The organism is Rhodococcus sp. (in: high G+C Gram-positive bacteria), from assembly GCF_049591685.1.
In the GTDB taxonomy this organism is placed as follows: Bacteria; Actinomycetota; Actinomycetes; order Mycobacteriales; family Mycobacteriaceae; genus Rhodococcoides.
Map to the genome: position 1 here is coordinate 1 of NZ_JBAWFH010000173.1, position 55,322 is coordinate 55,322.

Consider the following 55,322-nt stretch of genomic DNA (forward strand, 5'->3'; position numbering starts at 1 on the left):
CGACGCCCCATCTCCTACCGCAGCCGACTACCGTGCCGCGGCGACCGACGCCGCCCGTACCCGAGTCCGCCTGCTGCGGCGACGGTTTCGCGAACACAAGTCGATCCGCCGCCTACGTGAGAGGAACGCACCACCACCGTTCTAACAACCCCGGCATTTCGAGTGCGGCAGGTTTGAAGAAGATGGGGTTCAGCGAGGCACGCGATACCTACCGCCTCGCACGGCATACACCGCGTAGCCGAGCAGGGCGGCGATATATGCGACGGTAGGCACCGCGAGTGCCCAGACGCTGACCGCAACCTCGGCCGTACCTGACACCAGGGTGAACCATGTCAACAGCAGCAAGGTGGCTGCGCCGATCCACTCGAGGTCCTCGCTCATCCTGCGGTCGAACTCGGCGCGGTTTTCTGGCGCAGTCCAATAGGCGTGCGCGTCACGGCTCGGCAGATTGACGGCACCTCCGGGAAGCCGCGGAAGCAACACCCTTGCCCCGGCGAACAGTGCCGTCAACGCCAGCGCTGTCAGTCCCATTGACAGCAGAAACGACGAGGTCGAATCCGTTCTCGTCACCGATCCGGACCCGTCGAAATGCGCCGGCACGGTGTCTCCGGCTGTCGTGGCCAACCAGACCAACGACGCAGCAAACAGAGAGCACGCCACCCATATCGCGAGTTGCGACCCTGAGCGACGTGCCTTCTTCATGTGGTCCTGTCTACCTCACTTCATCTCGACCGTCTCGTCGGTGCGCTCACCGCGCCGGAATTGCTGGTAGCTGATGATTTCTCGCTTGACCACGGGGAGCAGTAAATACAAGCCGGTGATGTTGACCAGAGCCAGCAAGAACAGGGTGGCGTCGGCGAAATCGAGGACCGAACCCAGCGACAGCACAGTTCCGATGACGGTGAAGATGCAGAACATGGTGTTGAAGAACGTGCGGGAGAAACGGCTGCGTCCGAACAGCGACGTCCACGCCTGGAGTCCGTAGTACGCCCAGGTGATGGCCGTCGACAGTGCGAACAGCGCGACGGCGACGGTCAGCACGTACGGGAACCACGGCAGCACCGTCTCGAAGGCGTCGGAGGTGAGGGTGACGCCGCCAGCAGGGATTTCACCGGTCTCGGCAACGATCTGCCGTTGGTCCTGCCATGTCTGCGTGTTGGCGATGACGATGGTCAGCGCGGTTGCGGTGCAGATGACGACGGTGTCGATGAACGGTTCGAGCATTGCTACGAAACCCTCGGTGACCGGATGCCGGGTTTTGACTGCGGAGTGGGCGATGGCTGCAGAACCGAGGCCCGCTTCGTTGGAGAACGCTGCGCGTTGGAAGCCGATGATCATCACGCCCAGAATTCCGCCGGCCACACCCTCGGGCGAGAACGCGCCCTCGAAGATGGCTACGAAGGCCGAAGGAACGGAGGCGTAGTTGACGGCGATCACGATGCCACAGGCCGCAACGTAGACGATCGCCATCGCCGGAACGAGTTTCGCCGTCACTGCCGAGATCGACTTCATTCCGCCGATGATGACGACACCGATGATCATCGCAACGACGATGCCGAAGATCGTCTTGGCGCCGTCCGACCCCAGGAACCCGTCATCTCCGCCGGTGACGGCTCGGACCTGCGCGTAGGTTTGATTGGCCTGGAACATGTTTCCGCCGCTGATCGCAAAGAACGTGATGACGATCGCGTAGAAGACCGCCATTACCTTGCCGACCTTCGCGAGGCCCCGTTCCGCCAGCCCCTTGGTCAGGTACTTCATCGGGCCACCCGAGACGGTGCCGTCTTCGTTGATGTCTCGGTATTTCACGCCCAAGGTGCATTCGGTGAACTTGGACGCCATGCCGAGGAGACCGGCCAAGATCATCCACAGTGTGGCTCCGGGGCCACCGAGCGTGACGGCGACCGCGACGCCCGCGATGTTGCCGAGGCCGACGGTGCCCGATACGGCCGCGGTGAGGGCGCGGAAGTGACTGACTTCGCCGGGCGCGTCCGGTTCGTCCTCCTTACCGCTGACAAGAATCAAAGCGCGCTTGATTCCGCGGACCTGGATGAACTTGAAGGTGATGGTGAAGACGATGGCGCCGAGAATCAGCCACAGGACGATCAACGGAACGGCGGCGCCGCCGATGTCGACGGTGAAGAAGACGAAGTTGGTGACCGCGGCGGAGATCGGATCGAACGCGTCGTTGATCGCTGTCTCGATCGTGCTGATCGTCCCTCCGTCCGCGGCTATCAGGTCAAGTGCCAGGGGGTTCGAACTCATACTTCGCATACAACCGCACGCGGCATCGGGATGACCCCCTTTTGGGCGGACCATCGAACTTTTTTTACCTGATGTCGATCAGTGTCTGGACACCAACGACCGGAGGAAGAACATCAGGTTCGCGGGGCGTTCGGCGAGGCGACGCATGAAGTAGCGGTACCACTGGTCGCCGTACGGAACGTAGACGCGCACGGTGTTTCCTGCGCCGACGAGCCGGCGTTGTTCGGCGTCGCGAATGCCGTACAGCATTTGGAATTCGTACGAATCGGGTGTGCGCCCGGTTGTCTTCGCCAATCCCCCTGCAGCGTCGATCATCTGGGGATCGTGCGTCGCCACCATCGGATAACCCTGGCCCTCCATGAGCACTGCGAGACACCGGACGTAGGAGTCCGACACGTCCGCGGGTTTCTGGAACGCCACGGATTCGGGTTCGTTGTAGGCGCCCTTGCACAAGCGGATTCTCGACCGGTGACCCGACAGTGAGCGGCAATCCTCTTCGGTGCGTTTCAGATACGCCTGTAGCACCGTGCCGAGGTCGGGAAACTCTCGACGAAGTTCACGCACGATCGACAGCGTCGAATCCGTCGTCGTGTGATCCTCGGCGTCGACGGTGACCCACACGCCCGCCCCGTCGGCGGCCGCGCAGATCGTTCGGGCGTTCTCGATGGCAAGCGACCGGTCGATGCCCTGCCCCAGTGCCGACAGTTTCACCGACACTTCGAGTGAGCGATGTGCACCGTCGAGCGCCGAATACGCCCGCAGCAGCGACAAATACGCATCGACTGTGGCGGTGGCCTGCGCTGCGTCGGTGGTGTCCTCGCCCAGATAGTCGACGGAAACGAAGCGTCCGCTTCCGAGTAGGTCGGCAACCGCGGACACGACCTCCGGTTCGGTTTCACCGGCGACGAAACGCTCCACCAGTTGACGGGTGATGGGCAACTTGCTCATCGTGGCTTCGATCCTCGGCGATCGAGCCGCCGCCAACAGTGCCGGGCGTAGCGGGTTGCTGCGTACGGTCGTCATGTCGTGCCCTCGCCGTCCTGGTGTGGGTAGCGGTGCGTTGTCGGAGGGACGAACGTTTCCTTGACGGTGCGTGCGGACGCCCAGCGCAAGAGGTTCTGCGGCGAGCCGGCTTTGTCGTTGGTGCCGGAGGCGCGGGCCCCACCGAAAGGCTGTTGTCCCACAACCGCTCCCGTCGGCTTGTCGTTGATGTAGAAGTTTCCGGCCGCGAAGCGCAACGCCCGGTGGGCCTCGTCGACGGCGGTGCGATCGTTCGCGATGACGGCGCCCGTGAGCGCATACTTCGACCCTGAGTCGACGAGCTTCAGAATGTCGGGATACTGCGCGTCTTCGTAGACGTGCACGGCGAGGATCGGTCCGAAATATTCGGTCGAGAACGCGTCGTCGGTCGGGTCGTCACCCACCAGGACTGTCGGGTCGACGAAGTAGCCTTCGGAGTCGTCGCACGTTCCGCCCGCGGCGATGGTGAGGCTGGGCGTCGACTTCGCCCGTTCGAGGGCGGCGGCGTTGCGGTCGAACGCGCGCCTGTCGATGACGGCGCCGCCGTAGTTCGACAGGTCCGTCACGTCGCCGTATTTCAGCTGCGAGACCTGCTCCACGAACGAGTCACCCATCTCGGCCCAGACGGATTTGGGGACGAATGCCCGAGATGCTGCCGAGCACTTCTGGCCCTGGTAGTCGAAGGCGCCACGGATGAGGGCGGTGGTCAGCACCTCGGGGTCGGCGGAGGAGTGCGCGAGGACGAAGTCCTTGCCTCCGGTCTCGCCGACGAGGCGGGGGTAGGCGTTGTAATTCGAGATGTTGTTGCCCACCTCGCGCCACAGATGCTGGAACGTCGCGGTCGAGCCGGTGAAATGGATGCCGGCCAGGCGTGGATCGTTCAGTGCGACTTCGGAGACGAGCGGGCCGTCACCGAGGACGAGGTTGATGACACCCGGGGGCAATCCGGCGGCTTCGAGTAGTTGCAGTGTCAGGTACGCGGCAACGGACTGGGTGGGCGACGGCTTCCACAGCACGGTGTTGCCCATCAGTGCGGGCGCGGTCGGCAGGTTGCCGGCAATCGCGGTGAAGTTGAAGGGTGTGATGGCGTAGACGAAACCCTCGAGGGGGCGGTACTCCACCCGATTCCAGACGCCGGGCGACGAGACGGGCTGGTCCGCGAGGATCTGTCGGGCGAACGCGACGTTGAACCGCCAGAAGTCGATCAGCTCGCAGGGGGAGTCGATTTCGGCCTGATAGGCGGACTTCGACTGGCCGAGCATCGTGGCAGCGGCGATCTTTTCGCGCCACGGGCCCGCCAACAGGTCGGCTGCGCGAAGAAAGACCGCGGCGCGATCGTCGAACGGCAAGTCTCGCCAGCCCGGGGCTGCCGCGGTGGCCGCGTCGATGGCGTCACGGACGTCCTCGTGGGTGGCACCGGAGAAGCTACCGATGACCGACGAGTGCCGATGGGGTTGCACCACGTCCACGCGCGCGCCCCCGGCGACGCGGTGAACGCCGCCGATGACCTGGCGGATGTCCGTCGGTGTAGCCTGTAGCGCGTCGAGCTGCACGCGAAGGCGGGCTCGCTCGGGGGTGCCGGGTGCGTACGAACCGACGGGCTCGTTGGTCGGCGTTGGAACCGAAGTGACGGCGTCCACTGTGATCCTCCTGCTGTGCTCGGGTGATGCCCATTGAAGTCGCGGAGGAGCCGCAAGTATTCTGCCGTTCGGCCAAAGATCGTGTGGTTGACTTGTTCAGGTGAACGAACGCCTACCGCTGGGCTCGCTGCTTCGCGCGCTCCACGGCGCGTTCGTCGAGCTGGTGTACGCGCCCGTCGGGCCGGACGCGACCATCGGATCGGTGGCGCTGCTCGACGCCGACGAACTCTCCGGCGTGAGCGCCGGTGCCGACCTGTGTCTGATCGTCGGCGCTCCCGATGCGCTGGTGGTCGCATGGCTCGACGAGTTGGCGCTACGCGGCGTCGACGAGCGGCCGCGCGCGGTGATGGCCAAGGGGACGTCGGCGGCTACGCATCACGCGGCCAAGGCGTCGGGCATCGCTCTGGTGTCGGTGCACGCGCAGACGCGGTGGGAACGGCTGCTGTCGATGATCAGGGGTGTGCTCGATCATTCGGTGCAGCGCGCCCCGCTCCTTCCTGGAGGCCCTCTCGGTGCGGAATCCCAGGACACCGACCTGTACGGGTTGGCACGCACCGTCGCATCGCTGACGAAGGGGATGGTCAGCATCGAGGACGAGCGTTCGCACGTGCTGGCGTACTCGGCCGCGGACGACGCAGCGGACGAACTCCGCACCCTGTCGATCCTCGGCCGTGAGGGACCTGCCGATTACCTTCGACGGCTGCGTGAGTGGGGCGTTTTCGACAAGATCCGGCGAAGTGACGACGTGGTCGAGGTTCCGGCCGACGACGATCTCGGGATCAGGCGTCGACTCGTCGTGGGCATCCGGTCGATTCCCGACGCCTCGGGCGCAGTCGCCACCCTCGGCGCCATCTGGGTGCAGGAAGGCGGCGTGCCGATAGCGCCGGACGCCGACGGTGTTCTGCAGGGTGCCGCTGCCGTCGCAGCGAGATTGATCAAACGGATACTCGACGCGCCGACCAACGAGGCACTTCAAATCCAGCGACTTTTGGGTGCGCGCGGAGGCGGCGTCGACATTCCGTCGCTCGCTGCGGCACTGTCTATTTCGTCCACGGGGCCCGCCGCGGTGGTCGGGTTCGCGGGCATGACCGACTTCTCGGTCGGTCATCTTTCGAGCGCACTACGGTTGCACGCCAGCGCTTTTCACCGTTCCTCACTCGCCACTGCGATGGGTGACCGCATCTACGTGTTGTTCCCTGGCGAGATCGTCGCGCGTTCGCTCGAGTCCTGGGCCCGCGACGTGATTGCCAGGATCGATCAACGCACGGGCATCGGCCTGCGGGCTGCTCTCGTCGTGCCGGTCGCGACTCTCGCAGACGTCGCCGCGGCGCGCTTCGAGGTGGACCGAGTGCTCGATCGCACGACCGGTGACAACAGGGTCACGACGCTCGCCGAATCCCGAACGTCGGTGTTGCTGAGCGAAATAATCGAACTCGTCGGCAATCACGAGCACCTACTCGATCCGAGAATCGAGCGCTTGCGGGCATACGACGCCAAGACCGGATCGCCGATGACCGAAAGCCTCGCGGCGTACCTGGCTCACTTCGGGGACGTTCGAGGTGCCGCAGGCGAATTGCAGGTTCATCCGAACACGTTGCGTTACCGCATCAAACGGGTCGAAGAGATATTGGGCGCAGACCTTTCGAACGCGGACGAGCGACTGCTCGTCGAGCTGCAACTGCGCATCGAACAGCAACTCCGCATCAGATCGCGCTCCGGATTCCCGCGGTGAGAAGCGCCGCCAGCTCCGTGTATGCCTGCGAGTCGTCGAGACCGGTGCGTTCGGCGACCTCTCTGGACTGAATGCGCGCCATCGTCGACGCGGCGACGTCCGCGACGAATGCCGCATGGACAGTCCGCACTTCGCCCGAGGCCGTGCCGGCGTCGACGAGCTCCTGCACGCGCTTCGCTGCGAAAGCGGTGTTTTGCTCGTACACCTCCCGCGCCGGTACGAATGCGGCGAGGTCCTCCATGAACCGGCGCGACGCCGGTTGCAGCGCGACGCCGACGGCGGACAGATATGCGGTCAGGCGCTCGGTGGTGCCCCGTACGTCGGCGATCGCAGCTTCGACACGCTCGGTGGCCCCGCGGAAGAAGTGAACGGTTGCCGCACGCACGAGCTGCTCTTTGCTTCCGGCAAGGGTATAGAGCGTCGATTTGCTGCAGCGCAGCCGCGACGCGATCTCGTCGAGGGTCAGGTGGGCGAAACCCTCGGCAAGGAGCAACTCGACCAGCTGATCGAAAAGTTCGGCTCGTCGAGCCGTTGCGTGCGCTGCCGTCATAGGTGGATAGTACTGTAGAGAAACCCTCAGTACTGTCAGGAGTCCAGGTGCCCGTCGAACGTCTATTGCCCACCGCTGAATCCCGCGATCTGATTGAGCTCACCCGCGCTGTCGCGGACAAGGTCCTCGACCCCATCGTCGACGAGCACGAGAAGAACGAGACGTACCCCGACGGTGTCTTCGCCACCCTCGGCGAGGCGGGCTTGCTCTCTCTACCGTTTCCCGAGGAGTGGGGCGGCGGCGGTCAGCCCTACGAGGTCTACCTGCAGGTGCTCGAGGAGCTCGCCGCGCGCTGGGCAGCCGTCGCGGTGGCCGTCAGCGTTCACTCGTTGGCATGCTCGCCCCTGCTCGTGTTCGGCACCGAAGAGCAGAAGCAGCGCTGGCTGCCGGACATGTTGGCCGGACACCTGATCGGCGCGTACAGCCTGTCCGAGCCCCAGGCTGGATCCGATGCCGCGGCCCTGACCTGCAAGGCCATCCCGAAGGGGGACGGATACGTCGTCAGCGGTGCCAAAGCCTGGATCACGCACGGAGGCATCGCCGACTTCTACAACCTTTTCGCCCGCACCGGCGAGGGCTCGAAGGGTGTGTCCTGCTTCCTGATTCCGAAGGATCAGGAAGGCCTGTCGTTCGGCAAGCCGGAAGAGAAGATGGGTCTACATTCCGTTCCCACCACCGCGGCCAACTACGACAACGCGTTCGTCTCGGCCGAACGGCGCCTCGGGACAGAGGGGCAAGGGCTGCAGATCGCATTCAGCGCGCTCGACTCCGGCCGCCTCGGCATCGCGGCGGTGGCCGTCGGTATCGCGCAGGCAGCTCTGGACGACGCCGTCGCCTACGCCAACGAGCGCACTGCGTTCGGGAAGAAGATCGTCGACCATCAGGGACTCGGATTTCTGTTGGCAGACATGGCCGCAGCGGTCGACTCGGCTCGCGCGACCTACCTCGACGCCGCACGCAGACGCGACGCCGGACTCGACTATTCGCGGGCCGCGTCAGTCGCCAAGCTCATCGCCACCGATGCCGCGATGAAGGTGACCACCGACGCCGTGCAGGTGTTCGGTGGCTACGGCTACACGAGGGACTTCCGGGTCGAGCGGTACATGCGCGACGCCAAGATCACGCAGATCTTCGAGGGCACCAACCAGATTCAACGCCTCGTCATCGCGCGGAGCTTGAAGCGGGTGGGCTAGCCTCGCCGTATGGCTGACATCCAGGTCGACACACCGAACGGATCCATCGATGCATTGTTCGAGAGGCCGTCTGGAGATGGACAGTGGCCCGGAGTCGTCATCGTTCACGATGCCTTCGGGCTGACCGACGACACGAGAAGCATCACGCGACGGTTCGCCGAGCACGGATACGTTGCGCTGGCTCCGGACCTGTACAGCCGCGGTGGCGCTCGCAAATGCGTCATCGGTGTCTTTCGCGCGTTGCTGGGGCAGAGCGGGGTGGCCGTCGACGATCTACTCGCAGCACGTGAGTTCTTGGCCGGTCATGCCGATGTCGCGGGGAAGGTCGGCATCGTCGGATTCTGCATGGGCGGCGGGTTCGCTCTGCTGCTCTCGCCCAGCGGTTTCGATGCCAGCGCACCGTTCTACGGCATTACTCCCCGGCGCGTGGACGAGGTGCTGAGCGGTGCGTGCCCAATTGTCGCGTCCTACGGCAAAAACGACCCGACGCTGATCGGCGCCGGCAGGAAGATCGAGAAGGTGCTGACGGAGAAGGGAATACCGCACGACGTCAAGACCTACCCCGGTGCGAGTCACAGTTTCGCCAACGCCCTGCCGTCAGGACCTGCAGGTGCACTCGCCCGGGTCGCCGGAGTGGGATGGCGGGGCGAGCAGGCCGAAGACGCATTCGGGCGCGTGTTTCGGTTCTTCGAAACTCACCTTCACTGAAGTTCGGGCATCGACTGCTTGCCCTTGAGCCAGCGGTTGGGGAGCCGGCCGACCAACTCGCCCAGCGGATTGACGGCCTGGGAAAGGATCTCGACGGAGTCCTGCAGGATGTCGATGCTGATGCCCATGCGTTCGAGGTTGGGCGCCAGCTGCGCGAGCGTCTCGGACAACGTCACCAGCTGATCGAGTGGGCCGCCCTCTGCGGTCAGCCGCTCCACGGCGCCGCCCTCGGCAAGCAGTTGCTCGAGCAGGCCACCCTCCTGAATCATCCGCTCGATGATGCCTCCGTCGCGGGTCAGGAGTTCGAGTGGGCCGTCCGACGCGGTGAGGCGTTCGAGCGGACCGTCGACCGCGGTCATGCGGTCCAGCAGGCCGCCCTCGGCCAGTAGTCGTTCGAGTGGACCGTCCTCGGCGAGCAAACGGTCGAGGGGTCCGCCCTTGGCGGTGATCCTGTCGACCGGTCCGCCCGGCGCCAGCAACCGTTCGAGGGTGCCCTCTTCCGAAGTAAGGCGGTCGACGACGCCACCGTTGGACAGCAGTCGGTCCACCGGCCCGCCTTCGCGCAGTGCGTTTCCGAGCGCGCGATCATCCGAGGTCAGTTGCCCCAGCTGAGTGAGCAGTTGCATCGTGCCGCCCTTGGGATTGGTGACCGACGCGATGTTGGCGGGGGACGCCATGCCCGATTCGAGCGCGAACCGGGTGGTGCTGAGGATTGTTCCGGTCACTTGAAGGGCCGTCTCGGCAATGGCGATCCCTGCACGTGCTGGCAATGTGATCGCGGACACCCAGTTCATGGTTTTACTGTAACCGCTGGAGACATCAGTGCAGCAGCTTCAGGCCGACGACGCAGCCGACGATGCCCACGAGCAGAGCGATCTTGATCCAGGACGCAGGCTCGTCGCCCGTCGCCATCGCATAGGCAACGGTCAGAGCTGCACCGATGCCCACCCAGACGGCATACGCGGTGCCGATGGGCAGCGTCCGCATCGAATAGGCCAAACCGGCCATGCTGATCAACAATCCGACTCCGAACACCACCGAAGGTGCCAGCCGAGTGAATCCCTCCGATTTGCCGAGGGCTGTCGCCCACACAGCTTCGAAGACACCGGAAATCACGAGAACTATCCACGCCACGAGGAAACACTCCCATGCACCGTCTTGTCGTAGGCCGGGTACGGTGCGCTCGTCCGTCAGTCCTTTCAGACTAGTACGATTGTACCACTTTGATGCCGGTGCCCGTCAGTAGGCATATGTGTTGTCCGGCGCCGGAATCTGCTCGACGCCGGTGACGGTCATTGTCGGGACGTTCCCAGTTGCGGGCGACGACTTCCCGACGGTCCCGCGAACGCGCAACCATTCGCCCTGCTGCCACTCGCTGGTCGGGGGCTTGTCCAGATGAATGCGGATGGACCGCGCGTCGGCCGCGCAGCAGATGATGAGGATCCGAGCGAGGTCGACGCCGCCGTCGGGGTTGTCGACGGGCATTCCCGTCACTGTGATCTCCCGTCCGTCGAGGCTGCCGGTGGTGTCGCGAGCAGCACGCTGGACCACGTCGAGCATCGGTACCTCAGGGGCTTCGCCGTCGGGCAGCGGCGCGAATGCGGTTCGTTCGAGCGGACCAGACTCGGCCACCCGATCCGACACCGAAGACACACTCAGAGCGGGCGGCGCCACGAACAGAATCAGCGCGGCAGGTATCATCAGCAGCGAGTACGGTCGGCTGCTGTGCGTATGGCCCTCCTCGTCGGAACCTTCGTGCGGCGGTCCGCCCCGGGAGACGTCGCGCACGATCGCGGCGAGGGCCAGCACCACGATCAACGCCCCGCTCGCCAACAGATAGGGGTGCAGGCTCGGTTTGACGTACCGCACGAAGCTGCCGTCGAGCGCAATCTTGACCATCGCGCCGCCGACGAGCACCAGCAGTACGTTCTGCGTTTCTCGCGTCATCGTGCACCCCCGAGCACGACGAATCCCGCGACGGTGGCGCAGACGATGGCAACGACGAACGTGACAGGCGCGAACCTGACGACGAATCCGCGCCCGAAGCTACCGGCCTGCATTGCGATGAGCTTGACGTCGACGGCGGGCCCGACAACGAGGAAGACCAGGCGCGGCAGCAGCGGCAACATCGACATACTGGCCGCGACGAACGCGTCGGCCTCCGAGCACAACGCGAGGACGACGGCCAGCACGGCCATCACCAGGATCGCGAGGAGCATCTGACCTGCCAGATGCTCGAGGATCGAGTCGGGCACGATGATGTGCAGCACCGCCGCGGCGCCTGCACCGAAGACGAGGAACGCTCCCGCCTGCAGCAGATCGTGACGCGCGGCCTCGGAGAACACCTCCCACTTGGATCGGCCGCTGCTCTCGTGGCGGTCGGCCAACTTCGCGGTGATCCACTCGGTCTTGCCCAGCCGCGCCCACAACCACCCCATCGTGAGAGCGGTAGCCAATGATCCGACGAACCGTGCGAGCACCATGCGCGGCTCCCCGGGAAAGGCGACAGCCGTCGAGACCAGCACCACCGGGTTGATCGCCGGAGCGGACAGGAGGAAAGCAAGTGCCGCCGATGCCGGCGCGCCCTGATCCATGAGTCGCCGGGACACGGGCACGGCGCCGCACTCGCAACCGGGGAGTGCCATGCCCGCGAGGCCGGACACCCCGACGGCCGCTGTCTCGCCCTTCGGTAGCAGCCGCCGGATGACGCGAGGGGATACGTATGCCGCGATGACACCGCTGACCAACACCCCGAGTACCAGGAAGGGCGTCGCCTGGACGAAGACGCCCAGGAAGATCGTTGCGCCCGTCTGTAGCTGCGGAATGGAGTTGACCGCGCCGACCAGCTCTTCTCGGAACACGATGGCCGATACGAGCAACAGTGCGAATACGTGCATGGAGTTGACGGAGACGCGGCGTCGCGGCGGCTGCTCGGTCCTGACCATCGCCGTCCATCATGCCTCACAGAAAACTCACAGCGAGAGGGCAGCAAGCGCGAAGGTGGCCGGTCCATGATGTAGCTGTGAGCAATACAGCAGAAGCCCGCGTACTGGTGGTGGACGACGAGCCGACGATTCTGGAACTGTTGTCGGTGAGCCTGAAATTCCAGGGCTTCGAGGTGCAGACGGCTTCGTCCGGGCCCGAAGGCCTCGACAAAGCACGCACCTTCCGGCCCGACGCGGTCATCCTCGACGTGATGATGCCCGGGATGGACGGCTTCGGACTTCTCCGACGCCTGCGCGCGGACGGCGTCGACGCCCCGGCGCTCTTCCTGACGGCACGCGACTCCGTCGAGGACAAGGTCTCCGGACTCACCCTCGGCGCCGACGACTACGTCACCAAGCCCTTCAGCCTCGAAGAGGTCGTTGCCCGGTTGCGTGTCATTCTGCGCCGGTCGGGACAGAAGGAGGAGGCGGCGCCGTCGCGAATCACGTTCGCGGACATCGAACTCGACGACGACACGCACGAAGTGTGGAAAGCCGGTGAGCCGGTGTCGTTGTCGCCGACGGAGTTCACGCTACTGCGGTACTTCATGATCAACGCGGGGACGGTACTGAGCAAGCCGCGCATCCTCGATCACGTCTGGCACTACGACTTCGGTGGTGAGGTCGGCGTCGTCGAGTCGTACGTGTCCTATCTGCGTCGCAAGGTCGATACCGGTGACACACGCCTGATTCACACTCTCCGCGGCGTCGGCTACGTCATGCGGCAACCGCGGTGAAGGCCCGGCTACGAGACGTGCCCCTGCGGTGGACGCTGGTGGCTGCACTGCTGTTCCTCGTCGCGGGTGGGCTCCTGGCGTCCGGCGTCGCTGTCACCTCGGCGCTCGAACGATCGCTGGTGGACCGCGTCGACCAAAGTTTGATCGAGGCCTCGCGCGGCTGGGCCGAGCCGCGGAACGAAAACATGCCACCACCCTTCGGTGACAATCGTCGGCCGCCCATCGATTTCTACGTCAAGACGGTCGGCTCGAACGGAGTCGTCCGGCTCGAAGAGGGCGAGAACTCGGACGCTCCCGATGTCGACGGCATCGACGCATCGCGTCCGGTCACAACCGGATCCGCAGATGGTGGAACCACGCAGTGGCGTGCTCTGACGATTACCAACGCGCAGGGCACGACGACGATCGCGCAGAGCTTGACGCCGACGAACCTGACGGTGGAGCGACTGATCAGGCTTCAAACAATGATCGGCGCAGTCGTTCTCGGGATTCTTGCGATCGTGACGTACTTCGTCGTCAGGCGAAGTCTGCGGCCACTGGTTCACGTCGAGGAAACCGCAGCGGCAATTGCCGCGGGTGATCTGCACGAACGGGTTCCAGAACGAAGCGAGCGTACCGAAATCGGCAGACTGTCGACAGCGCTCAACGGCATGCTGTCCCAAATTCAACGCGCATTCGCCGCGAGTGAGGCGTCGGAGGAAGCTGCCAGGGCGTCGGAAAGCAAGATGCGCCGGTTCGTCGCCGACGCCAGCCACGAGCTGCGCACTCCGCTGACCACCATCCGCGGCTTCGCCGAGCTCTACCGCCAGGGCGCGATGACCGACATGACCTCGCTGATGAACCGCATCGAAGGCGAAGCGTCACGCATGGGTCTGCTCGTGGAAGACCTGCTGATGCTCGCGCGCCTCGACGCGCAACGTCCGCTGGAGAACTCCTCCGTCGACGTCCTCGCGATCGCGGCCGACGCTGTCCACGACGCCCGAGCGGTCGCGCCGCAGCGTATCATCTCGCTGAAAGTGCTTCCGGGGCCCGGCATCCCCGTGGTCACCGGCGACGACGCTCGGCTGCGTCAGGTGCTCGGGAACCTCGTGAACAACGCAATCCGGCACGGCGAGGGCGACATCGGAGTCACAGTGGGCACGACGGACATCTCGGTGGTACTCGCCGTCCGCGACTCGGGCCCGGGGCTCTCTCCGGAGGAGTCCGCGCACGTCTTCGAACGGTTCTACCGGGCAGACTCGTCGCGCACCAGGGAGAGCGGCGGTAGCGGTCTCGGACTGTCGATCGTTGCTGCTCTCGTTGCTGCGCATCGAGGAACCGTCACAGTCGACAGCGCTCCCGGCGACGGCGCTACTTTTCGCGTCGTGCTGCCCCGCGCGCAGTAGAGCGGCACGCCAACACCACGAGCGCACCGACGACGGACGCCGCGGCAGTGAACAGCACCGCCGTGTTCCAGCCGTCGACCAACCCAGCCGCGGTAACGGTGTCGTTCGGAACCGCGAGTACGGCCACGATCGTCACGCCGACGGCCGAACCGACATAGCGGGCAGTGTTGTTGGCGCCGCTGCCCATCGCCGCGCGTCCGGCGGGAACACTGGCAACGGCTTCACGTCCGAGCGCTGCGTTGAGCACGCCGCTGGAGATTCCTGCGACGAGTAGGCCGGGTAGCAGGCGGGTCCATGTCGAATCCTCGGACAGGCCGAGCAGGAAGAGCTGCCCGACGGCAACACCCAGCAATCCGATGGCGAGCTGCGTTCCGCCGCTGACGCTCGCCGGGATCCGGCGTGCGAGCAGCGCGGTGACCACCGATGAACCGGACCAGGCGAACAGTAGGAACGCGGCGCTCAATGCGTCGATGCCGTAGGCGTTCCCGAGGAAGCCGGACATGAACGACATCAGCGCAATGATGCCGGCGCCGGTCATCAGGGCCGCGAATGTCGCTGCAACGAAGGCCGGTTGGGTGAACAGCGTGAGGTCCAACATCGCCGAACGGCTGCGAAATTCGAGCAGACCGAATGCGATCAACAGCAACGCCGACGCGACGAACAGTGCGATGGGGAGGGGCTGCGACCATCCCTGCCTTCCCTCGACGAGCGCGGCCAGAAGAGCGGACACACCGAGTCCGAGCAGGGCTGCGCCGACCGGATCCAGGCCACGCGGTGTCGACGTCCGTGATTCGACGAGCATGCGGTGCGCCGTGATCGCAAGCGCTGCTGCGAGAATCGCGAGCAGCCAGTAGGCGTCGCGCCACGACGCGGCGCGGTCCAGGCCCGCGGCAACCAGCGGACCGACGGCGATGCCGGCGCCGACGCTGGCACCCCAGATGCCGCTCGCACGTGCGCGCAGAGGTCCCACCGGGTGGGTGTGCGCGATGATGCCGAGGCTCGACGCCAACACCGCGGCGCCGCCGAGTCCCTGCAGGATTCGCGCGAGAACGAAGGGGAGAGTCCCGGGGGCGACCGCGCAGATCACCGAACCGACTGCCAGGACGGCGTTGCCGACGACGAAGACCCGGCGCCGCCCGATGTCGTCGGCGAGCGTCCCCGCGGTGAGCAGGGCGGCACCGAGTCCGATGCTCATCGAACTCAGAATCCACGTCGTGCCGGCGGCGTCGCTACCCAGTGTCCCGGCGGTCGACCTGATGGTGGCAAGAGGCGCGGTGAAGGCGACCAGGGTAAGCAGTGTTCCCAGCCCGGCGACGGTCAGTGCTCGTCGCTGCAGCATGGGGGTGTCTGTGACTGACATCGTGACCCTTCGGTTCGGTGACCGAACTGTAGCCCGACCGTTTCGGTTCGGTCAACAGACCAATCGAGTAGCATCGACGCATGGCTCTCGGTGTCGACTATGCCCAGCAGGACTGCTCGCTCGCGCGTGCGCTCGAACTGGTCGGTGAACGGTGGACGCTGCTGATCATCCGCGATTCTCTGTTCGGAGTCAGGAGGTTTTCGGATTTCCAGACCCACCTGGACATGTCGAAAGCTGTTCTGACGCAACGGTTAGCTGCGCTCGTCGACGCCGGACTCCTCGAACGCGTTCCGCACGGGGGCCGCGAAGAATACGTTCCCACACGCGCTCTCGAAGACCTGTGGCCCGCGATCTACGCGCTCAGCGAGTGGGGCGGAAAGCAGGCGCCCGCGCCCGGTGGGTCGCGTCGAGAATTTATGCATGCCGACTGCGGCAACTTGCTCGACCGAACGGGCAGCTGCCCCGCGTGCGGCGTCGTCCCCGACCCCTGCGACGTCGCGATGAGGCCGGGCCCGGGAATCGGCCCGGCCGTGCGGCCGAACGCAGTGTCGAAAGCCCTGCGCTCGCCGCGACGACTTCTCGAACCGATCAGGTAGGGACGTTCGCGCCGTAACCGAGATCGGTCAACGCCGCCTTGATCGTGGCCGCGGCCTCGTCCAGCGATTCCGGTGACGGATTCGGATCGGCGCGCGAGATGTCGAAGTTGCCCATGTCGTACGCCGGAAACACGTGCAGATGCAGATGCGGAACTTCGAGGCCGGCAATGAGGAATCCGGCGCGGGGTGCGTCGAAACCCGCTTTGACGGCCTGACCGACCTTTTGTGCCACGGACGTGAGCTGTCCGAACACTGCGCCGTCGACGTCCTGCCACTGATCGATCTCCTCGCGCGGAACGATCAAGGTGTGGCCCTGCGTGACCGGTGCGATGGTCAGAAATCCGACTGTCTTCTCGTCCTCCCATACGAATCGTCCTGGAATGTCGCCGCTGATGATCTTGCTGAACACGGATGCCATGACCCCAGCCTAAGCGGCACACAGCGAACTGCCAGCCGGGACGCAGCGTGGTCGCAGCCGCAGCAGCGAATCTCGATGCCATGACAAAGGAACTCCTCGCCGACCGGAGCGGGTCCGGTTCGGTTGCCGCAGCCACCATCGAGGTGGTCGTACCCGTCTACAACGAACAAGCCGACCTCGAGCAGTGCATCCGGCGTTTACACGCCCACTTGAACGGCAACTTCCCGTTCCGGGCATCGATCACCATCGCCGACAACGCCAGCACCGACGGCACCCTCGCGATCGCGCACCGACTCGCGGGCGACCTCGACGGCGTCCACGTCCACCACCTCGAGGAGAAGGGACGCGGACGATCGTTGAAGGCGGTGTGGCTTTGCTCGACCGCCGACGTCGTGGCCTACATGGATGTCGATCTTTCGACCGACCTCAACGCTTTGATGCCCCTGATCGCCCCGCTGCTGTCGGGGCACTCGGACGTCGCGATCGGCTCCCGGCTCGCCCATTCCTCCCGCGTCGTCCGCGGGGCGAAGCGCGAATTAATCTCTCGCAGTTACAACCTCATCCTCCGCGGCGCACTGCGAGCGCACTTCTCCGACGCCCAATGCGGGTTCAAGGCCATGCGCACCGACGTCGCGCGGCGACTGCTGCCGATGGTGCAGGACACCGGGTGGTTCTTCGACACCGAACTGCTCGTCATCGCCGAGAAGGCCAGGCTGCGCATCCACGAAGTGCCCGTCGACTGGGTGGACGACCCGGACAGCAGCGTCGACATCGTCGACACCGCGCTGAAGGATCTACGAGGGTGCTGGCGGGTCGGCCGCGCACTGGCGTCGGGCGCACTGCCCGTCGCCGAACTCCGGTCGAGTCTCGGACGGGAGCCGCTCGTGCCGGGAGTACCGCACGGCATGGTCGGGCAACTCGTGCGTTTCGCGATCATCGGCGTCGCGAGCACCATTGCGTACGCCCTGCTGTATGTGGTGTTGCACCCACTGGTCGGCGCGCAAGCCGCGAACTTCCTCGGCCTGCTCGTCACCGCGGTGCTCAACACAGCAGCCAACCGGGCCTTCACGTTCGGAGTCCGCGGACCCGAGAACGTCGGCAAGCATCAACTGCAAGGGCTGGTGATCTTCGGCATCGCGCTCGCCGTCACCAGTGGCTCCCTGGTGGTGCTGCACGCCGCAGCACCGACAGCGTCCCACCACGTCGAACTCGCTGTCCTCGTCGCAGCCAACCTCGTCGCCACCGTGTGCCGCTTCGTCGCACTTCGGTGGGTCTTCCGTAGTCAGCCCACTCGTACCGCTCGAGGAGTTACCGAATGACCACCCTGATAGAACGGACCTCGGCGTCCGCCTCACCCGAGCCCGATGCGGGCCGCAGGTGGGAATGGGCAGGCCTCGGTGCCCTGCTCGTCGGAACTGCGATCGCCTACATCTGGGGCCTGGGTGCGTCGGGATGGGCCAACTCCTTCTATGCCGCTGCGGTGCAGGCCGGTTCGGTGTCGTGGAAGGCGTTCTTCTTCGGCTCGTCCGACGCGGCCAACGCCATCACCGTCGACAAGCCACCGATGTCACTGTGGCTCATGGCGTTATCGGTTCGAGCGTTCGGCCTCAGCTCCTGGGCGATGCTCATCCCGCAGGCACTGCTGGGCGTCGGATCCGTGGCGCTGCTGTGGGCGACGATTCGACGCCAGTTCGGCGCGGCCGCAGGACTTCTCGCAGGTCTAACTTTCGCGGTCACACCCGTTGCGGCCCTGATGTTCCGGTTCAACAATCCCGACGCGCTGCTCGTGCTGCTCATGATCGCGGCCGTATGGGCATCGATGCGTGCAGTCGAAAGCGGGAGAACGAACTGGCTGCTGCTCACCGGCATGTTCGTCGGGTTCGGATTCCTCACCAAGCAGCTGCAGGTCATGCTTGTGGTTCCGCCGATCGCGCTGATGTACATAGTCGCCGGCCCGCCGAAGGTCGTGAAGCGGTTCGGGCAATTGTTCGCGGCGTTGGGTGCTGCCATCGTCTCAGCTGGATGGTGGCTGCTCGCCGTCGAACTGTGGCCCGAATCGTCGAGGCCGTGGATCGGCGGATCTCAGAACAACTCCATCCTCGAGTTGACGCTGGGATACAACGGACTGGGCCGGCTCAGCGGCAACGAAACCGGCAGCGTCACGCCTGGCGGCGGGGGAGCCGGCGCGGGCGGTGGCATGTGGGGCGAAACCGGAATCACCCGCATGTTCGACGCATCCCAGGGCGGTCAGATCGCCTGGCTGATCCCGTCGGCACTGATACTGATGGCGCTCGGCATCGCGCTCCGTGGACGGGTGCGGCGCACGGATCCCCAGCGGGCGGCGCTGGTCGTGTGGGGTCTGTGGCTTCTCGTCACGGCCTTGACGTTCAGCTTCATGGCAGGCATCTTCCACTCGTACTACACGGTCGCTCTGTCGCCCGCAATTGCTGCGCTGATCGGCGCGGGCGGCGTGCTGGCCTGGCGTAGCCGATCCCGATTGTGGGTGCGAGTCGTCATGACACTGGCGCTGGTCGCTGCAGTGGCGATGTCGTGGGTTCTGCTGGGCCGCAGCGCGGACTTCGTGCCGTGGCTCCGCTGGGCAATGGTTGTGGTGGGCATCATCTCGGCCGCGCTGGTGATGATCCCGGCCATGACTCGCGGAAAGATGACTGCGGCAACCGTTCTCGCCGTCGTGTTCACCGGACTCGCCGGACCGACCGCGTACGCACTCGACACGGTTGCCACCCCGCACACCGGCTCGATCGTCAGCGCCGGGCCCTCCACCGGCGCGGGTGGGCCGGGCGGTATGGGTGGTATGGGTGGTGGACGCCCGGACGATGCGGGCGGGCCGGGTTCCATGCGTGCAGGCCAGATGCCCACGGGTGCCGAACGCGGCGCAATGGGCGGGGCAGGCGGAGGTTTGCTCAGTGGCAGCGAGCCTACTGATGCCGTCGCCTTGCTCCTCGAAACCGACGCGGACTCGTACACGTGGGTTGCCGCGGCCATCGGCTCGAACAGTGCATCGGGCTACCAGTTGGCCACCGAACAACCCGTCATGGCGATCGGCGGTTTCAACGGCACCGACCCGTCGCCGACGCTGGCCGAGTTCCAGCAATACGTCGTCGACGGGCAGATTCACTGGTTCATCGCAGGCGGCGGAATGGGCGGCGGAAACGCGGGCACATCCGCCGAGATCAGCCAGTGGGTCACAGACAACTACGCGGCAACCACGGTGGACGGTGTGACGATGTACGACCTGACCGCGTGAGGTGTTTCGCTCACGGTTGTTTCGCTCACGGTGGGTGGAGCCGATACCCTTACCCACTGTGCGCGTACTCGTCATAGGTTCCGGTGCTCGTGAGCACGCCCTCCTCCTTGCGCTCGGCAAGGACCCGAAGGTCAGCAAGCTGCTGATCGCCCCGGGCAATGCAGGCACGGCGACGCTCGCCGAGCAGCACTCGGTGGACGTGGCCTCCGGTGAAGCCGTCACCGAGCTCGCCCGCAAGGTCGAAGCGGACCTCGTGGTCATCGGACCCGAGGTCCCGCTCGTCCTCGGCGTCGCCGATGCGCTCCGGGAGGCGGGAATCGCCACGTTCGGCCCGTCCGCCGAGGCTGCGCGAATCGAAGGGTCCAAGGCGTTCGCCAAGGACGTCATGGCAGCAGCGGGTGTCCGCACGGCGCACAGCGAAGTGGTGGACACGCCCGCCAAGCTCGACCAGGCGCTCGACCGGTTCGGCCCCAACTGGGTCGTCAAGGACGACGGCCTGGCAGCGGGCAAGGGCGTCGTCGTCACCACCGATCGGCTCGTGGCGCGCGATCACGCCGCCGAGCTGCTCGAAACCGGTCATCCCGTGTTGCTCGAATCGTTCCTCGACGGACCCGAGGTGTCGCTGTTCTGCCTCGTCGACGGCGACACGGTGGTTCCACTGCTACCGGCGCAGGATCACAAGCGCGTCGGCGACGGCGACACCGGCCCCAACACCGGCGGTATGGGCGCGTACACCCCGCTGCCCTGGCTGCCCGATGCTCTGGTCCAGCAGATCGTCAGCGAGGTCGTCGAACCCGTCGCGGCCGAAATGGTGAAGCGAGGTTGCCCGTTCTCGGGCCTGCTATACGCCGGCTTGGCAATCGGTGCGGCCGGCCCCGCAGTAGTGGAATTCAATTGCCGCTTCGGCGATCCCGAGACGCAAGCCGTGTTGGCTCTGCTCGAATCCCCGCTCGGCGAGGCGCTGTACGCAACCGCGACCGGCACCCTGGCTTCGCTCGAGCCGCTGCAATGGAAGGACGGGTCCGCGGTCACCGTCGTCCTGGCAGCAGAGAACTACCCCGGCCGCCCGCGCACCGGCGACGCAATCATCGGAGCCGAAGCCGAAGGCGTCCTGCATGCAGGCACAGCCGTCAAGGAAGCCGCAGTGGTGTCCGCGGGCGGTCGCGTTCTCAGCGTCGTCGGTATCGGTGCGGATCTCGACGCCGCGCGCGCAGATGCGTACGACAAGATCGCCTCGATCAAGTTGCCGGGCAGTCACTTCCGCACGGATATCGGGTTGGCGGCCTCGGAGGGCAAGATTCGGCTGTAGCTACGGGAATTTCGCACTCCTGTTGCGCCTACGTCGCCGCACCACCGCGACGATCAGATCCGCCACAGCGTCCACGTCGCGGTACACGGTGGCGGCCGAGAATCGCAGTACGAGCCAATCGTCCAACACGATCGCATTCTGCCGGACCCTGTCGTTGTCGAACGGCACAGGGGCGGACGTGGAATTGGCGGCCGTCGATCTCCACGTCCACGCGGGCGCGGTGGCATACAAGGTCGCCGATGCACGGCCCGATCGACGCATCGATCTCCATTCGCACTCCTCGGGCCCGAACCGCCCGGGTCGTACCAACGTTCCGCGGGCGAGCCTGCGACTGATACCGGAACGGCCGACGCCCAGTTCCTCGAGTTGCGCGCATGTGTGAACCCCCATGGGAGAGGACACTGGTCGACGCGTGACCGCAGAACCGACCGGAAACGAGATCTGTGGATAACCGGTAGGCCTGTGGATGAACGAGTTACAGGTCGATCGGCTCGATGCGCGCGCCCGCGCGGAGATCGTCCGGGGTGACCGAGGCAAGTGCGTCGAGGTAGGCCACCGCAAACGATCCCGGCCCGGAAGCGTGTCGGGCAGCGACCTCCGACGCAACCGCGACGTGCACGTGTGCCGAGGTGATTCCGATGAGTGGATTCGGCGCCACGGCGAGGTAGGCGGCCACCAAGCCGGCGAGCGAGCAACCCGTGGTGGTGACCTTGGTGAGCAGAGGGCTACCGCCACTGACCCGAACACCGAGTGGGCCGGACGCACCGCGGCCGACGATGAAGTCGACCGGACCCGACGCCGACACGACATGCGCCGACCCGAGCAGCGCGACGGCTGCGGGCACTGCAGCTTCGGAATCGGAGCCGCTGTCGACGCCGCGGCCGAAGTTGCCGAGCCCTGCGAGCGCGATAATCTCGGAGGCGTTGCCGCGAATCGCGGTGGGGCCAAGCGTCAGCAACTGTGCGGCGATTCCGGTGCGCCAGGGCAGTCCGCCGACGCCCACCGGATCCAGAACCCAGGGTGTGCCGGCCACACCGGCTGCCTCGGCGGCGAGAGTGAACGCCGCGGCGGTGCCGTCGTCGGGGGTGCCGAGGTTGATCAGCACTCCGCCGGCGATGGCCGCGAATCCTGCTGCCTCGTGGACGTTGTCGATGTGCGCGTTGCTCGCGCCCGCGGCAAGAAGGACGTTGGTGACGAAGTTCGCCGAGACGACGTTGGTGAGCGACTGCACCAACGGAGTCGACGAGCGCAGTGCGCTCAACGCATCGGCGACGTCGCCTGGGGTCGGGTGTGTTGTCGGTTCCGCCATGAGCCCAGTGTTCCACGGCGGTTAGCCTCGACACTGTGGTCACCGAGGTAAACAGAGCAGCGTCGACGAGATCGCAGATCGAACCGTTCCACGTGATGGACGTGTTCAAGGCGGCAGCGATCCGCGCCCGAACGCACGGCGACGTGCTGTCCCTCGCAGCCGGGCAGCCGTCGACGCCCGCCCCTGCGCCGGTGCTTCGGGCCACCCGCGACGCTCTCGACGCGCACCTGCTCGGGTACACCGAAACCCTCGGCATCCTGCCGCTCCGCGAAGCTGTTGCCGAGTACCACGCCGCGGAATCGGGCATACCCGTTCACGCCGACGACGTCGTGGTGACCACAGGTTCTTCGGGCGCGTTCACGCTGTTGTTCCTCGCGGCGTTCGACATCGGGGACACCGTCGTCATGGCCCGGCCCGGCTATCCCGCGTACCGCAACACCCTGGCCGCGTTGGGTTGCCGAGTCGTCGAGTTGGACTGCCAGGCAGAGTCGCGATTTCAGCCCACGGTAGCGATGCTCGACGCGCTCCAAGAACCGCCGAAGGGCCTGATCATCGCGAGCCCCGCGAACCCGACGGGCACGATCATCGACGCCGACGAGTTGGCCGCGATCGCGCGCTGGTGCGAAGCCCACGGAACGCTGCTCATCTCCGACGAGATCTACCACGGAATCTCCTACCGCAGCGCGTCCGACGACGTTCGTACGTCGAGTGCCTGGGAAACCTCGCGCGAATCCGTCGTCATCGGATCGGTGTCGAAGTACTTCTCCATGACCGGCTGGCGGCTCGGCTGGATGCTTCTACCCGAGTATTTGCGGCGTGCCGTCGAACGGCTCGCGTCGAACATGACCGTCTGCCCGCCCGCCATCTCTCAGGTGGCAGCAATTGCTGCATTCACGACGGAATCTCGGGCCGAACTCGACGGCCACGTCCGCAGATATGCGGTGAACCGGCAGATCCTGCTCGACGGACTCACCGCCGTTGGCGTCACCGACCTCGCCCCGGCCGACGGGGCCTTCTATGCGTACGCCGACATCGGGCACCTGACGCAGGACTCGCGGACCTGGTGCGAGAACGTGCTGGCCACCACGGGAGTTGCGTTCGCACCCGGCGTCGACTTCGACACCGTGCACGGCAACCACACGGTCAGGTTCTCGTTCGCCGGCACCACCGAGCACGTCGTCGAGGCTTTGGAACGGCTTCGCCCCGTGTTCCAAAAGTGACGTTCCAACCACGTTTTGTGCGCACGGCTGCGGGGGTGCCGGGGCGGGGTCAGAGTCGGGCGAGCACTTCCCGGATGTCGGCGTCGGAGACATCGCGATGCGTCACGAAGCGGACCCGGCCCGCGACCGTCACGGCCGCTACTCCGACGGCAGCGAGTTCGGCCACGGCTGCACCGGGGTCTTCGCTGGACGCCAGCACGATGTTGGTCTGCGGTTCGTCGACGGTCCACCCGCGCTCACGCAGACCGTCTGCGAGTAGGCGGGCATTGGCGTGGTCGACCGCGAGCGCGTCGAGGTTGTCCAGCGCCACCAGCCCTGCTGCCGCCAGTACACCGCCCTGCCGGACCCCACCGCCGAGCATCTTTCTGATCCGCCTGGCTTCGGTGATCCGTTCGCGGTCGGACGCGAGAACCGAACCGACGGGTGCGCCGAGTCCCTTGCTCAGGCAGACCTGGACGGTGTCGGCGCCCCGGGTGAGGTCGGCAACCGGAACCCCAAGGGCGACAGCCGCATTCCACACGCGGGCACCGTCGAGGTGAACGAGTAGATTCACTCCGCGCGCCGCGTTCAGCAGCCCGCTCCACTCGGCGGCATCGAACACTGCGCCCCCGGCGAAGTTGTGCGAGTTCTCCAGGCAGAGCAGGCGCGGATGCAACGTGAAGTACGGCCCCGAACCCGAAGCAGCTCCGATTGCGCGGGGCGTCGGCCGACCGGGGCCCGCATCGTGCGGAAGGATCTGCGGCATGCCCTGCGCGAGCCAGGCAGCGGTGCCGAGTTCCGAACCGAGCACGTGCGCATGCTCCGGCGCGAGAAATGCGTCGCCGCGACGTAGGTGCATCATCAAAGCGATCATGTTGCCCATCGACCCTGTCGGCGTCCACAGCGCCGCCTCGTACCCCAGCATCGACGCCACCCGCTCCTCGAGCGCAGCCATCGTCGGATCGTGATCGAGGACGTCGTCACCCACCTCCGCCTCCGCCATCGCACGACGCATGGCAGCATCCGGCCGGGTGACTGTGTCGGAGCGAAGATCAATAGTTCGATGAGCCATGCCCTCCACGATTTCACACGGCCGAATGCCCCGTTTCCCTCAGACGGACCGGGCTCGGCTGGCACGATGTGTCCAATGTCCGCAGGCACCGTCGGTCCGCCGCACAAGGCGTCGGGCGCAACTCCGAAAGGAGAGCGTCGCCGCCATGCGTTGGCATGCGCCGCAGCGGACCTGCTCGTCGAGGGCGGCTTCGACGCCGTACGACACCGCGCCGTCGCTGCGCGCGCCGAACTCCCACTGGCATCGACCACGTACTACTTCGAATCGCTCGACGACCTCATCGCCTGCGCCGTCGAAGTGGTCGGCAACCGAGAACTCGAGGTCATGCGCGGCCGCATCGACGCTCTCGGCGACCTCGCAGACGACGTGAACTCGACCGTCGACCTCATCGTCGGAATGCTCGTGGGACCACAGGACGACGTCGACGGTGGCCGAGAAAAGCTCATCGCCCGGTACGAACGGTTCATCGCCTCCGCACGGCACCCCCAACTCCGCGAAGTCCAGTTGCGGCTCCGCGCCCTTACGGACGACATGCTCACCGACGTCCTCCGCAGATCCGGCCGCACCGTGCACGAACAGCAACTTCGCCGACTCGTCGCCGTCGTCGACGGTGCCGTCGTCGGCGCCCTCGGGGAAGTCGACCCCGAACCGCGAGCCATGGCCGCAGCCATGCTCACCGAGGTCATCGACGTCGTCGCCCCCATGACCCGAGGCAGTCACTAACCGGGTCGTTCCGCCTCCCTCCGCCCGGCACGTAAACTGAACCCCCGTGACCATTCCGAATGTCCTTGCCACCCGTTACGCGAGCCCCGAACTGGTGGACCTCTGGTCTCCGGAACACAAGATCGTCCTCGAACGCCAGCTGTGGATCGCCGTGCTCAAGGCGCAGGCCGGCCTTGGCGTCGACGTTCCCGCGTCCGCCGTCGACGACTACGAAGCCGTCATCGACCAGGTCGACCTCGCCTCCATCGCCGAGCGCGAGCGCGTCACCCGGCACGACGTCAAAGCACGCATCGAAGAGTTCAACGCCCTCGCCGGGCACGAACACATCCACAAGGGTCTGACGAGTCGCGACCTCACCGAGAACGTCGAGCAACTGCAAATCCTGCGTTCGCTGCAGCATGTGCACGCCCACGGTGTCGCCGTCGCTGCACGGTTGGCCGAGCGCGCCGCCGAATACTCCTCGCTGGTGATGGCCGGGCGCAGCCACAATGTCGCAGCCCAGGCAACCACCCTCGGCAAGCGTTTCGCCTCCGCCGCCGACGAACTGCTCATCGCACTCGGACGGGTGCAGGAGCTCATCGCTCGCTACCCGTTGCGCGGCATCAAGGGCCCGATGGGTACCGCTCAGGACATGCTCGATCTGTTCGGGGGAGACGCGGGCAAGCTCACCGCACTCGAGCGCATCGTCGCCGACCACCTCGGTTTCCGTCACGTGCTCACGAGCGTCGGCCAGGTCTATCCGCGTTCCCTCGACCACGAGGTCGTCTCGGCGCTCGTGCAGTTGGGTGCTGCTCCGTCGTCGTTCGCGCATACCGTCCGACTGATGGCGGGCCACGAACTCGTCACCGAGGGCTTCCAGCCGGGCCAGGTCGGTTCGTCCGCCATGCCGCACAAGATGAACACCCGCTCGTGCGAACGCGTCAACGGGCTACAGGTCGTGCTGCGCGGTTATGGATCCATGGCCGCCGAACTCGCCGGGGCGCAGTGGAACGAGGGCGACGTGTTCTGCTCGGTGGTGCGCCGTGTCGCTCTGCCCGACGCGTTCTTCGCCATCGACGGCATGATCGAGACGTTCCTGACCGTGCTCGACGAGTTCGGTGCGTACCCGGCCGTCATCGCGAAGGAGCTGCAGAGGTACCTGCCGTTCCTCGCTACCACCAAGGTGCTGATGGCGTCGGTTCGCGCCGGGGTCGGCCGCGAAACCGCTCACGAGGCGATCAAGGAACACGCGGTGGCCGTCGCGTTGGCGATGCGTGAGCAGGGGCAGGAGCCGGATCTGATCGATCGCCTGGCCGCCGACGATCGCATTCCGCTCGACCGCGCGGGCCTCGAGGCCGCCCTCGCCGACAAGTCGGCCTTCATCGGATCGGCAGAGGCGCAGGTCGCGGCCGTCGTGTCCGAGGTCGAGAACCTTCTCGAGCGTTTCCCGGGCGGCGCGTCGTACTCGCCGTCACCGATTCTCTAGAAGCTCCGGAAGGTCGGCAACCGAGCCGATGACGTGGTTCGGTTGCAATCCGAACTCCTTCTTCGCTCGGCGGTCGAGCACGTCCTGCCGAAACTTGCCGGTGCGCACGAGCACCCCGGTCATGCCGACGACCTGGGCGGCGAGCACGTCGTTGTCCAGGTCGTCGCCGATCATGAGAACGTCGACGGGGTCGGCGCCCATGCGTTCGGTGGCGGTCAGAAAACCCAGCGGGGCGGGCTTACCGATGGCTTTCGCGGTGTGGCCCGACGCCTTCTCCATCCCCGCGAGGTACATGCCGGTGTCGATGCGCAGGCCCGCGCCGGTGGTCCACATCAGGCTGCGGTGCATCGCGACGACGGGCACTCCTCGGCACAGCCAGTCGTACACCCGGCTGAGGCGCTCGTGCGTGAACTCCGGGCCCGCACCGCCGATGACCACGACGTCGGGATCGTCGGCCGATTCGTCGACGAAGTCGATTCCCGGCATGTCGGCGACGATGTCCCCGTTGTTGATCAACACGGTGCGGGCGTCCGGGTAGCGCTCCCTCAGATGATCCGCGGTGAGCGACGCCGCGGTGACGATCTCGTCGGCGTGTACCGGCATGCCGACTTCGGTCAACGCCTCGGCGATCTGGGATCGGGTTTTGGACGTGGTGTTGGTGAGAAACGCCCGCGCGATGTCCTTGCTGTCGAGGTAGTCCAACGCTTCGGCGGCACCGGGCACAGGCTTCCAAGACGTCACAAGGACACCGTCGATGTCGAAGAGGACCCCACGGATTGACACCATGGGCAGACCTTAGTCGCGGGTCGCGCACGGCGCAGTTTCAGTGTTCGCGGTGTCTCCCTCTCGCACCCCGCTCTCGCGCCTAGGCTCTTGGCCTGTGAACCCCTACACGATTTTTGCCGAGATCATTGCCGGGACCGCCGACGCTTCGCGCGTTCACGAGGACGACACAGCGATCGCGTTCATGGACATCAGGCCTCTCACCGCAGGTCACGTGCTGGTGGTCCCCAAACAGCAGTATCGGACGCTGGCTGAGTTGCCTCCGGAGGTCGGCGCGCATCTGTTCGTCGTCGGGCAGAAAGTAGCTGCCGCTGTGCGAGCGAGTAATCCGCGTGTCGCCGGAGTAAACTTGTTCCTCGCAGACGGCACGGTGGCAGGCCAGGAAATCTTCCACGTCCATCTGCACGTCATCCCGCGCATGATCGGCGACGGATTCGGACTGCGGGCTCGCCCATCGTCGCCGCAGCGATCCGAACTCGACCGGGTGGCTGCAGAGATCGCAGCCGCGCTGGTGTGATCAGCTGGTTTTGCCTGCGGCGTCCAGTTGCGGCTCGATTCGTCCCAGCGAGTACGTGACGCTGGCCTTGGACGGGGTGTTGAATCCGACGACGGTGGCGTAGTCCACGACGGAGAGGGCTCCGCTTCGTACCGAAGGTAGCGAGCCGAATCCCGGGAGAGCATCGAGATCTTCGCGTGTGCCACCGTTGGGCAGCACGATTGCCAGGTCGGCGGTGAGGACCTCCACGCGTTCGGGACTCAACATGAGTCGACCGTTCTTGACGTCGGGTAGTGCTACCAAGTCCGCGGGCAAGGTCATTCCGAGGCTCGAAAAGACCGATGAGGCACCATCTTCGGGGTCGACGACAACTGCGAGTTGTTGATTCGCCACGATGTATTGCGAAAGGACCGCAGTCTTCCCTGCGAGCCCCGGATGTTCTTCTTTCACCTGGTCGGTGAACATGTTGCCCTCGGCGATGATTCGAGCGGCATCGTCTTCCCGGCCCAAGATTCGTCCCAGTGTGGTGGTCTGAGATTGCCAGGTCTCGACTTTCGCGGCTTTCGGTAGAACCACGGGCGCGATGCTGGAAAGTGCGGTGAACGGAGTGACGTCCCGGACTCCGGAGACGAGAATGAGATCGGGTTCGAGCGCCGCGATCTCTTCGGTCGGTACCGTCGCGCCCGCCTCGGTCGACGCGACATCGAACGACTGCGCTTCGGTGGAAACGTCCTGCTGCCACGGGTAGAGGCCGCGGTCGTCGCCCATCGCGCCTGCGGAGTAATAGCCCACCGGTTCGACGTCGAATTCGGCGAGCGCGTCGAGCCACTGTGAACCGATGGCAACGATGCGCTGGGGAACACCCTCGATGGTGGTTTCACCTGCTACGTGCTCGACCGTGACGCTCTCCGCGCTGGATCGAGCGTCCGTGGTGGGTTCGGTTTCGGTAGCGCAGGCGGTCATGGCTATCGCGACCGTGCAGAGAACGACAGTGCGCCTCGAAGCATGTTTCATCTGCGGAAAATAGCACAGGCTCACCTAATATTGAGGGCTACCTTCTGCGCGAGGCCACCAGCATCACCGAGCCGAACACGAACGTCATTCCGAGAGACCACGCCGCGACGGCGATCAGTGCCCCCGAGTCGACGGTGCCGAGTGCACACCCCCGCATGGCTTCCACCGCTTTCGAGATCGGGTTCGCTTCGGCAATCGGTCGCGCCCAGCCCGGAAGGTCGTCCAGCCTGACGAATCCGGTCGACAGAAACGAGAAGACGAGGAGTGCGGCGTTCAACACCGAATCGACTGCTTCTGCGGATTTCATCCACGACGCAACTGCCAGCATCAACCATGCAAGGCCGAAGCCGTAGACCAACGGAACCATTAGAAACCCGAGGACGTGCAGTGCGCCGGCGTCGGGATGGAACCGAAAGCCGAGCAGGTAGGCGACTGCCGTCACCACAACCGTGGTGACCAGATTTCGCATCAGATCCGCGGTCGCGCGACCCGCAGCCGGAGCCAGCGGTGCCACAGGCAACGTTTGCATTCGATTCTGAAAACCCGAGAAGCGATCGGTATGGGCGGCGATTGCCGTCCCCGACGTCGCGAAGGTGATTCCCATTATGATGAACAACGGAGCGCCGTAATCGATGTACGCGGCGAGCCCTGCTCCGGGCATGACGACATCGGCGAACCCGACGCTGAGGAAGAGCATCAGCACGATCGGTAAGCCGATAGCCGCCAACAGTGTCGTCGGTGATCGATACATCAACGTGAAGGCGCGTCCGGTCATCAACGCGGTGTCGAGGAAAATGGCCGGTCGAGGAACGGCTCTGGTCCCAACGGACGAAGCCGCTTGCCGGACACGGCTCGCAGAGGTGGTCACCGAACCCTCCCGAATGCTCGTGCACCCGCACAGGCACCGACGACGATCAACGCTGCGCACCAGGTGAATGCGATCGCTACGCTCGCCGGCGCGCCCGAAGTGCCGGCGGTCGACAGTGCTCTGAGCCCGTCGGCGACCCGGGTGACCGGTTGCTGTGCGATGACGGGTTCGAGCCAGTCGGGATAAGCGGTGGTGGGCACAAAGCAGTTCGACAACAACAGCAGCGGGTAATAGATCAGCCCGCCGACAGACTGGGCAGTATCGGCTTTGGCCACTGCGTACCCCAACGCCGCATACAGGAGAGACGTTGCCGCACAGAACATCAAAGCCAACAGCACGAATACCACTGCAGCCCCGAAACCGTTCTCGAACCTGAACCCGAGAACGAATCCGACGATCATTAGTACTGCGATGCTGAAGAGGGAACGGATCACTTCGCCCAGGGGCAACGACAACACCGGCGCCGTCCGGGCGACCGGCATCGACCGGAGCCTGCCGATCATCCCGCCGGACGCATCCTCGGCTGCCCACACCGACGCGGACATGGCGCTGAAGAACATGGTTTGAATGACGACGGCAGGAAGCAGGTATTGGGCGTAGTCGATCCCCATTCGCTCCATGGGAATACGGAACACCGCGTAGAAGAGAAGGGTGAAGATCAGCGGCAGCACCAGTGCACCGACGATGGAGGCCGGCCGGCGCGACATCAAACGTACGTGGCGTCCCGCGAGAAGCAACGTGTTCATGTCACTGCCTGAGTTCGGGGTGCGCCGGTCAGTGTCAGGAAGACGTCGTCCAGGCTCGGTTCACGAAACCCGATGTCTGCGACGGAAATATCGTTCTCGTCCAGGAACCGGACGACCTCGACCAGGGTGACGGAACCCGAGGCTGGAATGGTGAGTGCTTCGTCGTCCGGCGTCACCGTCCATCGGGTACCCAAAACCGCACGAGCGCGGTCCCATTCGTCGTCGACACGCACTCGGACGGAGCTGCCGCCGATGCGTGATTTCAGTTCGGACGACGTGCCTGCTGCGATGACTTTCCCGTGGTCGACGACCACTATTTCGTCCGCGAGCTCGTCCGCTTCCGCGAGATACTGGGTGGTGAGCACGATTGTCATGCCCGATGCTTTCAGATCACGCACCATGTCCCATACGGCATTTCGGCTACGGGGATCGAGCCCGGTCGTGGGTTCGTCGAGGAAGAGAACCTTCGGTTGCCCGATCATGGACGCCGCAAGATCGAGCCGACGTTTCATACCGCCGGAGAACGTGCCGCTGCGCCGACCGGCTGCATCGGTCAGTGCGAACTGTTGCAACAGGTGGTCGGCACGCTCGTGGGCACGTCGACGTCCCAGCTTCAGCAGCCGTCCGAACAGAACGAGATTCTCACGCGCCGTGAGGTTGTCGTCCAACGCGGCGAACTGCCCGGTCAGTCCTATTCGCGAACGGACGGCGCCGGGGTCGTCGGTCACGTCGATGCCATCGATTCGAGCGAACCCGCTGTCGGGACGGACGAGAGTCGTCAAAACGTTGATGGTGGTGGTCTTGCCTGCGCCGTTCGGCCCGAGGAGGCCCAGGATCTGCCCCTCGTGGACGGTGAGGTCGACGCTGTCGAGTGCAACGACGTCGCCGTAGACCTTTCCGAGTTGTCGGACGTCGACGATTGGTGTACCGACGATCGGTGTGCTGACGATGGGAGTGCCGGTGGTGACTCGGTCGGACATTCGACTGATGTTAGGTAAGGCTTTACTGTGTGTCCAGCCCCTGCCGGCCGAAACGAGGACCTCCTAACCGGCTCAGGTGAGTGTTAACCTGCTCGAGGCTGGAGGCAGGGTAGCCTTTCCTCAGTTTGGAGACCTACCGCTCCGGCCGGAGATCCAGAGCAGCCGACGGTAAGGGGTACAACCGGATGCAACGGCAGGACACAGATCGCAACGCAATTCGCGTGATGGTTGCCGAATTGATCGGGGCCGATCCAGGCACCGTGCGCGACGACGCCGATCTCTTCGAGTTGGGGCTCGAATCCATCGTCATGATGAGATTGGTCGGCCGATTCCGGAAGTCCGGTTCGAGCGTCACCTTTGCCGACCTGGCGGCTACTCCGACGGTGGCATCCTGGTCGCGCCTTCTGACGGAGGCGCACGAATCGGAGGCCGCACCTGCCGCCGTCTCGGCGGCCGAGCCCGACTCCGTCAGTTTCGACCTCGCGGTGCTCCAGCACGCTTACTGGATCGGCCGCAACTCCGAACAGCGCTTCGGCGCCGTCGCGCCGCACCTGTACACCGAGTTCGACGGCGCAGGGATCGACCCGGTCCGACTGCGAAAGGCCCTCGAGGCCGTAGCGAACCGGCACGACATGCTCCGAGCTCGCATCTCGGACAACGGGACCCAGACCATCGAACCTCTACCCGGGTGGCGCGGACTCACTGTGCACGACTTGCGGACGGTGAACGATGTGGACGCAGCGCTCGATACGACACGGACGATGCTGACGCACCAGATGCTCGATATCGAAGCAGGCGAGGTATTTTCGGCCGATCTTTCGCTGCTACCCGGCGGGCGGACCCGCTTTCACCTCGACGTCGACATGATTGCGGGAGACGCGGTCAGCTTCCGCATCCTGCTGCACGACCTGGCGATCGCGTACGGCGGCGAGTCCCTGTCCGTCATCGACTACAGCTACTCCCGCTATCTTGCCGAACGTCCCCGTGACCGTCGGCACGCGCGCGAACGCGCCGAGCGATACTGGTCGCAGCGATTGGAATCACTGCCGGGCGCTCCGACTTTGCCTCTGGTCGAGCACGATTCCGGATCGGCCACGGCAGCGCGTCGCTCCGTGTTCCTCGATTCCGACGCCTATGCCGCCTTGCAGTCGAACTCACGGGCACACGGCGTCACGCCGGCTGTCGCGGTGGCGACTGCGTTCGCAGAAGTCGTCGGTGCGTGGTCGCGCGAGCAGCACTTCATCATCAATGTGCCCATGTTCGACCGCGCCGCGACGCACCCAGACGTCGGTAGTCTGATTGGAGATTTCTCGTCGTCGGTGATGCTCGAAGTCGACCTGTCCGAACGCCGGTCTTTCACCGAACGCGCACGCACGCTGCAGAACCGCCTCCACGAAGACGCATCGCACGTCGACTATTCGGGGGTCGAGGTGCTCCGCGACCTCAGCCGTCGCCGAGGAGAGCCAGTGCTGGCACCCATCGTGTTCACGAGCGCTCTCGGGCTGGGGGAGCTGTTCGACCGTAGTGTTCGCGAGACGTTCGGCGACCCCGTGTGGATCATGTCCCAGGGGCCCCAGGTGGTCCTCGACGCGCAGATAACCGAGATCGACGGCGGAGTTCTCGTCAACTGGGACATCCGCGAGAGCGAGTTCCTTCCCGGCGTACCGGACGCGATGTTCGATGCATTCGCATCCCTCCTGCGAAGCATCGTGGACGTCGGGGATGCCGCGTGGGTGGTCCCGGTCGGGGAACTAGCTCCCCGGAATCGAATCGAGCCGCGGGTACCCGCGGCCGACGTCCCCAGATCGGACACGCCCCCGTCGGCGGGTATGGACTCGTTGCACCGTGGCTTCTTCGATGTCGCGCGCCGCACTCCCGATGCGGTGGCGTTGGTGTGGGCCGACAACCGGTCGATGACCTACTCGGAGCTGAGCGATCGTGCCCTCCGGGTGTCCGCCGCGCTGATCGACGCCGGGGTCGCGGTCGGCGACACAGTGGGGGTGACCCTGCCGAAAGGTCCCGATCAAGTGGTCGCGGTGCTCGGCATTCTCGGTGCGGGAGGCGTCTACGTCCCCGTCGGGGTCGATCAACCTGCTGATCGCGCCGAACTCATCGCGCGGCGTGCGGCCTTCCGCGTCACCATCGGATCAGACGGCGACGGCGTTCTGACAGTCGCCGATGCTCTACGGCACAACCCGATCGCGGTACCCCACCTCGGGGCAGACAGCGACGCCGCTTACATCATCTTCACCTCGGGATCCACCGGTGAGCCCAAGGGCGTCGTGGTCTCACACCGGGCTGCCATGAACACGATTTCGGACCTGATCGAACGCTTCGAACTCGACGCCGGCTACCGCCCACTGTGTCTGTCCGAGTTGGATTTCGACCTGTGCACGTTCGATCTGTTCTCGGTGTTCACGACCGGTGGCGGCGCGGTACTGATCGAAGAGCACGAACGCAAGGACCCACAGCGCTGGGCCACCCTGATCGTGGCGCACCGGGTCACCGTCATCAGCTGTGTTCCGCCGTTGCTGGACATGATCCTCTCCACCGGTGCCGATCTGGGCGATTCGCTGCGGCTTGTGATGCTCGGAGGCGACACGGTCACCCTCGATCTGCACGCCCGGTTGGTCGATGCGGTGCCCGGATGCCGATTCGCCGGTCTCGGTGGAGCGACCGAAACGGCCATCCACAACAGCGTCTGTGAAGTTACCGCAGTCGACCCGCATTGGCGGACGGTGCCTTTCGGTGTTCCCCTTAGGCGAACGGCGCTGCGCGTCGTCGACGAACGAGGACGCGCGGTGCCGGATTGGGTTCCCGGCGAGCTGTGGGTGGCGGGCGCCGGGCTGGCCGACGGCTACCTCGGTGACGAAGAGCGAACGCGTCAACGTTTCGTCGAGGACGGAGGATATCGCTGGTATCGGACCGGCGACCTCGTACGTTACGTCACGGATTCGATGGTCGAATTTCTCGGTCGCATCGACAACCAGGTCAAGATCAACGGGTTCCGCGTCGAGTTGGGCGAAGTCGAATCCGTACTGGTCGAAGATCGTGAAGTACGCTCTGCTGCAGCAGTGTTGGACACGACCGCCGCGCCGTCCCTCGTTGCGGCCGTGGTTGTGGAGGACTCGGCGTCGGACGGTGCCGACGTGGTGGCGCGGGTCATGTCGCGGATGTCGCAGCGTCTCCCCAGCCATATGGTGCCCGATCGCATCGTGACCGTATCGGCTCTTCCGGTGACGGTGAACGGCAAGATAGATCGTTCTGCCATCGCGACATTCGTGCGCGCCGATGGTGAGTCGATGCGTGCGGCGGCTCACGTCGCCCCGCGTACCCCCCTCGAAACCGCGATCGCGACGATATGGCAGTCGGTTCTGCGAGTGGAGTCGGTGGGCGTCACCGACACGCTGTTCGCGCTCGGTGGTGACTCGGTACTCGCGACGTCGATCGTCGCACGACTGCGAGAAGTGCTCGATACGACAGAGCTCACCGTTCGCACAATATTCGCGGCGCCGACCGTCGCCGGCCTCGCCGAGCAAATGATCACCGCGGAGGGGTCGGCCGAGAGGCTGGAGACGGTTGCCGACATGTTTCTCACGATCGAATCCATGTCCGAGGACGAGCTCATGGCAGCACTCCACGAGCAGAGCACTTCGTGACTCCCTTCGGCGATCGGCCCGAAATACTCCGAGAGCGAGATCCCATGCCGCACTATGTTCCGTTCGAGTCCGAACGAGAGCAGGCGTACGTCGAAGCCGGCTTGTGGCGCGAATGTGCGCTGCCCGAGCATCTCGCGAGGTGGACTGCGCAGTATTCGACACGTCGGGCCGTGACCGACGACGCCGCCGAGCTGTCCTATGCCGAACTCGGCCGGCGGGTGCGCAGAATGGCAGCGGGGTTTGCCGACCGGGGAATCGACAGCGGTGACCGCGTGGTCGTGCAGCTGCCGAATACCGTGTCGTTCGTCGTCGTGTTGTTCGCTCTGCTCGAGCGCGGGGCAATTCCCGTCTTGACGTTGCCTGCTCATCGCCGCCGCGAGATCGTCCATCTTGCGTCCACGTCCGGCGCCGTCGCGTACGTGGTGGCCGACAGTGACGGACACTTCGACTTCACTGCGCTCGCCGCCGACGTACTCGTCGAGGTACCGGGAATTCGTACCGTCTTCGTCGACGGCGATGCGGGAGCTTTCACCCCGCTGTCCGCGGTCGACGGGTCCGTCCGTGATTTTCCTCGTCCCGCGGCCACGGACGTCGCTGTGCTGTTGGTATCCGGTGGAACGACCGGCCTGCCGAAGTTGATACCGCGAACTCACAACGACTACGAATACAACGCGCGAGCCAGCGCCGAGGTGTGCAAGCTCGAGGCCGACGACGTCTACCTGGCGGTACTGCCTGCGGGCCACAACTTCCCGCTGGCATGCCCCGGCATTCTGGGCGCGCTCGGCGTCGGCGCCTCGGTGGTGATGACACGTGATTCAAGCCCCGATCACGTGTTCCCGCTGGTGCAGAAGTACGGGGCTACCGTGACCGCTCTGGTGCCGACACTGGCGCACCTGTGGTGTGAGGCGACCGAATGGGAGGATGCGGATCTTTCGAGCCTGCGACTGCTGCAGGTGGGGGGCTCGAAACTGACCCCGGAGGTGGCCAAGCTGGTCGCGCCGACCCTCGGATGCACGTTGCAGCAGGTGTTCGGGATGGCCGAGGGACTACTGAACTACACCCGCTTGGGCGACGACGAGAACGCGGTGATCGGCACCCAGGGACGGCCGTTGTCGGACTACGACGAGGTACGAATCGTCGACGGTGACGGCAATGACGTGCCGACGGGCGAGGTAGGTGAGCTGCTCACCCGTGGCCCGTACACGATCAACAGCTACTACGGCGCGCCCGAGCACAGCGCGACGGCGATCACCCCGGACGGCTTCTACCGAAGCGGAGATCAAGTGAAGGCGCTCCCGACCGGGCATCTCGTCGTCACCGGGCGGATCAAGGACGTCATCACCCGCAACGGAGAGAACGTCGCCGCCGACGAACTGGAAGACATTCTCGTGACCTACCCGGGCGTCTCCCGTGTCGCGGTGATCGGCGTCCCGGACCCCCATTTGGGAGAAAGCGTCTGCGTCGTGGTCGTGCCCAGAGGTGAGGTACCGAGCGTCGGAGACCTGCGTGCATTTCTCGTGGACTGCGGGTGCGCGAGACACAAGCTTCCAGACCGTGTGGTGGCTCGAGAAGCACTGCCGGTCACAGCAATCGGAAAGGTGGACAAGGCGCTGCTGGTAGCCGAATCCGCCGCACGGCAAGGAACCCGGTGACCATGGATCTCGAAGACGTCAAACGCAAGCTGCTCCAGGACCGCCTGCGTCGCACCAAGGGCGCAGGCAGCGCTGTAGGTAGTGACAACGCTGTAGGTAGTGACAACGCTGTAGGTAGTGACAGCGCTGTAGGTGGTGGCCCCGTTGCTGGGGGCCGTCCGCTCGCGGATACTCGGTCGGCGCAATTCGTGTCGATGGTCGAGCGATTCGGCGGCATCGACGATGTGTGGCCACTGTCTCCGCTGCAGCTCGGCCTGGTCTTCCAGCAGGGGGTCGACCCCGACTCGGCGCGGCTGTACACGGTGCAGAACATCGTCGAGATCGATCGACGCTTGGACGACGACCGGGCTCGGCGCGCCCTCCAGGTCATCGTCGACACCAATCCGACTCTCCGGACGGCCTTTACGACGTCGGACGAGGAATCTCCCCAACAGGTCGTGCTGAGCACGGTTGCGGCCCCGTTTTCGGTGCACGACCTGACCGACCTGGAACCGGCGTCCCTCGACTCGCAACTGAATTCGTTGGCAGCGGCGGATCGAGATCGATCATTCGACACCGCGGCCCCGCCTTTGTTCCGGCTTACGTTGATTCACCTACCGGGCGGCGTCGATCGCCTGATCACCACGTACTGGTTCGGGTGCTTCGACGGTGGTTCGTCGGCGCTTCTCGTCGACAACATGCTCGATCACCACGATCGCGTCGAAGAACTGCGACCTGAGGTGAACAACGCCTACCGCGAATACCTGCGATGGCTCGGAAACGTCGACACCGCTGCCTCGGAACGTGCCTGGCTCGAATATTTCGGCGATCTCGACACACCCACCCTGCTGGCGGCGGAGGGTGCAGGCGTTGGAGGGCGTCCACGACGCCATGAGCATCGAATGTCGGCCTCGGTCTCGGCAGCTGTGGAAGCGGTGGCCCGTCAAGCGAATTCCACGCTGTTCACCCTGCTGTCCTGCGCGTGGGCCAGTGTGCTCATGCAGGTGGCGGGCAGGGGAGACGTGGTGTTCGGTACCGCCGTCGCGGGTCGGCCGATGGAGGTGCACGGGAGTAGCACGGCGATCGGGGCGTTCGTGAACACCGTCCCGATCCGGGTGTCCGCCAGTGCGGCCGATTCGGCGGTCGACGTGGCCGTGCGCATCCAGGATCAAAGACTCGATCTTATGGCGCACGACGGTGTCGGTCTCGGAGCGATCCAGAAAGCCGTGGGTGCGGGTCCGTTGTTCGACACACTGCTCGTTCTGCGCAACGCGTCCGCACCCGCGTCGCCGACGCACACGGTGCGCCACGTGTCGACGGTCGACGGTTCGGAATTTCCCATCTCGATGGCGGTGGACCCGGGAACCCGGTTGAATCTGTCGATCACGCACCTGCCGGACGCGGTCGACGACCGTCGCGCGAGGGAAATACTCTCGGCATTCGCGCGCGCGATCGAAACTGTTGCGCAGCAGCCGAATCTGGCGTTGTCACGTTACCCGGTCGCCGAGCAGGCCGGTATCGTCGACAACGGTTACGACGGCAGATTCGACAGGCTCGGCGACACGACGATCGCCGAAATGTTGTCCGAACGTGCAGCGTCGATACCCGACACGACGGCCGTGGTGTTCGGCAATCAACGAGTCACGTTCGGTGAGCTCGAGGCAAGGGTGTCGTCGTTTGCTCGGGCGTTGCTCGTCCGCGGCGCGGGCCCGGAACGAATCGTCGCACTGGCACTTCCGCGCTCACTGGAGACGGTGGTCGCATTGTTCGGCGTGCTGCGAACCGGATCCGCCTACCTACCCTTGGAACTCGACTATCCGACGGACCGGCTCGATGCGATGCTGGCCGACGCAGCGCCTGCAATCCTGGTCACGACCTCCGATACCGAGCGTCGGGGTCTGAGGACGAACGCCGTGCGGTTGATCACGGACGATCCTTCGGTGCTCGCCGAGCTGAAGACCGATGTTGCACCGGATTCGGCCCTATCGGCGGCGTTCACGCCCGGAACCCCCGGACGGCTCGAGCACCCGGCCTACGTCATCTACACCTCGGGCTCGACAGGTGCGCCGAAGGGCGTCGTGACGCCGTATCGGGGTCTGACCAACATGCAGATCAACCACCGCGACGAAATCTTCGCTCCTACAGTTGAAGCCGAGAACGGGCGGATTCTACGGATAGCGCACACCGTGTCCTTCTCCTTCGATATGTCGTGGGAGGAACTGCTGTGGCTCGTCGAGGGACACGAGGTCCACGTCTGCGACGAAGAACTGCGGCGCGACGGCGACGGCTTGGTCCGATACTGCGAGAACAACTCGATTGACGTGGTCAACGTGACACCCACGTACGCTGCGCAACTCGTCGATCTCGGGCTGACGAAGACGTCCGATGGTCGACGAATGCCTCTGGTCCTGCTGGGCGGGGAAGCGGTACCGGACGCGCTGTGGCAACACCTCGACGGTTTCGGGTACAACCTGTACGGGCCGACCGAGTACACGATCAACGCTCTGGGGGCGAGAACGTCGAGGAGTTCGAGTCCCTCGATCGGCTCACCCGTTCTGGGTACCAGGGCCTACGTGCTCGACCAGTGGATGCGCCCGGTCCCCGTCGGTACGGTGGGCGAGCTTCACCTCGCCGGTGTCGGAATCGCGCGTGGATATCTGAACCAGCCCGGCCAGACCGCGTCCCGCTTCGTTGCCGATCCGTTCGCGAACGACGGCGGCTGCATGTATCGAACGGGCGATCTCGTAAAGATTCGGCCGGACGGGATGTTCGATTACCTCGGACGTTCCGACGACCAGGTCAAGGTTCGCGGCTACCGAGTCGAGACGGGTGAAGTCGAACTTGCAGTGTCCAGGTGCCCCGGAGTCGCGGCCGCGGTGGTCAGAGCTGTGCCGATCGGATCGGGATCCACAGCGCTCGCGGCGTATGTGATTCCCGAGGGGCGAACGCCCGAATCCTGGGTTCCAGGCGATCGGGAGTCGCACTCTGCACTGTTCGGTTCGATCCGCGATGCGCTCGTCGGCATGCTCCCCGAGTACATGGTGCCGACGATGTTCGCCGCCGTGAACAGCTTTCCGATGACGGCCAACGGGAAGCTCGACGTGCGTGCACTACCCGACGTCGACGCAGCGGACCGCCAGGACTACGCGCCGCCGCGTACTCCGATCGAGACGATCCTGTGTGACATCGTGGCTACGGTTCTGGGACTCGACACCGCGGGAATCGACGACGATTTCTTCACCCTCGGAGGAGACAGCATCACCTCCCTTGCCGTCGCATCTCTTGCGCGCAAGGCATCGATCGATCTCCTGCCTCGCGAGGTGATGCAAAAACGGACAGTGCGGATCTACGGCGCTGATCTCGCATTCCGAGGCGATGCACCTACTCCGGTCGACCTTGGTGGCGCCGTCGTCGAGATTTCGCAGGACGAGTTCGAAGAATTCGAAAGTAGCGTGTGAGCCGAGACATGACAACCGAAATCGACACCCCCGGCGAATCGAAGATCATCGACATCCTGCCTCTGACGCCGCTGCAGACCGGGATGTATCTGCAATCTTCCATCGCGCCTACCGGCGACGATCCCTACCTCTCCCAAACGGTCGTAACCTTTGCCTCGAAGATCGAACCCGGCCGCCTCGACGCCGCGCTGACGCTGATCCTCACCCGATATCCGAACGTCAAAGCATTACTGCGGCAACGAAAGAACGGGGACCTGGTCTGGGTGGTCCCGCGTGCGTCCGAACCGGTCTTCACCCGCGTCGACGGGGTGACCTGGGACGAATTCGTCCGACGTGACCGAGCCTCCGGATTCGAATTCTTCGGAGGGCCACTCGTGCGTTTCGCGCTTTCGGCAGAGCCGGAGGTGTCGAAGTTGCTGATCACCTATCACCACGCCCTGATGGACGGATGGTCCGAGGCAATTTTCGTCGACGAACTCATCGAAGCGTACCGGCGGGGTGCTTCGGCTCCACTCGACCCGGCACCGAGCTTCAAGAATTTTCTCGGCTGGACAGCGAATCGCGATCACGATGAGGCACGCCGCCGATGGGCACGCTATCTGGACGGCGTCGAAGGACCGACGTTGGTTGCGCGGCAGAGAGCTACGGCTGCAACCGAAGCGAGAGGTGGCTCGCGGACCAGGCTCGACGTCGAAATCAGCGATGCAGTGCGAGGCGGCGTCACCGCCGTATCCCGGGAGCACGGGGTGACGACGAACGTGGTGGTCCAGGCTGCGTGGGCGCTGACCCTGGCCGACTTGACCGGCCGCGACGACGTCACCTTCGGAATGGCGGTGTCGCTGCGGCCTTTCGACCTCGACGGCGCCTCCTCGATGGTGGGTCTGATGTTGAACAGCGTGCCGGTGCGCGTGAAGATCCATGATTCCGATAGGTCCGGAACGATCCACGCCGCCTCGGATCTGTTGTCGCGCCTACAATCGGACCATATCGAGCTCGAGGAGTTTCGGTTCCTCGGGCCGGCGGACATCGCAGGAACCACTTCCTTCAAGCAACTGTTCGACTCGATCGTCGTGTACCAGAACTATCCGAGCGCGCACCGGCGGGACGACGGGGTCGCTACCAGCGTCGAAATCTTCGGTGCTCACATGAGCTTCCCCATGGCTCTGATAGTCGGGCCGGATCCCGAATTGTGGGCGTTCGTGATCCATGACGATCGTTTCGTGAGCGCTCGCACCGCGGCGCGATACGCGCAGACGTTCGCGGCGATACTCCGCTCGCTCACGTCCGACTCCGGCGGGAGCTCGTCACGGCTGCTTCCCGAGCATTCCGAATCGTCCAGCACCGGACCTTCCCGAGACGTGCCGTCGCTGGAGCGAATGTTGACCGACAGGTTCGCCGAGTCGTCCGGCGACATCGCCCTCGTCGTAGGCGACACCCCGACCACCTACGCACAGCTCGAGGCCCGTGTCGTCGCTGTCTCCGGTGAGCTTCGCCGACGGGGAATCGGCGTCGAGAGCCGAGTCGCAATCGCCTTGCCCCGCGGCGTCGACATGGTGGCCGCACTGCTCGCGACCCTCGACGTCGGGGCAAGCTTCGTGCCGATCGACGTGCGCTATCCGATCGCTCGCATCCGTCATATGCTCGCCGACTCGGGGCACGACGTGGTGGTGATCGACGATTCCGCACCCATCGAGATAGTCGATAGTCACCGTGCCGTGCGGCTTTCGCCCACCTCGCTCTCGGGCGAACCGCACACCGACCGCGCGTTCTCGCGGTGGGTACCGCCCGAGGCCGGGGCTTATCTCGTCTACACCTCCGGTTCCACCGGTGCACCGAAGGGTGTACTGGGGACCCGAGCTTCACTGGCAAACAGGCTGGAGTGGGCAGTCGAAGCGTGGGGCCGGCCTCGGAACCGACTCGCCAAGAGTTCGTTCTCCTTCATCGACGGCGCGACGGAATTGCTGACGGGCCTACTTGCCGGGCAGCAGGTGGTGCTCGCGCAGGACGCCGATCATGCCGATGCGGCCGCGTTGTCCGCGCTCGTGTCACGTTCGGGTGCGCAGCAGATCACGGCTGTCGGATCGCTTGCCGCGGTACTCGCCGAGACGGCAGGAGAACAGTGCTCGTCATTGACGAGCTGGGTTCTCAGCGGCGAGCCGTTGAGGGCCGCCACGATCGAAGCAATCCGGCGAAGCACGCCGGACGCCGACATCGTCAATTCCTACGGATCATCCGAAGTCGCCGGTGACGTCGCAACCGAAAAGGTGGGGGTCGAGCCCGACAGTATCGGTGTCGCTGTGGCCAATACGGCGGTTTGGCTGTTCGACGCATTCTTGCGACCCGTGCGCGAAGGGATCGCCGGAGAAATCTACGTCGGAGGAGTTCAGGTCGCGCGCGGATACGTCGGGAATTTCGCCGAGACGGCCTTGCGGTTCGTGGCGGACCCCAACGGGACTGGGGAGCGCGTCTACCGCACCGGGGATCGTGCACGCATGGGTGAGGACGGTCGGATCGAATTCTTGGGCCGCGACGACCGCCAAGTCAAAGTGCGTGGTCATCGGGTCGAACTCGGCGAAGTCGAAGGCGCGACGGCAGCGGCGCCTTCGGTCACCGATTGCGCCGTGGTGGCAGCCGAGGGACCGCAGGGCGGAGCCGTTCTGATCGCGTATGTCACACCCGCCGAGGTGGACCCCGATCGCGTACACCGCGTGGTCCGTGACTTGGTTCCGGATTACCTGACACCCGCGTACGTGGTACCGCTGCGAGAGTTGCCCAGAACCCCGAACGGAAAGGTGGACCGGCTGACGCTGGCCGGTCGTGGTCTTCCCGACCGCAGAGCCCGCACGTCGCGTTCGCCGAGCACGGACGGTGAAAAGCGACTCGCAGAACTGTTCGCGACGTGCTCGCACATCGGCGATCCCGCGTCGTTGGGGGTGGACGACGACTTCTTCGCGCTCGGGGGCGACAGCATCACCTCGATCACCTTGGTCTATCACGCGCGTAGGTCCGGCTTGTTCATCACAACAGCGGATGTGTTCGAGTGCAGGACGATTGCGCGGCTGGCCGAACGCGCCGAATCCGGTGACGATGCACCGGTCGCGGATTCGCGCCGCGTGAGGGACCTGCTCGACGTCGCCGAGACGGCGGAACTCCGCGAGCGGGGAATCGATACGGACCTTGCTCGGCCGGCGACACCGCTGCAGCAGGGATTGGTGTTCCAGTCCGTTGCTGCCGGTGACGGAGTAGAGGAAATCTACGTCATTGCAACCGAGTTCGAGGTTTGCGGTGAGTTGGATTCGAACAGGCTGGAGGGTGCTCTGGCAGCCCTGACCGACCGGCATCCAGCCCTCCGTTCACGTTTCGTAACGCTGCGTACCGGCCGGACGGTCGCAATACACGACCGAACACAGGTGGCTCTGCGCAGGTACACCGTGGAGTTGTTCGATTCGGCGGCAGCGCGAGCACTCCTGGACGACGAGCGACGGACGTTCGACATCGAATCCGATTCGTTGATCCGGGTGCTGGTGTTGGACCGCGGGACGAACGTGCATCGAGTCGTCTTCACCCTGCATCATCTGCTCGTGGACGGATGGTCCGTCGGAACCGTCGGCACCGAGCTGTTCAAGCTGTATCGCGGCCGAGAACTCCCCGCAGCCGCGAATTTCGACGACTATTTACTGTGGCTCGACCGACGGGATCACGCTGCGTCGATCGAAGCATGGCGCGCCGCGCTCGGTTCGAATCCGACGCCGACGATGTTGTCGACGTCCGAGGCAAGCGCCTCGCGTACCCGGTCCTGCGAGATCACCTTGCCTTTCGGAGTCGACGCCACTGCCCGGTTCACGGCGGCGGCTCGGCGCCGTTCCGTCACGTCGAGCGAGTTGATCAACGCCGCGTGGGGGATTGTTCTGTCGGGCTTCACCGGAGCCGATTCGGTTTTGTTCGGCTCGACGGTATCGGGGCGACCTGCCGATCTCGACGGCGTCGCCGACACGGTGGGTTTGTTCATCAACACCGTTCCCGTGAAGGTCGACGTCGGCGGCGGTGCCACCGTCTCCTCGGTATTGGCGCGTGTTCGAGATTTCACCGTAGCGGTTGCCGCGCACCATCATGTCGGGTTGGCGGACATTCAGAAGGCAGCGGGTGCGCGAACGCTGTTCGACACCCTGGTGGTGTTCGAGAACTTCGCCGCAGCCGACACATCCGGTATCGACACCGAGGGTATCGCCACCGAGGGTATCGACAGCGAAGATTTCTCGGTGTCTGTCAGCGGATTTCACACCGTCACCCATTACCCGCTGACGCTGACCGTGTTCCCCGGTGACACCATGTCGCTGGTGGTGGAGTACCGACCCGACTTGGTTTCGGAGTCCTCTGCGCGGGCGGTAGCGTCCGGAATGCGCACGGTGCTGGCGGCCTTCGTCGGCGACGGGGATCCTGCCATCTCCTCGATTCCCTTGATGGACGACGACGGCATCCGGCGGGCGACGTCGGTGCTCGCAGGTAAGCGGTTGCAATATCCCGGCGGCACACTGCTCGACGTGTTCGCCGAATGCGTCCGCGACAAGCCGGATGTCGAGGCAGTGCGGGACTCCTCCGAGTCGTTGACCTTCGCCGAATTCGATCGCCTCACGAACCGGGTTGCGCGCGGCGTCATCTCAGCAAGAGCGAAAGCCGAGGACGTCGTGGCAGTGTTCGTACCCAGGACGGCAGCCTCCCTGGCGGCCATCGTCGGGGTGATGAAGTCCGGCGCGGCGTACCTACCGATAGATCCGGAGTGGCCGTCGGACCGGATTCGACAGATTCTGCGCGAGGCTCGACCGGTGCTGACGATCGACGAGCGCACAGCTTCGGCGATGACGGCCTCGCAGAACGACGCTCCCATAACGGATTCCGAACGTGCAGCACCGCTGCACCCCGATCATCCGGCATACGTGATCTACACCTCGGGGACGACCGGCACGCCGAAGGGCGTGGTGGTTCCGCACCGTGGTTTGTCGAACCTCTTCCATTCGCACCGTGACAACGTGCATACGCCGACCGCAACCCGTGGCGGCCGGTCGACTTTGACTGTGGCGCATGCCTGGTCGATGGCCTTCGACGCGTCGTGGCAACCACAACTGTGGATGTTCGGCGGCCATACCCTCCACCTGATCGACCAGGACACCGTGCTCGACCCCGCTGCACTGGTGAAGTATCTGACGTCGGTGTCCGCCGACTTCATCGAGGTGGTGCCGTCATTGCTCGAGCAGATGCTTCGGGTCGGGTCGGTGGACACGCTCAGCTCGGTCGGGGTCGGCGGTGAGGCGGTGTCGCAGGAACTGTGGAACCGTCTGCGCGCAACGGACGGTCTGGTGGCATACAACTTCTACGGTCCTACCGAAGCGACGGTCGACGCCGTCTTCACCTCGACCGAATTGTCCGAAGAGCCGGTGATCGGGCGCCCGGTGACGAATCTGTTCGCGTACGTGCTGGATCGGTCGTTGCGCCTGACTCCGACGGGAGTGCTGGGGGAGTTGTATCTCGCCGGGCCCGGTCTGGCGCGGGGCTACCGTGACGACTCGCCTCGCACTGCCTCGCGTTTCGTCGCCGACCCCTTCGGTGCAGATGGGGGCAGGTTGTACCGGACGGGCGACCTGGTCGCATGGACCGAAGAGGGCACGTTGCGCTACGGCGGCCGAGCCGACGATCAAGTCAAAATTCGTGGGCACCGCGTGGAATTGGGCGAGGTCGAAGCGCGGCTGCGCAGCGTCGACGGCATTGCCGATGCTCGCGTGGTCGTGCCCTCGGAAGACCGAGCAACACTCGCGGCGTATGTGGTGCCCGACGGAGGAGTACTGGATCCGTCTGCGATACGAGCACGAATGCGAGAGGTGCTGCCGACGTACATGGTTCCGGCGACGGTGACCGTGCTCGAACGTTTCCCGGTGACCGCAAGCGGAAAACTCGACGTGGCGGCGTTGCCCGCTCCCGCATCCGACCACGCGACCGGTCGTGCACCGACCTCGGATATCGAGCACCTGATCTGCAACGCCGCCGCCTCGGTCCTGCACATCCCTGCACTCGGTGCCGATGACGACTTCTTCGATCACGGCGGCGACAGCATCATGGCCATGGAGCTGTCCGCACGCCTGCGGGCGGACAACTTTGCCCTTTCGCCGCGAGATGTGGTGCTCTACCGGACAGCCGAACGGCTGGCTCACCGTGCAGTTTCCGGGGTGGCCGAGGTCCGTCGGACCGCAGCGCCGCACGGCGTGGTCCCTGCGACGCCGATCGTCCGCTGGGTGGATCAGCTGGGTGGCTCCATCGATGAGATATCCCAGAGTGTGCTGCTGAGCGCACCGACAGAGCTCACCGAATCAGGGTTGATCGAACTTCTCGAGGTACTCGTAGCTCGACATCCGGTTCTGAACTCTCGATTCGAGCGCCACCCCGGTGCCGAGTCGGTCTTCACGGTACTGCCCGAGGCCATCGCGGATGTGACCGAATGGATTTCGATCGACGATGTCGACGGTCTGACGGACGCCGAACTCGGCGAGCGGGTGACGAGTGAATCACGTGCGGCGCGCGGGCGGTTGAATCCCGGAACGGCACGAATGGTGGACGTGTGCTGGCTGCGCGGCGAGCGGACGAGCGGATCGAGCGGTGAACTGCTGCTGACTCTGCACCACCTCGTCGTCGACGGGGTGAGCTGGCGGGTTCTGCTTCCCGACCTCACCGCGACGTGGAGGCGGATGCAGACAGGCGTGCCGCACGAACCTGGAGCGGTCGGTACGTCTTTCCGCGACTGGGCGCACGAGATTCACAGGGCGTCGGTATCGGATGCCGTTGTGGCAGAGACGGAGTACTGGTCTGCCATCACCAGCGATGCCACGCCGATTCCGCTGTTGCGGCCGGTGGATCACTCGATCGACGTCGGTAAGTCGGTCAAATCGGTGTCGTTCACGCTGACGCCCGGCGAGACGGCCGTGTTGCTGACAGCCTCGCAGGCAACATTGTCGGCGACCGTCGAACACGTTCTGATGGCTACCTTCGCTGCGGCGGCTGCGGTGTGGTGCGGGGTGGAGGAGGCGGACGAGTGCTCCTTCGTCGTGGATGTCGAAGGACACGGACGTACGGGTGCGACCGCGGAAGGAATCGACGGATCCACACTGGATGGATCCACAGTTGTCGGCTGGCTCACCGCGATCTACCCACTGCGCTTGACTGCAACTGCTCGCGATCACCGCGCCGTGGTGGGTGAATCGACGAAACCCGATGTCGCTCTTGCTGCTTTGCGGCGTATCACCGACGGTGCCGCACGCAGCAAGGATTCCGTACCCGGCGACGGTTCGTCGTACGGCATGCTGCGGTGGCTGCATCCCGACATCGGACCGGAGCTGGCCCGACAACGCGCCGCCGACATCGAGTTCAACTATCTCGGCCGGTTCGACGTGATGACCGGCGGCGACTTCGGTGCGAGCACACGGCGAAGCAGTCTGGATTCGTCACCGGGTGATTCGACGCCGTGTGACTACGCGCTGATCGTCGACAGCGTCGTACATGACAGCGTCGTACATGACAGCGTCGTAGATGGAGGCGGGTCCACCGGGTCCGGTGCTTCCGCATCCTCGGTGCTCGAGGCGACGCTGACGTGGCCCGATGGTGTGCTCGATGCGGTGGAGGACCTGGCCGGCGCGTGGCATGCCGCGTTGTCCGCCGCCTGCCGAGTTCTGACGGGTTCGAGCACGCACCAAAACGACAACTGAGGCTAGGGTTACCTTCACTAGTGCTACTTTGTTAGCCGCCTCACCCGTCCGGGTGTGGACGGTGGGTTCGCCACAATGCCGAAAGGTTCTGAGCTGAAGATGATTATTCGCACCAGGTGGATGAGGAGCGTCGCGTCGATCGCAGTCGCGGGAGGCCTGACGATCGGCCTCGCTGCGGGCTGCAGCAGCAGTGACGAGGAGCCGTCGTCGACCCCATCCTCGCCCGATTCCGCGTCATCCGCATACCCGGTCACGATCGAGTCCGCACTCGGCTCGGCCGAGATTGCAGAAGCACCGACCCGGGTCGCGACCTGGGGATGGTCCAACCAGGATGCGCTTCTGGCGCTCGGTGTGGTCCCCGTGGCCATGCCGACGTTCGACGGGGCCCAGTACGGCGCCGACGACCGGGGAATCCTGCAGTGGGACGCACAGGCTTTGGACGATCTCGGTGGCGAAACACCGAAGTTGCTCACCGGGGACGGAACCGGCCCCGCCCCGGTCGAGCAGTTCGCCGAGGTGGACCCCGACCTGATCTTCGCGCCGTATTCGGGTCTGAGCCAAGAGGACTTCGACGCTCTGTCGCAGATCGCGCCGGTCGTCGCATACCCGGGAGAGCAATGGACTGCATCTTGGGAGGAGCAGCTCACCATTGCCGGTAAGGCACTCGGCAAGGATCAGGAAGCAGCAGACCTCGTCGCCGACGTCGAGAAGCAAATCACGGATGCAGCCGCGAAGTATCCAGCCCTCGAGGGCAAGACGGTGACCATTGCGTTGCCCAACGCCCCGGGCACGTTCGCCGTCAGCAAGAGCGGCGACGTGCGCGTGGAATTCCTCGAACAGTTGGGCCTGGTCAACGAGCCGACCATTCAGGAGGCCGATCCGGCCAAGGCCGCCGACGCCGTCTACTTCGAGTTGAGCCTGGAGCAGGCGTCGCTGCTGAAGCCGGATGTGCTGTTCGTGGTCGCATACGACAAGGAAACTCTCGGTGCGTTCCTTCGCGAGCCTGCCGTCGCCTCCCAGCCTGTATCCACGGAGGGCCGGGTGGCATCCACCGAAAGCCTCTCGGTGGACAAGAACTTCGCCTTCGGCGGTCTGACTGTGCTCACCATCCCGTACATCCTCGACGATGTGGCGTCGGCATTGAACGCTGCGGCCGAGAACGTACAGGGCTGATTCTCTTGGTGTCCGGACCATCCGGCACGCCAAGTCGTACCCGAGAAGGAGAGTGTGCATCGTGGCCAGGTCTCATCGACTTCAGGTCGTTTTTCCCGAAGTCGTTCGCACGGCGACGGTCATCGACACATCGTCACTCGGTTCGGGGATGCGGCGAATCGTGCTGGGTGGGCCGGAACTCCGATCGTTCGCGGCGGGAGGGTTCGAATTTCCCGCACTTCGAAGCGAGGGTTTCGACGACTTCGTCCGCCTGTTCTTTCCCGTCGACGACGCAGGCACGATGGTATTGCCCGCCCAGCACGAGCGAACCGTGGAATGGCCACGCGACCCGCGGCCGGTGTCGAGGAACTACACCGTCCGCTCGTTCGACGAGGAGACGGCCGAGTTGACGCTCGACTTCGTTGCGCACGACACCGGAATTGCATCGACCTGGGGCCGGCGGTGCACGCGAGGTGATCGCATTCCTCTTCTCGGGCCGGTGCGATCGGGGCACGCTCCGTCGGATGTCGAATGGGTGTTGCTCGTCGGTGACGAGACAGCCCTGCCGGCAATCGCACGATATCTGGAAGAGGCACCCGTCGGCGCTGAAGTTCGGGTGTTCGTGGAAGTAGCAGATGCCCAGCACGAACTGCCGATGCCGACCGAGGCGAACGCCGAGGTCACCTGGGTTCATCGAAACGGTGCGGTGTCGGGCACCGGAGTCCTCCTCGAAACGGCGGTGCGCAGTGCGCCTTGGTGGGAAGGCAGCGTTTTCGCATGGGTGGCGGGAGAATCCACCGCGTTGAAGGGAATCCGACGCTACCTCCGTGAGGATCGTGGTCTGCCACCGCACATGGTGGAGATCACGGGGTACTGGAGGCGCGCAGCAGTTCGCACGCGCGCCGACGACCCGGAAGTTCCCGATCTTGCAGCCGGTGAGGCCGAACCGTTCGACAAATTGACCGAGCGCGCAGAGATAATCTCACCGTTCGCGATTCGAGCGGCCAACACCCTGGAGATTCCACGCCTTATTGCGGACGGTGTGCGCGATGTCGAGGAGCTCGCCGAAGCTACCGGAACCAACTCCGCGGCTCTTGCGAAGTTCGTGCGCTATCTGATTGCGGTCGAGGTGCTGGCAGTCGACGCCCAGGGTGCGTTGATGTTGGCGGATGTCGGCGAAGCGATGATCGGCGACGACTGGATCGCGAATTGGCTCGATCTGGACGGAATCGAAGCCCGAGTCGAACTTTCGATCACCGGGCTCGTCGACAGTCTGCGCACCGGTGGGGCGAGCGTGAGCGCGGTCACCGGGTCGACGCTCGGTGAAGATCTCGCCAAGCATTCCAGGCTGGCCAGGCTGCACCACAATCATATCGCCGACGAGGCAGCTTTTCTGGGCCCTGCTCTCGTGCAGGACTATTCGTTCGACGGAGTGTCGAGGTTGTTGGTGACGGGGGCGGGCTCCGGCGTCGTGCTCGGTGCGATTCTGCCTCGCTACCCGGAGATCGCCGCCGATGTACTGGGCTTGCCGAGCGAACTGGATCTCGTTCGGGCCGACCTCGCGACGTGGCCCGAGCTGGACGCGCGAGTCCGCAACTGTCCGCAGAGTGCGCTGGCCCAGCCCGGCGTCATCGCAGACGGGGGCGTCGACGCCTACCTGTTGCTCGAGATCACCGGACACTACCGGGACGACGATCTCGAACTGCTCCTTGTCAATGCCGCGGCCGGCCTGCGTGCGAACGGGAGGCTCGTCGTGGTCGAACGGCTGCTGGACGACACATCGGTGAACGAGGACCAGGCGGAGTTCGATCTGCTGATGTTATGCATGCACGGAAGCGGAGTCAGGACGCGGTCCGAGTTCGAGTCCGTCGCAGCTCGAGCCGGATTGGCGATCACGGCGCACCGCTTGGTCGGGTGGGGAATCGACGTGCTCGACCTCCGCCAAGCCGTTGTGCCATGCGCCTAGTTAGGTTAGCGTTGCCTTCGAGGGCCCGCGCATCGACCAGCGAACGACACCGATGCCGCGTGCGATGCAGGGTGCCGAACCCGCGATGAAGTGTCGCTGACACTCTCGGGATCAACCGGACCCATTTCGAATCGAGGAGTCGACGAGTGATGACCGTTGTCGAAGACACGACGGTAGGTGTATCCGGGAGCGACGAGACTTCACTGCAGATGGGATTGCGGAACGTTGTGGCACTGGCCGAATCCGGCCTCGCCGACGAATACGTGGTGTACGAAGACCGAAACAACTGGGTGTTCGCCGGCGGCACGACAGGCAGCGTCGTATTACGCACTCGAACGATAACGACCGCCTGGCGAGACGGAGCGCCGCGAACTCGCGAGTGGTCGGGGAATCCGGCCGATGCCCTCGATGCAGCATGTGCCGAACTCACGCGGGATTCCTGGAATGCATACGGGCTGGTGGGTTTCGACTTTGCCGTGCACCTGCACGGCACCGTGTCGGGCAGGGGATCCGACGATGTCCTTGCGCACCTGATCGTGCCGCGATTCGAAGTTCGGTTCGGTGCGGACCACGGCAGCAGGGTCGAAGTCGCAGGGAGTGATGTCGATCGCGATGCCGTCCTCGCGGTATTGGAGTCGCTCGGCGAGTCCTCGGACAGCTTCGACGAGGGCGGCAACGTGCAGAGCGCCCACGGACGAAGTGATGTCGACGCCGAAGTCGATAACGACAATTATCGCGATCGGGTTGCAGAAGCGGTCAACGAAATTCGTCGAGGTGATTACTCGAAGGTGATCCTGTCCCGTCGAGTCGCTGTTCCGTTCCACGTCGACTTGCCTGCGACTTACCGGGCCGGACGAACGGCGAATACCCCCGCACGGTCGTTTCTCCTCAGGCTCGGTGACATTTCGGCGGCGGGGTTCAGCCCCGAACTGGTGGCATCGGTCGATGCACACGGTGTCGTGATCACACGTCCGCTGGCAGGAACGAGGGCGTTCGGGCGCGGCATGGAGCTCGACGCAGCTGCGAGGGAAGATCTCGAGCGGGACCCGAAGGAAATATCGGAACACGCTGTTTCCGTACGCACCTCGTTCCTGGAGCTCGAATCGGTCGCGCGCCACGGGTCGACGGTGGTCTCGGAGTTCATGAGCGTCCGTGAGCGAGGCAGTGTGCAGCATCTCGGATCGACGGTGCGCGCACGACTGCGCGAGGGAGTGTCGTCCTGGGGTGCGCTCGCTGCGGTCTTCCCCGCGGTCACTGCGTCGGGGATCCCCAAACGCGAAGCGATCGATGCGATCACGCGGTTGGAGGACACACCTCGCGGTCTCTACTCGGGCGCCGTCGTGAAGGCCTCGTCCACGGGCGAACTCGAAGCTGCGCTCGTGCTGAGGGCGGTCTACGAACAGAACGGTTCTGCGTGGCTCCGAGCAGGCGCCGGAGTAGTCGGGCAGTCGACACCCGACCGGGAGTTCGACGAGACGTGCGAGAAGCTCGCGAGCGTCGCCCCATATCTCATCCGAACGAAGGAGAAAAAGCTCTGATGCAGCGCACCATGTTGGGCGGAAAAATTCACCGTGCCACCGTCACGCACGCCGACCTGCACTATGTCGGCTCGATCACGATCGACAGCACTTTGATGAAGGCTGCCGACCTCATCGAGGGGGAGCAGGTCCACGTCGTGGACATCACCAACGGAGCGCGCCTCGTCACCTACGTGATCGAAGGGCACCCGGGGTCCGGCGTCATCGGAATAAACGGCGCCGCAGCACACCTCGTGTCTCCCGGTGACCTCGTCATCATCATGTCGTTCCGTCAGGTGGAGGATGCCGAGATGACCAGGCACCGACCGTTCGTGGTGCACGTCGATTCCGACAACGACATCGTCGGGCTCGACGACGACCCGACCCGGCCGGTTCCCGGTGCGCTGGATCAAGTTTCGGGCGCGAGCATCCGATGACCGCCGGTGTCGACGAGTACGACTTCCTGGGCGTCGGGTTCGGTCCGTCCAACCTCGGTCTGGCCATCGCCATCGAAGAACACAACAACGCGTGCGCGCCCAGCGAGCGACTCACCGCATGCTTCGTGGAGTCCAAGGACGCCTTCGCCTGGCATCCCGGTATGTTGCTCCCCGGCACGACCATGCAGATCTCGTTTCTGAAGGACCTCGTCACGCAGCGGAACACGGCGAGCAGGTTCACCTTCTTGAACTACTTGTCCGAGCACGGCCGGCTGAACCATTTCATCAACCTGCAGACATTCTTTCCGAGCAGAGTGGAATTTCACGACTACCTTGCCTGGGCCGCGTCGAACGTCGACGCGGAGGTTCGCTACGGAACCCGGGCGGTCGAGGTGTTTCGGTCTGACGACGGTTACGGCGTCCGTACGAAAGGAGCCACCGGCGCAACGATTCACGCGAAGAACATCGTGTTGGCGGGTGGACTCTCCGCCAAATTGCCCGACGGTGTCACTGCCTCGGCCCGACAGTTCCACAACCACAACCTCCTCGGTGATCTGAAGGAGCTTCCGTCTCGCTCACACCGTAGTTTCATCGTGATCGGTGCGGGGCAGAGTGCAGCGGAGGTGGCGGACTACCTGCATGCGACCTACCCCGACTCATCGGTACACGCGGTGTTCGGTAAGTACGGGTACAGCCCAGCCGACGACAGTCCTTATGCCAACCGCATTTTCGACCCCACCGCGGTGGACGACTTCTATTCCGCTTCGATCGATTTGCGCAACCAACTGCTCGACTACCACCGCAGCACCAATTATTCCGCCGTCGATCTCCCGTTGATCGAGCAACTCTATGCCCGTGAGTACGCCGAGCGTGTCGACGGGGAGCGTCGACTGTTCGTGCACGGCGCATCGCGACTGATCACGACAATCGAGGACGCAGACGGTATCCGGGCTTCGGTCGAGCACGGGCCGACCGGGCTGCGTGAGGACCTGGTGTGTGACGCCGTCGTCTACGCCACCGGGTTCACTCCATTGGACCTGCCCGGAATCCTCGGCGAGCTACTCGACGAGATCGAATTCGACGCCGCAGGACCGCGGATCTCGAGGGACTACCGCGTGGTGACGGGCGGCGGCGGCTCCGTCTACTTGCAGGGCGGAACCGAGCACACACACGGTTTGACCTCGTCGCTGCTATCGAACATTGCGGTCAGGAGCGGCGAAATCGTCAAGTCGGTGGCCGGGGCCAGGGTTCCTGCGCGAGTCTGATCGGAGAAGACCTCTTCGATCGCCATGATAGCGATCGAAGAGGTCTTTTCAGCTGTACGACGTTCCGAGTGCGGAGAGCATCGTTCCGAACTTCGTGATCGTCTCCTGCAGTTCGGATTCGGGATCGGACTCGGCAACGATTCCGCCTCCCGCATACGCCACGAGAGTGTTCGAGTTCGACTGCGTTTCCGCGCATCGGATGGCGACCATCCACTCACCGTCGCCCGATCGGTCACACCACCCGATGGCGCCTCCGTAGAAGCCGCGGGCACCTTCCAGTTCGTCTATTTCCTTGTAAGCCAGGTCGGTCGGTGTTCCACATACCGCGGGAGTGGGATGTAGCGCTACGGCCAATTCCAGGGAACTCGTCCTGTCGTCGGACAGCTCACCGCTGATCGGGGTGCCCAGATGCCACAGCTGTGGGGTTCGGGTGAGCGCCGGTTGCGTAGGAACATCGAGTGTGGCGCAGAACGGTTCGAGGGCAGAGCGAATCGCGTCCACGACGAAAGCGTGTTCGCGCGCATCCTTTGCCGACGCTTCGAGTGCGAGTCCGCTCTCGCGGTCGCATTGCTCGTCGGTGAACCTCGGGGCCGAGCCCGCAAGCGGGTGGCACGTCACGCGTCGACCGACTGTGCGTACCAACACCTCCGGGCTGGAACCGGCCAGAGC

General features: G+C 64.9%; 42 protein-coding genes and 1 riboswitch. Of the genes, 22 read left to right on the top strand and 20 right to left on the bottom strand.

The features are described from left to right. Positions 1-189 precede the first annotated feature (189 nt). The 4 genes from WBQ44_RS07330 to pruA all read right to left on the bottom strand — a co-directional run bounded on the left by WBQ44_RS07330 (position 190) and on the right by pruA (position 4,925). Positions 190-702, bottom strand: a complete 513-nt coding sequence (locus tag WBQ44_RS07330; protein ID WP_495566056.1) for a hypothetical protein — start codon at positions 700-702, stop codon at positions 190-192. Positions 703-717: 15 nt separating this feature from the next. Continuing rightward, complete coding sequence (locus WBQ44_RS07335) at positions 718-2,265, bottom strand: alanine/glycine:cation symporter family protein (RefSeq protein WP_495566057.1); 1,548 nt, start codon at positions 2,263-2,265, stop codon at positions 718-720. A 78-nt stretch (positions 2,266-2,343) separates the two neighbouring features. Next, positions 2,344-3,288, bottom strand: a complete 945-nt coding sequence (locus WBQ44_RS07340) for a proline dehydrogenase family protein (protein WP_495566058.1) — start codon at positions 3,286-3,288, stop codon at positions 2,344-2,346. Further along, the gene (gene pruA, locus WBQ44_RS07345) at positions 3,285-4,925 is read right to left on the bottom strand and encodes an L-glutamate gamma-semialdehyde dehydrogenase (protein ID WP_495566059.1); all 1,641 of its coding nucleotides are present in this window, start codon (positions 4,923-4,925) and stop codon (positions 3,285-3,287) included. The genes WBQ44_RS07340 and pruA overlap by 4 nt, the downstream gene beginning before the upstream one ends. 100 nt (positions 4,926-5,025) lie before the next feature. On the opposite strand from pruA, the gene WBQ44_RS07350 reads away from it, so the two are divergent. Then, a complete protein-coding gene (locus WBQ44_RS07350) occupies positions 5,026-6,657 on the top strand; it encodes a PucR family transcriptional regulator (RefSeq protein ID WP_495566060.1) in 1,632 nt (543 codons plus the stop codon). Here the strand turns inward: WBQ44_RS07350 and WBQ44_RS07355 are convergent. Then, complete coding sequence (locus WBQ44_RS07355; protein WP_495566061.1) at positions 6,629-7,207, bottom strand: TetR/AcrR family transcriptional regulator; 579 nt, start codon at positions 7,205-7,207, stop codon at positions 6,629-6,631. The genes WBQ44_RS07350 and WBQ44_RS07355 overlap by 29 nt on opposite strands. 47 nt (positions 7,208-7,254) lie before the next feature. Between WBQ44_RS07355 and WBQ44_RS07360 the strand changes: the two genes are divergently transcribed. Beyond that, positions 7,255-8,400, top strand: a complete 1,146-nt coding sequence (locus tag WBQ44_RS07360; protein WP_495566062.1) for an acyl-CoA dehydrogenase family protein — start codon at positions 7,255-7,257, stop codon at positions 8,398-8,400. A gap of 9 nt (positions 8,401-8,409) precedes the next feature. After that, complete coding sequence (locus WBQ44_RS07365) at positions 8,410-9,108, top strand: dienelactone hydrolase family protein (protein WP_495566063.1); 699 nt, start codon at positions 8,410-8,412, stop codon at positions 9,106-9,108. Here the strand turns inward: WBQ44_RS07365 and WBQ44_RS07370 are convergent. The 4 genes from WBQ44_RS07370 to WBQ44_RS07385 all read right to left on the bottom strand — a co-directional run bounded on the left by WBQ44_RS07370 (position 9,102) and on the right by WBQ44_RS07385 (position 12,053). Next, positions 9,102-9,902 carry an ABC transporter gene (locus WBQ44_RS07370; RefSeq protein WP_495566064.1) on the bottom strand — a complete coding sequence of 267 codons (801 nt, stop codon included), beginning with the start codon at positions 9,900-9,902 and terminating at the stop codon, positions 9,102-9,104. The genes WBQ44_RS07365 and WBQ44_RS07370 overlap by 7 nt on opposite strands. Positions 9,903-9,927: 25 nt before the next feature. Next, positions 9,928-10,242: a DMT family transporter gene (locus WBQ44_RS07375; RefSeq protein WP_495566065.1), complete on the bottom strand. Its 315-nt coding sequence runs from the start codon at positions 10,240-10,242 to the stop codon at positions 9,928-9,930. A gap of 13 nt (positions 10,243-10,255) precedes the next feature. Next, positions 10,256-10,318: riboswitch (guanidine-III (ykkC-III) riboswitch) on the bottom strand. 29 nt (positions 10,319-10,347) lie between these two features. Continuing rightward, positions 10,348-11,055 carry a TIGR03943 family putative permease subunit gene (locus WBQ44_RS07380; RefSeq protein WP_495566066.1) on the bottom strand — a complete coding sequence of 236 codons (708 nt, stop codon included), beginning with the start codon at positions 11,053-11,055 and terminating at the stop codon, positions 10,348-10,350. Next, complete coding sequence (locus WBQ44_RS07385) at positions 11,052-12,053, bottom strand: permease (protein WP_495566067.1); 1,002 nt, start codon at positions 12,051-12,053, stop codon at positions 11,052-11,054. Before WBQ44_RS07385 ends, WBQ44_RS07380 begins: the two co-directional genes overlap by 4 nt. A gap of 77 nt (positions 12,054-12,130) precedes the next feature. Here WBQ44_RS07385 and WBQ44_RS07390 point away from each other — a divergent pair, with 77 nt between their 5' ends. After that, positions 12,131-12,829, top strand: coding sequence for a response regulator transcription factor (locus tag WBQ44_RS07390; protein ID WP_495566068.1), 699 nt, complete (start codon positions 12,131-12,133; stop codon positions 12,827-12,829). A gap of 17 nt (positions 12,830-12,846) precedes the next feature. Further along, positions 12,847-14,214, top strand: a complete 1,368-nt coding sequence (locus WBQ44_RS07395; RefSeq protein WP_495566095.1) for a sensor histidine kinase — start codon at positions 12,847-12,849, stop codon at positions 14,212-14,214. Here WBQ44_RS07395 and WBQ44_RS07400 read toward each other — a convergent pair. Then, positions 14,180-15,574, bottom strand: a complete 1,395-nt coding sequence (locus WBQ44_RS07400) for an MFS transporter (RefSeq protein ID WP_495566069.1) — start codon at positions 15,572-15,574, stop codon at positions 14,180-14,182. The two genes, WBQ44_RS07395 and WBQ44_RS07400, sit on opposite strands and share 35 nt — an antisense overlap. A gap of 80 nt (positions 15,575-15,654) precedes the next feature. On the opposite strand from WBQ44_RS07400, the gene WBQ44_RS07405 reads away from it, so the two are divergent. Then, positions 15,655-16,170: a winged helix-turn-helix transcriptional regulator gene (locus tag WBQ44_RS07405; protein WP_495566070.1), complete on the top strand. Its 516-nt coding sequence runs from the start codon at positions 15,655-15,657 to the stop codon at positions 16,168-16,170. Here WBQ44_RS07405 and WBQ44_RS07410 read toward each other — a convergent pair. After that, positions 16,163-16,588 carry an HIT family protein gene (locus tag WBQ44_RS07410; protein WP_495566071.1) on the bottom strand — a complete coding sequence of 142 codons (426 nt, stop codon included), beginning with the start codon at positions 16,586-16,588 and terminating at the stop codon, positions 16,163-16,165. The two genes, WBQ44_RS07405 and WBQ44_RS07410, sit on opposite strands and share 8 nt — an antisense overlap. 80 nt (positions 16,589-16,668) lie before the next feature. Between WBQ44_RS07410 and WBQ44_RS07415 the strand changes: the two genes are divergently transcribed. Genes WBQ44_RS07415 through purD form a run of 3 tightly spaced genes read left to right on the top strand, consistent with a single transcriptional unit; the run spans position 16,669 to position 21,165 of the window. Continuing rightward, complete coding sequence (locus WBQ44_RS07415; protein ID WP_495566072.1) at positions 16,669-17,907, top strand: bifunctional glycosyltransferase family 2/GtrA family protein; 1,239 nt, start codon at positions 16,669-16,671, stop codon at positions 17,905-17,907. After that, on the top strand, positions 17,904-19,856 hold the full coding sequence (locus WBQ44_RS07420) for a glycosyltransferase family 39 protein (protein WP_495566073.1): 1,953 nt from the start codon (positions 17,904-17,906) through the stop codon (positions 19,854-19,856). Before WBQ44_RS07415 ends, WBQ44_RS07420 begins: the two co-directional genes overlap by 4 nt. Before the next feature lie 58 nt (positions 19,857-19,914). Continuing rightward, entirely contained in the window at positions 19,915-21,165 is a 1,251-nt protein-coding gene (purD, locus tag WBQ44_RS07425; RefSeq protein ID WP_495566074.1) for a phosphoribosylamine--glycine ligase, read from the top strand. Here purD and WBQ44_RS07430 read toward each other — a convergent pair whose 3' ends face one another. After that, entirely contained in the window at positions 21,166-21,555 is a 390-nt protein-coding gene (locus tag WBQ44_RS07430) for a putative endonuclease domain-containing protein (protein ID WP_495566075.1), read from the bottom strand. A gap of 85 nt (positions 21,556-21,640) precedes the next feature. Beyond that, positions 21,641-22,474, bottom strand: a complete 834-nt coding sequence (gene thiM / locus WBQ44_RS07435) for a hydroxyethylthiazole kinase (protein WP_495566076.1) — start codon at positions 22,472-22,474, stop codon at positions 21,641-21,643. 95 nt (positions 22,475-22,569) lie between these two features. Here thiM and WBQ44_RS07440 point away from each other — a divergent pair, with 95 nt between their 5' ends. After that, entirely contained in the window at positions 22,570-23,694 is a 1,125-nt protein-coding gene (locus WBQ44_RS07440) for a pyridoxal phosphate-dependent aminotransferase (protein ID WP_495566096.1), read from the top strand. A gap of 49 nt (positions 23,695-23,743) precedes the next feature. Here the strand turns inward: WBQ44_RS07440 and WBQ44_RS07445 are convergent, their stop codons facing one another. Next, positions 23,744-24,745 carry a threonine aldolase family protein gene (locus WBQ44_RS07445; protein WP_495566077.1) on the bottom strand — a complete coding sequence of 334 codons (1,002 nt, stop codon included), beginning with the start codon at positions 24,743-24,745 and terminating at the stop codon, positions 23,744-23,746. A gap of 66 nt (positions 24,746-24,811) precedes the next feature. On the opposite strand from WBQ44_RS07445, the gene WBQ44_RS07450 reads away from it, so the two are divergent. Further along, positions 24,812-25,468: a TetR/AcrR family transcriptional regulator gene (locus WBQ44_RS07450; protein WP_495566078.1), complete on the top strand. Its 657-nt coding sequence runs from the start codon at positions 24,812-24,814 to the stop codon at positions 25,466-25,468. A 46-nt stretch (positions 25,469-25,514) separates the two neighbouring features. Next, positions 25,515-26,933, top strand: a complete 1,419-nt coding sequence (gene purB / locus WBQ44_RS07455) for an adenylosuccinate lyase (protein ID WP_495566079.1) — start codon at positions 25,515-25,517, stop codon at positions 26,931-26,933. Here the strand turns inward: purB and WBQ44_RS07460 are convergent. After that, positions 26,919-27,716: an HAD-IIA family hydrolase gene (locus WBQ44_RS07460; protein WP_495566097.1), complete on the bottom strand. Its 798-nt coding sequence runs from the start codon at positions 27,714-27,716 to the stop codon at positions 26,919-26,921. The genes purB and WBQ44_RS07460 overlap by 15 nt on opposite strands. Positions 27,717-27,813: 97 nt before the next feature. Between WBQ44_RS07460 and WBQ44_RS07465 the strand changes: the two genes are divergently transcribed. Then, on the top strand, positions 27,814-28,233 hold the full coding sequence (locus WBQ44_RS07465) for an HIT family protein (RefSeq protein WP_495566080.1): 420 nt from the start codon (positions 27,814-27,816) through the stop codon (positions 28,231-28,233). Here the strand turns inward: WBQ44_RS07465 and WBQ44_RS07470 are convergent, their stop codons facing one another. Genes WBQ44_RS07470 through WBQ44_RS07485 form a run of 4 tightly spaced genes read right to left on the bottom strand, consistent with a single transcriptional unit; the run spans position 28,234 to position 31,820 of the window. Then, positions 28,234-29,226 carry an ABC transporter substrate-binding protein gene (locus WBQ44_RS07470; RefSeq protein WP_495566081.1) on the bottom strand — a complete coding sequence of 331 codons (993 nt, stop codon included), beginning with the start codon at positions 29,224-29,226 and terminating at the stop codon, positions 28,234-28,236. Positions 29,227-29,263: 37 nt separating this feature from the next. Then, positions 29,264-30,094 (bottom strand): ABC transporter permease, encoded by an 831-nt coding sequence (locus tag WBQ44_RS07475; RefSeq protein WP_495566082.1) that lies wholly within the window; start codon positions 30,092-30,094, stop codon positions 29,264-29,266. Continuing rightward, positions 30,091-30,840 carry an ABC transporter permease gene (locus tag WBQ44_RS07480; RefSeq protein ID WP_495566083.1) on the bottom strand — a complete coding sequence of 250 codons (750 nt, stop codon included), beginning with the start codon at positions 30,838-30,840 and terminating at the stop codon, positions 30,091-30,093. The genes WBQ44_RS07475 and WBQ44_RS07480 overlap by 4 nt, the downstream gene beginning before the upstream one ends. Next, complete coding sequence (locus tag WBQ44_RS07485) at positions 30,837-31,820, bottom strand: ATP-binding cassette domain-containing protein (protein WP_495566084.1); 984 nt, start codon at positions 31,818-31,820, stop codon at positions 30,837-30,839. Before WBQ44_RS07485 ends, WBQ44_RS07480 begins: the two co-directional genes overlap by 4 nt. Positions 31,821-32,005: 185 nt before the next feature. Between WBQ44_RS07485 and WBQ44_RS07490 the strand changes: the two genes are divergently transcribed. The 9 genes from WBQ44_RS07490 to WBQ44_RS07530 all read left to right on the top strand — a co-directional run bounded on the left by WBQ44_RS07490 (position 32,006) and on the right by WBQ44_RS07530 (position 54,653). Continuing rightward, the gene (locus WBQ44_RS07490) at positions 32,006-35,479 is read left to right on the top strand and encodes a non-ribosomal peptide synthetase (protein WP_495566085.1); all 3,474 of its coding nucleotides are present in this window, start codon (positions 32,006-32,008) and stop codon (positions 35,477-35,479) included. A 44-nt stretch (positions 35,480-35,523) separates the two neighbouring features. Next, positions 35,524-37,131: a (2,3-dihydroxybenzoyl)adenylate synthase gene (locus WBQ44_RS07495; RefSeq protein WP_495566086.1), complete on the top strand. Its 1,608-nt coding sequence runs from the start codon at positions 35,524-35,526 to the stop codon at positions 37,129-37,131. A gap of 2 nt (positions 37,132-37,133) precedes the next feature. After that, positions 37,134-40,568, top strand: a complete 3,435-nt coding sequence (locus tag WBQ44_RS07500) for a non-ribosomal peptide synthetase (RefSeq protein ID WP_495566087.1) — start codon at positions 37,134-37,136, stop codon at positions 40,566-40,568. A gap of 8 nt (positions 40,569-40,576) precedes the next feature. After that, positions 40,577-48,316 (top strand): amino acid adenylation domain-containing protein, encoded by a 7,740-nt coding sequence (locus WBQ44_RS07505; RefSeq protein ID WP_495566088.1) that lies wholly within the window; start codon positions 40,577-40,579, stop codon positions 48,314-48,316. A 99-nt stretch (positions 48,317-48,415) separates the two neighbouring features. Further along, positions 48,416-49,489 (top strand): ABC transporter substrate-binding protein, encoded by a 1,074-nt coding sequence (locus WBQ44_RS07510; RefSeq protein WP_495566089.1) that lies wholly within the window; start codon positions 48,416-48,418, stop codon positions 49,487-49,489. Positions 49,490-49,550: 61 nt separating this feature from the next. Then, positions 49,551-51,434 (top strand): SIP domain-containing protein, encoded by a 1,884-nt coding sequence (locus WBQ44_RS07515; protein ID WP_495566090.1) that lies wholly within the window; start codon positions 49,551-49,553, stop codon positions 51,432-51,434. Between the two features lie 149 nt (positions 51,435-51,583). Next, entirely contained in the window at positions 51,584-52,972 is a 1,389-nt protein-coding gene (locus WBQ44_RS07520; protein ID WP_495566091.1) for a salicylate synthase, read from the top strand. Further along, a complete protein-coding gene (panD, locus tag WBQ44_RS07525) occupies positions 52,972-53,388 on the top strand; it encodes an aspartate 1-decarboxylase (protein WP_495566092.1) in 417 nt (138 codons plus the stop codon). Before WBQ44_RS07520 ends, panD begins: the two co-directional genes overlap by 1 nt. Continuing rightward, positions 53,385-54,653 (top strand): lysine N(6)-hydroxylase/L-ornithine N(5)-oxygenase family protein, encoded by a 1,269-nt coding sequence (locus WBQ44_RS07530; RefSeq protein ID WP_495566093.1) that lies wholly within the window; start codon positions 53,385-53,387, stop codon positions 54,651-54,653. Before panD ends, WBQ44_RS07530 begins: the two co-directional genes overlap by 4 nt. A 48-nt stretch (positions 54,654-54,701) precedes the next feature. On the opposite strand, the gene WBQ44_RS07535 is transcribed toward WBQ44_RS07530, so the two are convergent. Then, positions 54,702-55,322, bottom strand: a 621-nt coding sequence (locus tag WBQ44_RS07535; RefSeq protein ID WP_495566094.1) for an isochorismate synthase, incomplete at its 5' end; no start/stop codon positions are given.

Bases quoted from the DNA above. Each gene is read 5' to 3' on its own strand.
- WBQ44_RS07335 (WP_495566057.1), bottom strand. From the start codon at position 2,265: ATGAGTTCGAACCCCCTGGCACTTGACCTGATAGCCGCGGACGGAGGG.
- WBQ44_RS07340 (WP_495566058.1), bottom strand. From the start codon at position 3,288: ATGACGACCGTACGCAGCAACCCGCTACGCCCGGCACTGTTGGCGGCG.
- WBQ44_RS07480 (WP_495566083.1), bottom strand. From the start codon at position 30,840: ATGAACACGTTGCTTCTCGCGGGACGCCACGTACGTTTGATGTCGCGC.
- WBQ44_RS07470 (WP_495566081.1), bottom strand. From the start codon at position 29,226: ATGAAACATGCTTCGAGGCGCACTGTCGTTCTCTGCACGGTCGCGATA.
- WBQ44_RS07485 (WP_495566084.1), bottom strand. From the start codon at position 31,820: ATGTCCGACCGAGTCACCACCGGCACTCCCATCGTCAGCACACCGATC.
- WBQ44_RS07505 (WP_495566088.1), top strand. From the start codon at position 40,577: ATGACAACCGAAATCGACACCCCCGGCGAATCGAAGATCATCGACATC.
- thiM (WP_495566076.1), bottom strand. From the start codon at position 22,474: ATGGCGGAACCGACAACACACCCGACCCCAGGCGACGTCGCCGATGCG.
- WBQ44_RS07440 (WP_495566096.1), top strand. From the start codon at position 22,570: ATGGACGTGTTCAAGGCGGCAGCGATCCGCGCCCGAACGCACGGCGAC.
- WBQ44_RS07400 (WP_495566069.1), bottom strand. From the start codon at position 15,574: ATGTCAGTCACAGACACCCCCATGCTGCAGCGACGAGCACTGACCGTC.
- WBQ44_RS07370 (WP_495566064.1), bottom strand. From the start codon at position 9,902: ATGAACTGGGTGTCCGCGATCACATTGCCAGCACGTGCAGGGATCGCC.
- WBQ44_RS07445 (WP_495566077.1), bottom strand. From the start codon at position 24,745: ATGGCTCATCGAACTATTGATCTTCGCTCCGACACAGTCACCCGGCCG.
- WBQ44_RS07380 (WP_495566066.1), bottom strand. From the start codon at position 11,055: ATGACGCGAGAAACGCAGAACGTACTGCTGGTGCTCGTCGGCGGCGCG.
- WBQ44_RS07450 (WP_495566078.1), top strand. From the start codon at position 24,812: ATGTGTCCAATGTCCGCAGGCACCGTCGGTCCGCCGCACAAGGCGTCG.
- WBQ44_RS07500 (WP_495566087.1), top strand. From the start codon at position 37,134: ATGGATCTCGAAGACGTCAAACGCAAGCTGCTCCAGGACCGCCTGCGT.
- WBQ44_RS07330 (WP_495566056.1), bottom strand. From the start codon at position 702: ATGAAGAAGGCACGTCGCTCAGGGTCGCAACTCGCGATATGGGTGGCG.
- WBQ44_RS07355 (WP_495566061.1), bottom strand. From the start codon at position 7,207: ATGACGGCAGCGCACGCAACGGCTCGACGAGCCGAACTTTTCGATCAG.
- WBQ44_RS07490 (WP_495566085.1), top strand. From the start codon at position 32,006: ATGCAACGGCAGGACACAGATCGCAACGCAATTCGCGTGATGGTTGCC.
- WBQ44_RS07430 (WP_495566075.1), bottom strand. From the start codon at position 21,555: ATGGGGGTTCACACATGCGCGCAACTCGAGGAACTGGGCGTCGGCCGT.
- WBQ44_RS07405 (WP_495566070.1), top strand. From the start codon at position 15,655: ATGGCTCTCGGTGTCGACTATGCCCAGCAGGACTGCTCGCTCGCGCGT.
- WBQ44_RS07410 (WP_495566071.1), bottom strand. From the start codon at position 16,588: ATGGCATCCGTGTTCAGCAAGATCATCAGCGGCGACATTCCAGGACGA.
- WBQ44_RS07385 (WP_495566067.1), bottom strand. From the start codon at position 12,053: ATGGTCAGGACCGAGCAGCCGCCGCGACGCCGCGTCTCCGTCAACTCC.
- WBQ44_RS07365 (WP_495566063.1), top strand. From the start codon at position 8,410: ATGGCTGACATCCAGGTCGACACACCGAACGGATCCATCGATGCATTG.
- WBQ44_RS07520 (WP_495566091.1), top strand. From the start codon at position 51,584: ATGACCGTTGTCGAAGACACGACGGTAGGTGTATCCGGGAGCGACGAG.
- WBQ44_RS07530 (WP_495566093.1), top strand. From the start codon at position 53,385: ATGACCGCCGGTGTCGACGAGTACGACTTCCTGGGCGTCGGGTTCGGT.
- WBQ44_RS07495 (WP_495566086.1), top strand. From the start codon at position 35,524: ATGCCGCACTATGTTCCGTTCGAGTCCGAACGAGAGCAGGCGTACGTC.
- WBQ44_RS07420 (WP_495566073.1), top strand. From the start codon at position 17,904: ATGACCACCCTGATAGAACGGACCTCGGCGTCCGCCTCACCCGAGCCC.
- WBQ44_RS07510 (WP_495566089.1), top strand. From the start codon at position 48,416: ATGATTATTCGCACCAGGTGGATGAGGAGCGTCGCGTCGATCGCAGTC.
- panD (WP_495566092.1), top strand. From the start codon at position 52,972: ATGCAGCGCACCATGTTGGGCGGAAAAATTCACCGTGCCACCGTCACG.
- WBQ44_RS07415 (WP_495566072.1), top strand. From the start codon at position 16,669: ATGACAAAGGAACTCCTCGCCGACCGGAGCGGGTCCGGTTCGGTTGCC.